The following is a 53,919-nucleotide window of genomic DNA, read 5'->3' as shown; positions in this document are numbered from 1 at the left end:
GTATTGACTATTTAAGTAGACTTAATGAGCGTTACGAAGCTTGGATTCATGGTTACAACAACGGAAAATTGGTAATCATTGATGTTGATGATTTAGATTTTGTATCTAAACCAGAAGATTTAGGAAAAGTTATAAATACAATTGATGCAGAAATTCATGGTTTATTTTAAAACCAACTGACTGATTTTTTGCACTACATAAACCCCAATCATTATGTTAAAAACAGTTATTACTTTATTTACCACTGTTGCATTATTTAGCAGTGCTTTAGCCCAGAATGGCATTGATTTTAAAACATCGTCTTTTGAGGATGTTTTAACCTTAGCTCAAAAAGAAAACAAACTTGTTTTTGTAGATTTTTATACTAACTGGTCTGGACCAAGCAAAAGAATGGCCGCTAATGTTTTCACTCAAAGCAAGGTAGGCGATTTGTTTAACAAAGAGTTTGTTTGCATTAGAGTTGAAGCAGAAAGAGGCAATGGTGGACCAGAATTAGCCCGTAAATATAGACTTAGAGCTTACCCGTCTTATTTATTTTTAGACGGCGGTGGCAATGAAATTTCAAGAAGCGTTGGTGTTTTAACAGCAGAAGAGCTTATTGCAAAAGGAAAAACGGCCTTAGAGAAAAAACCTAAATAATGGTATTTTAAATGTTAAGACCTTAGTTAGCGCTTACTTCGAAGTAATCTTTAAGGTCAACATAAGTACCTGTTTTTGTGTAACCTTTTAGGGAGACTTCATAAATACCTTCAACATCGGAAGTATAACACTCTATGGATTCCATATTTTTATTTGTATCAAGATTTGGCTTCCAAAGTAATTGACGTCTAAAATCAGGAATTCTTTTTAATGCATTTAGCCTTAAATCATAATCTGGCGTGTAATATGTTTTGTTCTCGTTAGGAAGGTTTAGTTTTAAATGATGTAAACCTTCAATATCATGAAAATTGAAGTAAGTGCCTTTTGTTGCTTTTTTGGTTCTTATATCTATAATACCAAAGTACATTTGAGGTCCATAAAAGTACCCCGCTCTAATTAAGCCAATTTGCTCTATATCGTATGGATTATAATCAATTAAATATTGGTTATCTTGAATTAGTACACCATCTAAAAGCACCAAAGGATCATAATTCTTTAATGCGCTATTAACTGTTTCTTTATATGAAAAAACTTCAAAGTGGTACCCATCACTACGCTTTCGTATTCCAACACCCTCAATAACCTCAATAAACGTTTCTCTTAAAGATGGAAATCTTTTGTAATCATCTAGTTTATATATGATTGAAGGGTTTCCGAAAAAATCATCTTTTAAATCCTTTTCATCAATACGATCTAGTTTTAAATCAACATAAGCATTTTCAACTTGATTAAGCACACTTTCTTCCGCAAGCCATTCCTCTATATTGGGATTAAGCGTTAATTGTCTAAATAAAAGTGCGGACTTGTTTTTAAAGGATTTATCATCCAAAACAATTTTAAAATTGGCTGGCTTTGAATCTATGATCTGTAACACACAGTCTTCGGTACTATAATTTTCGTGTATGTTAAAATAGAATTTCCCTTTTGCGTCTACTTCAACAGTTTTCTGAATGTAATTTTTCCCTGGAATTGATAGTGCTATTGTTTTATTAGGTGCAATTAAACCATTGTTTTTATGATACACTTTTCCTGAAATGATTTCTCCTCTTAATTCAGGCAAGTAAAATTCTTCAACTGTATTATCATTATCCGCTTCCGATAAGTGCTTTTCATCTAAGCTTAAACTTAAATTACTCATTCTATTAACGGAGAGTGTAAAACTGCCATGTAACGAACTTTCAGAAAAATTAAACTTCACCTTAGAACGTGGTTTATACGTTTTGTCAACAACATTTAAAGAGGCGTTTTTCTTAATTTCACTTATAGATAGCTCATCATTTTTTAAACTTACACTTGCGCCTAATAGGTCTTTATTTTCTAATTCTGCTACTTGAGAGATGTAAGGATTAATTATATAGAGATCTTTTTCAACATAGGTATTTACTTTACTATTTTGCATCCATTGTGTATAAGCAATAAGTTTATAATTACCTGTTTTTAATGTAGCTGGTATAAAGAAATCTCCGTAACCCTGTCCGTTTACGAGTTTTAATTTGTGGTTAAAAATGACACCATTTTGTTTGCCAACTAATTCCACATAAGCCATTTTACTTAAATCACTTAATGCATTATCTTTTTGAAGCAAACAATATAATTTATAATACAAGGTCTCACCCGCTAAGAGCATGTTTTTATTAAATACAACTTGTATGTCTTCGGCTGGTAAAGTTTCAATAAACTTTGTTTGTAAGCTATCTGTATTCTGGCTGTACAAAGTACCGCAACACAAACACAAAATGGTATATATGTAATATATTCTATGTTTCATTAATCCTCCCAATATGATGGTTTATTACTTGATGCAAACGAGCTACAATCTCCACATTGCAGTGGTACTACAAAAACAGTACATTCATCTTGACCATGGAACTTGTAATTTCCGCTGCTTAAACGTCTAAAAAGTATGTTTCTTTCATCATCTACAGATATTGGTGGTCCTGTTGCAGCATAGTTAAGCGCATCTACCTCACAATCATAAAGATATTTTGGTCTATTTATATCAAACTCTTGATAATCAAAAAATATCCTTTTAGAAGACATAGAAGACACATCAAAGAAGCCAATTACCTTTTCATTTTCGTTTTCTTCCGAAAAAATATTCCCTCTTACAAATCCGGGTTGATTCTCGATAAACAAACTTCCATCATCACCCAATTCCTTTAAAATTTTATAAAAATTATTTGCATTTGCAGATTGCACAAATTGTTTTACTAAAATGCTGTACCTATCTCTTAAAACATAATCTTGAGCAGAAATAAAACGAACTGGAAACTGAGAAATTTTTGATTCACTTAAACCATTTATGCTTGTAACTATGATATCTTTAGAGTTTCTTTCTACATAGCAGGTCTTTTGTTCTTCTGGTCTGGGCACAAATTCTAAATCCTCAAAACAAAACATGCTTGTGCCTTCTTCCTTCCAGTTTTCTAATACCACATCATTACTATTATAGTACAATGCAACAATTTTATAAGCCTCCTCATATTCATACCTAAAATAGTTTGCGTCTTCTGGAGTTTCTTCACTGTCTACAAATACCTGCACTCCCGTAGTTCCCTCTCTTGTTATTAATTCGGTGTATACATTATCTATGTCTACACTTGGGGGTAAGCTTTCCTCTGAGGTAATGTACTTTTTTCCACTTGAATCAGTAATACTGAGATTGTAAACCACATTTTGCACCGCTTGAAACGGATTTACAGAATGGTATATTCCAGATTCTGTATGTTCAAAATTATGAATACTACCATCGCTTCCATTTAACACGATGTTTGCTCCTGATTCAAAATTAAGCCCACCGCTTTCCTCTAATCTGTAAGTTCTAGACAGCCTTATTTCTTGTGTTTTTAATTCATCTGTTATTGTAGCTTCTACCACCAATACATCCTCAAAAGTTTCAGTTACCGCTGTAAAAGGCTCTGTGCACTCCAAACATGCCAATCCGATAAGACAAAACACTATTTTAATATAAATTCGTTTCAAATGCATTCTAAAATTTAAAATTGTAGGTTATTGTTGGAACAGGTATTGCAAAAATAGAAGACTGATATCCTTTAACTTGGCCATTTTCATTCACAAAAAACACAGAAAAAGGATTATTTCGCCCTAAAACATTGTAAACTGAAATATTCCAAAAACTATGGGCTAATTTCACATTCTTATGGTTCCCCTCTATATTAATTCCCAAATCGAGCCTGTAATAATCTGGGACTCTAAATTTGTTCCTATCGCTATAAAGTACATGTTCTGTACCATTTAAAACATACTTTCCAACAGGATAAGTAATAGGTCTACCCGATTGGTAATTAAAGTTCATTGAAAAGCTATAACGCTTCGTTAATTTAAAATTAGAAACCAGACTTACATCATGCGGTCTATCTTGGTTTGCGGCAAAGTAATTACCGTTATTTACTCTATTGGTTAAAAATTCACTATCCAATTTCACCAAAGTTCTGGAAAAGGAATATGCTAGCCAACCATTTAACCTTCCTTGTTTCTTCTTAATCAACAATTCTAAACCATAAGCTTTTCCTTTACCTTGTAATAATTCAGTTTCAATATTCTGATTAAGTAACAAATCTGCTCCAACTTTAAAATCTAAAAGATTGTTCATCTTTTTATAGTAGCCCTCTAAACTATATTCATAAACATCATTTTCGGAATTCTTATAAAATCCTAACGAAAATTGCTGAGCTCTTTGAGGTTTTATATTGGAATCTGATAGTTTCCAAGAATCTATTGGAGAAGCTGTGGTATTTGTAGATAGTAAGTGAGAATACTGAATAGTGCTATTAAATGAGGCCTTTAATGATGCTAAAGGAGATAAAAAGTATCTGGCCGAAAGTCTAAACTCTGGCCCTCCGTAGGTTTTAATAAACTCATTATTTGTATAGGTTTTCACCTCAACAACCGATTCACTACTAAGTGGTGTATTAGGAGCGTACACATTTTGCTCACTTGGCCCAAGGGCAGTAAAAGAGGAATACCTTAAACCTAAATCTAAAGACAATTTCTCATTGACCTGATATAAATCGGATAGATAAACCGCTGACTCCAATCCTTTTTCGGTGGCTATAGTTTCTGGAGATACAACAGATGATGCGTCTATTGGTTTTATATAACCAGGATCTATTTTATAGAGTTTTGAACTAAGACCATATGTAAACTTGTGTTTTTTACTGTGTAAATATCTAGCTTTTAGCTTTAGTTGTGTTTCGTTGATATTGTACCCAAAATCAAAATTACGGTTAAAGTCTCCATCAAAAATAATATTGAATTTATACTGACTAGTTGCTAATTTTAAAGAAGCAGAGTTCTTATCATTAAAAACATGATTCCATTTAATAGCTCCTAATTTATTTCCATAATCAAATATTGAGTCTGAGGTGATACTAAATCTGTCATTACTAAAATAGCCTGTAAGTTCTATATTATCCTTATCACTTATTTTATGTTCATACTTTACTAGGGCATCATAAAATGAAGCATCACTATTTTGTAAGGACTCATCGGAAAGGGACCGCAACACCCAATTAGAGTATGTGGCTCTTGCGCCAACCAAAACAGCCGCTTTCTTTTCTATTACTGGCACCTCTAACATTAAGTTGCCCGTTACTGGCCCTATGTTACCTTCTCCGGAAAATTTATCTTTATTAATTTCTTTGGTAGAGATATCTATAACCGAAGAGAGTCTACCACCAAACTCTGAAGGTATACTTCCTTTATAAATATCTACGGAACCTGTTGCAAAAGGATTTACAGCCGAAAATACGCCGAAAAAATGCGAAGGATTGTAAATGGCGGCTCCATCAAACAGAATTAAATTTTGATCTACCTTTCCGCCTCTAACGCTATATCCCAGTGCACCCTCTCCAGCGGTTTTAATTCCAGGCATTGTTGTTGCCACCTTTAACACATCTCTTTCCCCTAAAATTACTGGTATATTTTTTATGCCTTTTACGTCTATAGAAGTCACCCCAATTTCAACACTTCTTATGTTTTTATCTTTATTGGAATTAACAACGACTTCATCCAGCTCATTAATCTCTTCAACTAGATTAAAACTTAGCGTACCATTACCATACACAACAATTTGTTTTTGAGCTCTACCATATCCAATAGAAGACGTTTTTAAAATATGATACCCCTTAGGGAGCCTTAGACTGTAATATCCATTAACATCGGTTACGGTACTTTTATTAATACCATCAACAAAAACATTGAGGTTTTCAATCGGTTTACCTGTTTTTTGATCTAAGATGGTTCCTGAAATATTAAACTCGTTTTTAGTTGAATTGTTGGCTTCTTTTCCAATATAAAAGATAGCACCTTTGTTTTTTTGAACACCTTTTAAATACTGTTTCTGCAATACAGGAAGGGCTTTACTGGACACCTCTTCTTCTTCTACCTCCTCTATTTTTTTAAAATAGTCTTTGGGCAATCCCTGAATAATCATATTATTTTTTGTGAGAACCACTTTAGATTCTAAAACAATATAGTTGATAGGTGTATTGGTTAATATTTCTTTAAGTATGAAATCAACCGTTTTATTTGTAAACGTTTGGTTAACCCTAAGGTCTTTTAACCAGTTACCATCAAAATAAAATTCTAGCCCAGAGACGTCTTCTAAATCAATGAAAGCACTTTCTAAAGAAACATTGTTAAACTCAATTGTTATTTCTCCTTTAGACTGGCAGTGTGCAACTATCTGAAAAAAGAATAATGTAACACAAGTGGCTACTCTAAGTACTATTGACTTGCGTTTATTATTAAAGTTCATAATTAAGTTTCAGATTATCTAAATGTTTTACAAGGCCTGTAAAAAATTGTTCTTTATCCTTTCTTCTCATAGCAGGGTTTTCTTTGTAATAGGACTTAATTATTTTTTTAAATGTAGGAAGATCATCCCCTAAACTGTTTTTAGAAGAAATTAAATAAGACTTATTTTTATAAGAAACAACATAAGCTCTGCTTTCTGTAAACTCATACCTTACTTTATTTTCATCTAAAAGCTCCTTAGCTTTTTTTCGATGCTTTATGTATAAAGCAAAGTGTTTCCCTTTAAAAGACTCGTTAAAAAATCCGTTACCATATATTGATGCAATATTCTCAGAAAAAGGTAATCTTTTAAATGTTTCCCCTAGTATCTCGAACTCGCTAACTTGAGCCGGGTTTAGGGCTAATAAATGGACTCTAGTATTTACATATTTCACCACTAGAATGTCATTTAAAAGGTCGTACTTAAGCTCTAAGTTAAAATACGGTTGTTGGTTATAAACAATATTGGCGTTTGTGAAATTATATGTTTCAAAAAACTTATTATTGTCTTTAACCGATCTCATTGATTCTGGAAAGGCATCTAAATACTCCTGTCCAATATATGCTCCAAAACTCAATTCTGGCATATAATTATCATATAATGTATAAGACTGAAGCTTTGAATTATTTTCTTGAGCTACTCCAGTACTAAACACCAATAGAAGAGCTAAAAATTTAAGCGAATAGTATTTCATTGAAAGTCTAAAATTCTGATTAAAGATAGTCTTTTATTTATTTGAAATTCACCTCCGAAGCCTTTTTAACAACTTCGCAAAAATTCTGTTAAAAAAAAATTGGGGCACTAAAAAACCACGTTTTTCAACGTGGTTTTTTGTCTGATTTAGTTTAGTTGTTATTTGGTTATTGGTTTTAACCATTGTTTTTAAGAGCGTCAACACTAGCTCTTACTTCAGACTCGGTTCCTTTAAACGTTTCGTAAGTAGTAGATTCTTCACCATTCTCGTTTGTAACCACTGTTACAACGGCCTTAGCAGTGCCATCTTCATTGCTTGTCATATCTACTTTTATTTCTTTTGTAACTTCAACTACTTCAATTGCATCGTTATCAGTATTGTAAGCTTGTACTGCTTCATCAGATACTAAACTTGGTGCAATTACTAAAGCCACAACGCTCATTAATTTTAATAAGATATTTAATGATGGGCCTGAAGTATCTTTAAACGGATCTCCAACCGTATCACCTACTACAGCTGCTTTATGAGCATCAGTACCTTTCTTACCTTGTTCTTCAATGGTCTTTTTAGCGTTATCCCAAGCACCACCAGCATTAGATTGGAAAATTGCCATAAGAACACCACAGGTAGTAACACCAGCAAGTAAACCTCCTAACATTTCTGCTCCTCCAATAAATCCAACTGCTACAGGAACGGCAATTGCTAATAAACCAGGTAAAACCATTTCTTTAATAGAAGCTTTAGTGGAAATATCCACACACTTATCATATTCTGCAACACCGTTAGCAGCATCAAAAATCTTTCTATCCGCATCAGACGCTTTACTCATATCAGAGTCATACTTACGCATTACATCTAAAGCAGCCTTTAATTGAGGAATATCTCTAAATTGTCGTCTTACCTCTTCAATCATTGCCATTGCAGCTCTACCCACAGCATTCATGGATAATGCAGAGAATACAAATGGTAACATACCTCCTATTAATAAACCTGCCATAATATCTGGCTGAGAAACATCAATAGATTTAACACCAGCTGTTTTCATAAATGCAGCAAATAAAGCTAAAGCCGTTAAAGCAGCAGAAGCAATAGCAAAACCTTTACCAATTGCAGCGGTAGTATTACCTACAGCATCTAATTTATCTGTACGCTCTCTTACTTCACTTGGTAACTCAGCCATTTCAGCAATACCTCCAGCGTTATCAGAAATTGGCCCGTAGGCATCAACAGCCAATTGAATTCCTGTGTTGGCTAACATACCAACCGCAGCGATGGCTATACCGTATAATCCAGCAAAATGATGCGACACTAAAATAGCAGCTGCTATTAAGATAATAGGAAACATTGTAGACATCATTCCAGTACCTAAACCAGCAATAATGTTAGTTGCAGCTCCAGTTTCAGATTGTCTAACAATAGAATTTACAGGTTTTGTACCTGTACCTGTATAATATTCGGTTACTTTTCCAACCGCTAAACCTGCTACTAAACCAGCAATAGTTGCATAAAATACACCCATTGCTCCGAAAGGTAAACCTTCTACTTCGGCAGGAATGAAATTTGTGATTAAGAAATAAGATGCAATAAGCATTAAACCAGCAGAACCAAACTCACCAATATTTAGGGCTGCATGAGGCGAACCTCCTTCTTTAACTTTAACAAAGAATGTTCCTACGATTGACATTATGATACCTATAGCCGCTAAAGCCAAAGGTAAGTACACTGCTCCTAATCCGTCAAAACCAGGTGTTACAATTAATGCACCAAGTACCATTGTACCTATAATAGAGCCAACATAAGATTCGAATAAATCTGCACCCATACCAGCAACATCACCTACGTTATCACCAACGTTATCTGCAATAGTTGCAGGGTTTAATGGGTGATCTTCTGGAATACCAGCTTCAACCTTACCTACAAGGTCTGCACCAACATCGGCAGCCTTTGTATAGATACCTCCACCAACACGCGCAAATAAAGCAATTGAAGATGCACCTAAAGAGAATCCGGATAATACGTTAAGAACTTCTGTGATTTCCCAACCTTGTCCGCTATAAATCATAAATAAGCCACTTAATCCTAAAACACCTAATCCTACAACACCAAGTCCCATTACAGCTCCTCCTGCAAAGGCCACTTCTAAAGCTTTTCCTAAAGATGTTCTAGCGGCACTTGTTGTTCTAACATTAGCTTTTGTTGCAACTTTCATCCCAATAAATCCAGCTAAGGCAGAACAAATGGCACCAACAATAAACGAAACCGCAACCATACCATTGGAGCCCGCTTCGTTTGTGCCTTTAAAATATAATAATACAGCTACTGCTGCAACAAAGATTGATAAAATTTTGTACTCCGCTTTTAAGAAAGACATAGCCCCATCTGCTATGTTCTTAGCAATTTCTTTCATATTATCTGTTCCTTGGTCTTGTTTAGAAACCCAAGCACTTTTAATAAAAACAAACGCCAACGCCACCACGCCAAAAAGCGGTAAAAAGTCTACTATTAATTCCATATTTTTTTTGAGTTAGTTATTTAATCTGGATAAATGTAGAAAAATTAAAGTGATAAAAAAAGTTATTATAAATTAAAGATTAAGCAACCAAACCACACTTAAATTATAATATTTTTATTTCTATGATTTATGTTAGTTTATTTTTGTTTTTACAATTGAAATTACGTATTGCTTCAATAATCATTATAGATATACTCAATACTCTAGCCTATTTTTAGACATAAAAAAACCATCCTAAAATTTAGGATGGTCTGTTATTTTTAAAACATCTATTTACTAGATTGTAAACGTTCTTTTCTTTTTGTGTTCGCTGTTATTATAGCGCTCAACACACTCATGATAAATTTTAGTAGCTTCTTCGGCATTACCCCATCCTCCAACATCTACTTTTTTCTTTTCTAAATCCTTGTAAACTTGGAAGAAATGCTCAATTTCTTTTAATCTATGCGGATTTAAATCTGAAATATCTTCTTTATTACTCCAAATAGGGTCAGAAACAGGAACACAAATAATTTTTTCATCTGGTCCTTTTTCATCGGTCATATGGAAAACCCCAATTGGCCTTACCTCCATAACTACCATTGGATATGTTGGTTGATGTCCTAACACAAGAACATCTAAAGGATCTTTGTCTAATGCCAAAGTTTCAGGAACAAAACCATAATCACCAGGATACATCATAGAAGAGAATAACATTCTATCAAAACGTATCTTGTTTAAGGCAAAGTCATATTCATATTTGTTTCTACTTCCTTTAGGTATTTCAATTAATACATCAAAAGTTAAAGATTTGTTGTCGCTCATAAGTCATATTTATTTGGGCTACAAAGGTACAGAACAGCTCAATCTTTCACAACTGAATAACTCATACTACTAAAGTTTTCACAAAACCTTAAACTTAATTTCATTTCCGAAGCAAATTAGCAAAAAAGACTGTCAATATTTACTATATTGTAGCCATTTCTAAACAATGACTAACTCTAATAACTATGAAATCATTCCTAAGCGCAATAGCATTACTATTGCTTTACAATTTTTCCGTGGCCCAAACACAGCCCTGGAAAGGCAAATTTGAACCCATAGACAATTTAATTGCTGCTCCTAATAGCTTTAGAAGTGCTAGTGGTGCTCCTGGAAAAGCGTATTGGCAACAACGGGCTAATTATAAGATTAAAGCCGAATTAGATGAGACTAACAATATCTTATCGGGTGAAGAAACCATTACCTATTTTAATAACGCTCCAGACGACCTTAGCTATTTATGGATTCAACTAGAGCAAAACGTTAATAAAAAAGGTAATGAAGACTTTGGTACTATTAACAACACGCTTCAAGATGGTATTAATGCGCGTAAAATGCAATTTCTTACTAGAGCTATTAATTTCCCCGCTGGTTATACCATTAAACACGTAAAAGACGGTGCTGGGAATAATATTAAGACGCTTGTGAATAACACCATGATGAAGGTTAAACTAAACACACCTTTAAAATCTGGTGAATCTACTACCTTAAACATAGGCTGGTCTTACCACATTACGGATCGCAGTATGTTTTTACTCTCTAGAGAAGGTTATGAATATTTCCCTGCAGATGACAATACAGTGTATTTGCTAGCGCACTGGTTTCCAAGAATGGCGGTATATAGCGATACTGAAGGCTGGCAAAATCAGCAATTCCAGAAGTTAGGTGAATTTGCTTTAGAATTTGGAGATTACGATGTTGAAATTACGGTTCCTGCAGATCATGTTGTGGCTTCTACCGGAGCACTTCAAAACCCAGAATCTGTTTTAAGCAAAAAGCAACGCAAACGCTTAAAAGAAGCCGAAAAGTCTTTTGATAAACCTGTAATGATTATCACAAAGGAAGAAGCTATAGAGAATGAAAAAGAAAAATCTAAAAAAACAAAAACGTGGCGTTTTAAAGCAGAAAACGTACGTGACTTTGCGTTTGCCACATCGCGTAAATTTTTATGGGATGCACAGAACGTAAAACTTCCTACCAATACAGTTATGGCTATGTCCTTTTACCCAAAAGAAGGTTTACCTGTTTGGAAAGAAGAGTCTACTAAAGCTATAATGCATGCTTTAGAAGTGTATTCTGAAGCTACTTTCGATTATCCTTACCCAGTTTGTATTTCGGTAAACACATCTAATATAGGAATGGAATTCCCAATGATTAGTTTTAACGGTGGAAGACCTAAAAACGGAAAAATTAGTAAAGGGGCTAAAGCTGGAATGATTGGCACAATTATACATGAAGTAGGTCATAACTGGTTTCCTATGATAGTGAGTTCAGATGAGCGCAAATGGATGTGGATGGATGAAGGTCTAAATACCTTTTTACACCAACGCACAGTAAAAGAACGCTATCCTGATTTTAATAGCGTAACTCCGAAAACAGTAATTCCTTTTATGAGTGGCGATAAAAATATTTTACGTCCAACCATGACGACTTCGGATAATGAGTTATTCTCCCAATTTGGAATGAACTTCTACATTAAACCTACGGTAGGTCTTCAAATGTTGAGAAACTCAATTATGGGTGAAGAATTATTTGACGAGGCCTTTAAAGAATATGCTAACCGTTGGAAATACAAACATCCTAACCCAGGTGACCTTTTTAGAACGCTTGAAGATGCCAGTGCTGTAGATTTAGATTGGTTTTACCGCGGATGGTTTTTCACTGTAGATCATACAGATAGAGAGCTAAGTAATGTAAAATGGTTTAAGGTATACGAAGAAAACAGCAATATTGAAGATCAAAAAAAATCTTCTCAACTAAAAATTGATGCAGAAGGTAAAACGACTGCTGCCGATGCTAAAGATTTCTCTAACGGACCAGAAACCATTAACATGACATCTACACCCGATGCAGCTTATGGTCAGTTTTTGTCTCGTTTTGATGAAGGCGAAATTAGAAAACAACTGTCTGGTAAAAATCTTTATGAAGTTACTATTAAAAACGTTGGTGGTTTAATAATGCCCGTAACTATAGAATGGGAATATACCGATGGCACTAAAGAAACAGACATGTTACCTGCACAAGTTTGGCGAAGAAATGAATATGAAATAAAACATGTATTTGTAAAGGATAAAGAAGTCGTTAAAGTTAATTTAGATCCTAATTTTGAATTTGCTGACACGAATACGGACAATAACAGTTTTCCAAAAGTTAAAAAAGACTCTGAGTTTGATTCGTTTAAAAAATCGAAGGCAAACTAATTAATACAGTATTTAATGTTTCCTAAAAAAGGAAGTCTATTACTTATCACCATTTTAACGTTCCTCTTTAGTTGTAAAGATGCTAAAGAGGAACGTTTTATTCCTGTAACTCAAAAAAGAGTTAGTGCATTACCTAAACTGGTAAAAGCACCCATAGATAATATGCCAACCAAGGCTAAAATAGACTTAGGAAGGTTGCTGTTTTTTGATCCTATTTTATCTGGGAATAAAGATGTGGCTTGTGCTACCTGTCACCATCCAGATAACGGATACGCAGAGTTTAGAGATATTTCCATTGGTGTAAATGGTAAAGGTTTTGGCAATAAAAGAGTCTTTAACAAACCTAACAACATTCCTTTTGTAAAACGTAATGCCCATACAGTTTTAAACACTGCGTTTAACGGTATTAGTATGACTAACAGCTACACCCCAGAAGAGGCTCCAATGTTTTGGGATTCTAGAGTTGCAAGTCTAGAAACTCAAGCTTTAGAACCTATTAAGTCATTAGAAGAAATGCGTGGCACACATTTTTCGGACACAGAAATTCTAATTGAAATTGTAAAACGCTTAAAAGCCATACCCGAATATCAAGACTTGTTTAAAACCGTATTTGAAGATGAGGACCCAATTACTGCAAAAAATATTGGAAAAGCCATTGCCGCTTATGAACGCACATTAGTGACCAACAATTCAGATTTTGACAAGTACATGCGAGGTGATGATAGCGCTATTTCATTAGCCGAAAAAGAAGGTTTTGAACTTTTTAAAAAAGTAGGGTGTATTAACTGCCACAATGGCCCTATGTTTTCCGACTATAAAATGCATGTATTAAGTGTACCTGAAAACACAAAATTAGATAGTATTGATACTGGTTTTGAAGCACAATTTAGCTTTAGAACGCCAACGCTACGCAACTTAAGATTTACCGCTCCTTATATGCATAATGGTACATTAGTCTCCTTAGAAAAAGTATTAGAGTTTTATGAAGATTTAAGTTTCAAAAAATCGAGAAACCCAAATATTGAAGCCATACAAGTTGACACGCTTGCTCAAAATCTTAACTTAAGAATGAAAGACATGTCTCTTATAATTTCATTTTTAAACACACTAAATGATGAGTCTTTCGATAAAACCGTGCCTAAACAGGTTCCTAGTGGTTTACAAGTGGGTGGCAATATCGATTAGTTTTTCTTTCTAAATCTCACGATCCTTCTTATATTTACAATAAGAATTTTCCTTGTAAAAATATGCGGCATAAATTTTAGTAAAAGTTCCGCATATCCCTCCAATATGGTAGGATAGCAGGAAGGAAGTTCTGCATATAAACAAGTTAGTGGCAATTAAAAAAAATGGATTCTAAGATAATTTCAGAGGGAATGAAACCAGAAATACTTGAACTTCTACATCAGGGTAAGTTTGAGGCTGTATTTCCCAAAATTGAAAAAAAGAAAAAAAGAATTTTCGATTTTATGAAAGCGTCAAAGGAAGAAACTCATTTTACATACGAAATCCTTCCAAGTTTCTTGAACAAAACTGTTGAACCAATTGAATATTCAAAGGTTGCTAAATTGAATTTCAAGAGTGACTTTGTGATTGAACTCATAGAACTTCATAGAATTCTTTTAGTACTTCAGGACTACTCTAAAGCGCCAGAAATCGAAAAACTTGTTTCCTTTACTTTATTAGAATGTATTCGAGACGGAGCAATTTACATAGAAGAGAATTCCAATAATTATCCTCAAAATTCAATAAATGGAAAAATTTGGATAGATGGAGCTGGGCTTCGTATAAGAGCTGATGAATTATCTGAATACTTTAAGAGCAAGGAGGATGACCAAAATACTTTGGAAACCGTTTTTCTTAGGGCAAAACTGACCAATACAATAATGAGTCATTATCCTAACCTTGTAGGCCCTGATATGATTGCTGTTGCTCTGCAATTCGAGAAAATGGGGAATTTAGACAAGGCAAAGCAGTTTCTTACCCCAGTAGTTCAAGATTTTACCAGTCTCGTTCAAGATGTTGAAGAAGGAATTGATGAGAATGAAGTTATGGACGAAGACTTTCCAATAACTGAATCACTCATTCAGGCATTGGAAGGACTTAAAAGGTTAGGAGAAAATATAAATGAAGACACTCTGAACAAGTCGAAAGAAGTATTAGAAAAATTAAAAAAAGCCACTAACAAAGTATATAAAAAATAGCTAACCAAGTGCTAGAATGTAAGTTTTGCTTTTTTATTACTTTAGTTTTAATAATGAAAATTTAGCAACCTTACACGCTACTTTTCATATACAAACCGTTACTCACAATTATGAAAAGAATCCCACTAATATTAATAATTTGCCTTTTAAGTTTAAGTAATTATGCTCAAGAACAAATTACGACTGAATTGAAAAAAGCTTACGGAGAAGAAAAATATGATTTGATTATTTCCATGCATTCTGATAAAGTAAACGACTATCCAGCAAAAGCTGTTTACTATGTTGCTATGGCTTATTATATGAAAGCGAATGATAATAAAGTATTGGAATTAATGGATTTATCAATCCAAAAGGACAAAACCGACCCTGATGCATATTTTATTAAAGGAATGACTTTTAATTATATGGGACAATTCGAAAAAGCAATTGAATCTTTCAATAAAGCAATCGAATTGGATTCTACAAACTCAAATTACTTCAGCGGTTTAGGAGATTCATATGTTAGCCAAGAAAAATACAAAGATGCGCTAACAGCTTATACAACTGCTACTGAAAAAAACGAGCCGATTGACCGTCCATTTACAATGATTCCACAGATTTATGCAGAACTGAATCAACCTGAAAAGGCTTTAGAAGCTTTCTATATATCAAAACAAGCCATCTCAAAAGAATCTGATTCTTATATAAACGCATTGTATAATATCGGACTTTACGAGTTTCTAAATAAGGAATTTGAAAAATCCGAAATTGCTTTTAAAGAACTAATTATATTAGTTCCGAATGATTATCATTCAATTTCAAAGTTAATACAGGTTTATTACGGGCAAAAAGAATATGGAAAAGCGAATCCTCTAAAAGAAAAATTATATCAGGCTTATAATCAAGGTACACTCAAAGACAATTTGAAAGACCAATTTTGCTTTGACCAATTTGATTGGGAAGATAAATACATTTTTGCGTTTGAAAGGTTTGCCGAAAAAGAGGGAAAGCTTTATTACAAGCACATTTTTCACGTAACGAACAAAGAAAGTGGAAAAACTGAATTTACTATTCAAACAGAGAATTCGCCAATTTCGGTCGAGTTAGGCGGACCAAAATACATACTTGGAATGGACAAAAACGGAACTCATTCAACTTTTAGATATGGATTTGAAGAAGACTTTAATTATGAGGATTTGAAAAAAACTGTAATTCTTGTCCTTGAAGAGAAAATTAAAGCTGGAGCAAGTTCAAGACCAACTAAAAAGAATCACTAACTGTGGGTAACAATGACTATAATTCATTGTGGTTTTCATAACCGAAACCGTTGTGCCTAATTTGAAAAATGAAAATATTCCCAACCAAAGAACTGAATTTTAAATTAATAGACGACCAAGCTGAAACGCTAAATCGACTGAATAGAAGGACTGAAAAGTCTGAAAATCTGACTTCTCAATATACCGACAAATCATTTCGTGGCGTTATAAATGGAAACGAATTTAAAATTATATCGTCAGCAATTGGAAAAGGAGCATTTTGCGTAATGACCGGAGCAATAGAATCTAACAAAGGCAACGTGAAAGTGGAAATACATAAAGTTTTTAGAATTCTATTAAGTGTTTTTCTTTGCCTTCCAATAATTGGGCTGATTGCGTTGATTTTGACTAAGGCTGAAGAATTTTCACCAATTCTGATTTTAGTAATGATTGGACAAGTTTTAATAATTAGGTATGCTTTTATCGGACTTGCTTTTAAGTTTTTATCAAGAGAAAGTCTGAATAGATTACGTGACGTACTTGACTTGGAATGGATAAAAAACTAGGCACCATAATGGATAACCGCAATTACGACGGATTCGACTATGTCCGAATCCACTCGGAATTGCTAAAGCCTGTGTCAAACCGAAAATTAACGCATATTAACCCTTAACTGACGGTTATACTAACCGGTAGCTAATTTGATGAAAGAACATTTATTTAACATATTTACCCTTTTGTTCAGTGTTTATTGTTTTGGACAAACCTCAATGCACACTGAAATAAGCCGAATAGACCTGCCAAAAGATTATGTTCTTAAAAAAGGAAATGCAAAAGAAATAATCGTGATAAGGAAAGTAAATCCTGGACAAGATTTTTCATATTCCGAAAAAATAAATTTCTCATTTCCCAAGAAATCAATGATCCGACTTAAGCGATTTAAAGATTCGGAACTTGAATCAACAAAAGAATTTTCTATTGATTCCCTTAATCGTGTGTTAAAGAGTATCGTAAGATTTAAACATAAGTCTTTAGGTTGGACAACTTCAAAATATGAAACTGTTTACAAGGAAAAAACAAAGGATTTAAAAATATTGAATCTAGATGGTTCATTGAATTATACTATGAGGGTAGTGTTAAATGAATATAACAACCCAATAGAAATTAGGACTTTAAATAGGGATAATCAATTAATCGCATTATCAACAGCTGAGTATGATTATAATAAAAACACCTTTGTATATACAGTTATTAGACAAGACGGCTCAATAGCCCTAAAACAAAAGGAATCGTTTAAAAAAGACTATGAAATACAAAGGAACGAGTTTGGGGATTTGATAGAATATTATTGGCCAACTTCAAGTAATAATGTAAAATACATTGTTGAATACAAATATGACGATAGAGGGAATTGGACAAGAATAAAGAAGATTATGATAGATGGAGAAAAGAAAAAAACAACGGAAATTAAAACTCGTAAAATTAAATATATAAAAAACTAATTACGACAATGTGTATAATTCATTGTGGTTTTGTGCCACACCAAAATAAAAGTATCAATCAATGGCTGATTTCTAAGCGGAATAATCCTGCGGATGATTCCACAACGAAATCATAGCCAAGAACGTTGCCAATAATGTATGAACAACTCATAAAATCAATTTCAAAACACATTAAATTAAGTTCAGTAGAAGAGGACTTAATTGAGACGTTTTGGGTTGAGAAAACACTCAAAAAAGGAGACTACCTTTTGAGAAACGGAGAAACTTGTAGAACAGATAATTTTGTTGTCAAAGGAACATTGAAAGCATATTATATAAACCCAGAAACAGGGAAGGAAGAAATCCTATATTTTGCAATTGAAAATTGGTGGGCCACAGATATTGAAAGTTTTCAAAAACAAACACCATCAATTTATAACATTCAAGCCATTGAAAAAACCACATTACTTCAAATTGGCCATGATTCTTTTCAAGAAATGTTAAAGCAAATTCCAAAACTTGAGCGCTTTTTTAGAATCATCCTTGAAAATCACATTGGTAGTTTACAACGAAGAATAATTTTAAATAACATTCTTAATGCGGAACAACGCTATTTGAATTTTTTAAAAGATTACCCAAAAATTTCAGAAAAAGTGCCAAACTATCTCATCGCATCCTATTTGGGAATTACTGCCGAATTTTTAAGTAGAATGCGTAAAAAAATAAGCGCATCTTAAACTAAGTCAATTTTTTTCACTTTCTCAATTAAGAATTTTGTCTCATAATCAAAATATAAGAATATGAACAACATATTAATAATTAACGCGAGTGTAAGAAATGAAAAATCGCATAGTCGAAAACTAACTCAACTTTTTAAGGATAATTGGAAAAAGAAAAATCCTAATGACAATTTCACTGACAGAGAAGTTGGATTAGAAAAAATTCCACCGATAGATGAAGAATGGATTAAAGGTGCGTTTATTAAACCAAATCAAAGAACAAAAGAAAATCAAAAGGGAGTAGAATTGAGCGATAAATTAGTTAAGGAGTTCAAAGCCCATAATATTTATGTTTTAGGAACACCAATGTATAATTGGTCCATTCCGAGTGGGCTAAAATCTTATATCGATCAGCTCATGAGAATTAACCAAACTTGGAAATTTCGTTCAGGTGAACCAGATGGCGATTATGTTGGGCTTCTCGAAAATAAAAAAATGTTCATTTTATCAAGTCGCGGTGATACAGGTTATGGAAAAAATGAGAAAAATGCACATATGAATTTTCAAACCACCTATTTGAAATTCGTTTTCGGGATTATGGGAATAAAAGATATTTCTGTAATATCATTAGATAACGAAGAGTTTGGTGGAGATATATTTGAAAACTCAAAAAAGAAGATCTACCAGAGGATTGAACAGATTTAAAGACTATTGTAAACAACTTATAACAGCAATTACAGTGGATTCGGCAACAACCGAATCCACCTAAAATTGCTATACTTATTCGTTTAAAACCTAACCGATATCTTACCTCTTAAGAAAAACGGTGTTCCTGGTGTAAAATGAATTTCCTCTGTTGGATTTACCTCATTAAACAACCTACTTTCTGTAGCAAATTGCGTTTCATTCCACTCACTATCAAAAAGATTTTCAACTATTAAACCAAAAGTCCAATTCTTGCAGCTATAGTTTAAATTAAGATCTGTTATAAAATAACCTTCTGCCACAATAGAATTATCCTCGTTTGCCGGTCTGTCATTTACAAACCTATAGCTTAATCCACCAGAAAAACCACCAACATCTTTAAAGTTAATACCTCCTGCAGATGTAAAATCTGGAGCTAAAGGAATATAATCTTCACCTTCGGCCTCTTCTGTACTTCTTGCATAGGCATAATTAACATCAGTATTAAAATATACCTTATCCGATATTTGATATCTTAAACCAAAATCTACACCAAGTCGTGTTGTTTTTCCGCTAGGTTCAACAATCGCAGCATCTCCAACATAAACAAACTCTTGCTGTAAAAACAAACTCCAAAGCGCTGTGTTAATCACTAAATTATCCGTTGGCTTAAAAACGGTTCCTAAATCTGTACTGAACGCTGTTGGCAGTATCTCTTCTCCACTATTAGCAACCACAACTCTGGTATCATTAGAATGGTATCCTAAACCAGTTTTCAAGAAGAGCTGCGTTTTAGGAGAAGCTGCGTAAATAAAGTTCATTTTAGGACTTAAACGCACCTTGTTTTCGCTTTTACTATCATAAGTGGTTGTTAGTAAATCTTCATAATCAAAAGTAAAATAATCTAACCTCAGCCCAGGGTTAAGTGTCCACTTATTAATTTTATAGGATAGGTTTGCAAAAGAAAATGCATTTAACTCATCTACATTACCAAAAGCCAAGCGTTCTAAGAGTTCTTTTCTGTTTTTAGTTCTAGATAATTGTACATCATTTACATCGTCGTATCTAAATCCAACACCTACGCTGTATTTTAATTGTTGATCATGATCATCTAAATGAAATGAACGTTCATAAACACTTTTTGCTCCGATTATGGTTCTATCTTCATACTGACGAATTTGATCCGCGTTTACTGGGTCTTCTAAAAAGAAAGTGAAGTTAGAAAATAGCTCAAAGTCATACTGCGAAATATACGCCGAAGACTTTAGGCTTGAATGCTCATCAAAGTGTTTTACATGGTTCATCCAAATATTGGTTCTACTAGTGTTACCGCCTTCGGTGTCATCAATAGCTCCAAAACGACTAATTAAACCTTGATCTACGGCACGTTGCGGTATTTGTCCAGAGGCATCCCACTTACTTTGAAAATGAGAAAGCGATAAGTTAAACTCTTGGTCGTCATAATTGTTATAGTTGTATTTCCCCATAATGTTTAAGCGATTAAAATTTTGAGGAGAATCAAAAACACCATCAGTAAGATTCATTTCACTAGCCACATAGGCATTACTGTTTTCGCCATCCCATATTTTAATCATGCTTAACGCACGAACAGTATTAAACTGACCTGCTTCAACAGAAATTACATTTTTATCTATGGTATTCTTGGTACTAATATCTACATACCCCGCAGTATTAAAGTTTCCTTTTTCGGCGTAGTAAGATCCTTTACCAAAATCTAAGTTATCTATGGTTTCTGGTATAATAAAGTGCATATCCGCATACCCTTGTCCGTGGGCATGAGACACCATATTAACAGGCATACCGTCTACATCTATGGCAATATCGGTACCATGATCTATATCAAACCCTCTTAAGAAAATTTGTTCAGCTTTTCCTCCTCCGGCATGCTGTCCAATGATTAAACCTGGTATTTTTCTAAGAATTTCTTGTGACGATTTTACAGGGCTTGTTTTTATATCCACATCTACAAAATTACTCAACACATTTAATTTAGATACAATAAGTACCTGATCTAAAGATGCTGATGCAATTTTCATAGTAATGTTTACGGTACTATCTAAATGCGATTCATCTATTGTAAGTTCATAACTTTCATATCCCAATTGATAGAAGTAGATAATATCTCCTACTGAGATATCATCCAGTTCAAAATATCCTGAAACGTTAGTATAGGTATAGGCACCAGTAGTTTTATTATAAACGCCCACATCTTGAAGGGGTTTTTGGTTATCTTCGGAAATCACTTTTCCGTCTAGTTCATGAGCTGAAGCTATTCCGCAGAATGCTAAAACAATATATAGTATGATATGATTTTTCATATGTTATTTTTTTGGTTGATAGCTGTTTTTCACCCTACTTTAATTGGGCAAACACATCAAAAAGTCTTTAAGTAAGTTTTTTACTTAATCTGCACCAGCTTAAAATGATAATTCTAAGCGTATTGTAATAAAAAGAATAATGGAAAAATGCTTATACTAACTGCGGAGGAATTTTTTCTTTTTTGTAAAAATTAGTCGTCACAATTACCTTGTAACGAAAGTTAAGAGAGGTTGTTTCGTATAGTTCTTGCTTCCGTAAATTATACTCAGAAGTAAAAAAATGTTTATCAATCTTAAGATCTTCAATAGTCGAATTCTTAGAATCACTGTGTTCTGTTTCTTGCCCAATTATAGCATTAACTATATCTAAGAATTCATGTTCATGATCTATTAAATCACTCAAACTATGAGATACATTATCTTTAAAACCATTATCATGATTATGTCCTAAAACAAAATGAGTATCATTGAAATTATGAACAACCGAGTGTAAGGCTTTCACCACCTCATTTCGCAAAGGGCTAAGTAGGTACGCAATACTAATTAGTACTGCAACACACTTAATAATATGATTTCCAATTGGTTTCACGAATTAATTTTCTTCTCCTAATAACTTTATCATTGTTTGTTCTATATATTTAGCATAAGCTTCTATGGTAGAATAATTAAACACATCGGTGATTGACACCTCTAATTCTAATTGATTCTTAAGTCGAGATGTTATTGAAATTGCATTAAGAGAATTGCCTCCAATGCGAATAAAATTTTCATTAACCCCAATATCTTCAATTCCAAGTACCTCTGTCCAAACCTCATGAATGAGTTCTTCTATTTCGTTCCTAGGACTTACTTTAGATTCAAGAGTCTTAGACACCTCTATATTTAATAATTTTTTTCTATCAACTTTTCCACTTGATAATAATTCAAAACCATCAATCCATTTATAAAACGTGGGTACCATGTAATCTGGCAAGTACTGCTTTAGCAAATTTAGTATTGAGACAGTTTCAACTTCTGTTCCTGCATAATACCCAACCAAATTCTCATCCTTATCTATTACCACGACTGCTTGTGAAATAGCAGGATGTTTTTCCATGTTCTTTTCAATTTCACCCAGCTCTATTCTTAAACCTCTTAATTTTACTTGATTATCTGTTCTACCGTGATATTCTATAACACCATCTTCTCTATACCTTGCTAAATCTCCTGTTTTGTACATTTTAGAACTCTTAACTTTGGAGAATGGATTATCGATAAATCGCTCCGCCGTTAAAGCCTCATTATTCAAATATCCCTTAGCCACTTGCTTTCCTGCAATGTATAGCTCTCCGACTAAACCTATAGGGATCTGATTTAAATATTTATCTAAAATATAGAGTTCTGTATTAGCAACTGATTTTCCTATAGGAATGCCATTTTCTAAATCTTGTTTATCACAATACCAACTTGTAACATCTACAGAAGCTTCTGTAGGTCCATATAAATTATGAACCTCTACATTTTCTAGTTTATTATAAACCGACTTAACTATAGGGGCTGAAAGAGCTTCTCCGCTACAAAAAATTCTTTTTAAACTTTCACACGCTTCTACCTCTTCGTTTTCAATAAACACATTAAGCATTGAAGGAACAAAATGAATATTGGTAACCTTATGTTTACGAATTGAATGAATTAATTTTTCGGGGTTTTTATGCCCGTCTGGAACCTCAATCACCAACTTAGCTCCTTGTTGGAGGGGCCAAAATAGCTCCCATAAAGAAACATCAAAAGTAATGGGTGTTTTTTGAATAAACGTATCTTTACTTGTAATAGGATAATCGGCATTCATCCAATTTAATCTATTACATATACCTTCATGATGACACATAACACCTTTTGGATTTCCTGTACTACCCGAGGTATAAATCACATATGCCAAATCGTTTGGTAAGATAGTAACACTTTCGGCATCAAATTGAGGCGTGCCTTCTTGTATTACAATGTCCTGAACATGAAATCTATTTTGAAAATCTAACGATTCAAGATTAATTTTCTCATGATTATAAATTAAGGCTTTTACTTGGGCATCTTTCAATATATAATTAAGTCGATCAATTGGTGTTCCTGTGTCTATTGGCAAATATGCCGCCCCCATTTTAACAATACCGTAAATACAAATCATCATTTCTAATGACCTTTCCAGACTAATAGCTACGATATCATTTTTTGTAACACCTCTACCTTTCAAATAGCGCGCAACTTGATTAGATTTTTCATCCAAGGACTTATATGTTAGTGAGACTTCTTCAAACACTAATGCTATTGCATTTGGTGTTTTGCTTACTTGTTTCTGAAATCTTGTTAACAAATGCTCTTCTTCTGGAAACAACATTTCCGTATCATTCCATGATTTAAGTTTTAAAATCTCCGCCTGTGATATAAACTGGGTGTTTTCTATTTCATGATTAGGGTTCTCTAAGAATACATCCAAAATATTTAGAAAATGTTCTCCCACTCTCTCATATTTATCACAATCAAAAACACCTGAATTTAAATCAAAAGTCAATTGCACATCTCCGGTATTATCAAAATCATGAACTTGGAGCCTTAAATGATGTCCTGAATCGAGATGTGTTGGCGGCATCCATTCTGATACTGTTTTGTAACCGGCAAAATCAGAAAATCCAGAATTAATGTAATTATATAGAACGTTAAAACTACTATTTAAGCGTGTAGATGATGTACCTGGTAATCCTTTTTCTAAAGAAACAATAGTTTCAGACTGCACCTTTTTCCAAAGCGAAATGAATGTTTCGTTTTCACTAATCTCTATATTTAAAGGAAATATTTCCATAAACAACCCTGCTGTTTCTTTAAATTTTTGATTAGTTCTATTATGGATAGGAGACCCAATTATTACATCTTTTTGACCACTCAATTTGTATAAATATGCAATTAAAACAGTGGCAAAAACATTGTACAATACGATATCATTATTCCAATTAAAAATATCTGGATTAGATGCCAGTTTAAGAATAGTATCAATCCTATCTTTATTAATCTTTAGCCTATTTCTTTTAGATAGAGTTTGCGTCCTATCCATATTCTTACTACCATATAATGATAACGCTTCTCCAAAACCTTCAACCTTATCATCCCAATATTGGCATATTTTAGCATTAGTCTCTCTAGATTCCTGTTCAAAATTAAGATAGGTTTTAAAACTATTTTCATTAACTACTATAGCTTCTTCACTAGATATAAGCTGTTCATAAATTTGGGACATTCTTTTAAATAAAATACTTCTACTAGCTGCATCTGTTATAAGATGATGCATATTAAAAAACCAAATAAAATGATCTGGTTTAAGCTTAATCAAAACACTGTCGTATAATTTTTTTGTAATGTCAAATACCAAATTACTTCTTGTATTCAACCATAAATTAACATCCTCCTGTAACGTATCCGTAAAATCTAGAAAATCAAAATTGGTTTCTGCGTAAGGTAGTATCTTCTGGAACGGTGTGTTATCCTTTTCCTCAAAAACTATTCTCAGGGCGTCGGAAACCTCAACCAATTTATTGAAAGCAATCTCAAAAACATCTTTTTGAAGATTCCCTTTTATATGAAATATGTAAGCATCGTTATTTACAGGTAAACCTTCATTCAATTTATCAGTAAGCCATAAAGCGGTCTGACTTTTTGTTAAAGGCAGTAAGTCTGCTTTTATTGAATTCATTAATTAGTTAGTTTTTTAGTTTAAACAGGTTCAGTAAGATTCACAAGACAAAAAGTCCTATTCAAAATAATTTCTTTAACATAGACTTAAAAACAAAAAACTAATTTGAAAACAACATTTACTCACCTGTCATAAATATATAATAATACCAAAAACTACTAAAATGCAAACACCCCACTTTAACGGAGATTAATTTAAATTTATCGAAAAACTAACACATTAAACTTAATGATTTTTCAATATTTACGATATTAACATAAAAAATCGACAAAATACAATTGATTTCAACATTGTATTAAACCACTAAAAACTAACCATCTATGAAAAAGTTTTTGTTTAAGTTTTCATTACTATTTTTTCTATTTGTAATTCCCTTTAAAGCTACTGCTCACGAACCCGAAAACGCGCTTATCTACCTAAAAATATATGAACAAGAAAATATTGAAGGAAGTTTTCATGTAAACGTTCATGATTTAAACAATGCTCTAAATATTAACTTAAGTAAGCATGTATCTTTAGATGAGGTTAACAAACATCTGGATCAGATTAAGGAATATTTATTAAAAAACTCAAAATTCTCTTATCAGAACAAAGACTACAAAATAGTGTTTAATGATGACAATGAAATTCTATGGGTTGGTTTTGGAGACTTTATAGCTATAGGCTTTTATTTAGAAGATTCAATAGACGTTCCAGATACTATTGATATCATGTACAAAGCCTTTATTGATGAAAACCCAAGCCACGTAAATCTATTGGCCATGGAATATAATTGGAAGGCAGGACTTATTGATAATCAATACGAAATGGCTCTAGACTTCGATAAGAATAATTTAACCAAAACATTATCATTAACGGAAGGGTCTACATGGACGGGGTTCGTAGCAATGATTAAACAAGGTATACATCATATATGGATTGGGTTAGATCATATCCTTTTCATTATTGCTCTTATTTTACCTGCTGTTGTAAGAAGAAGAAAAACAAATAACGGTAATGAAATAAGTGCCTCTGCTGGTATTGGGAACTGGCAGCCAGTTGAAAAGTTTAAACCTGCTTTTTATTATATAGTTAAGATCATTACTTTTTTCACAATAGCCCATACAATAACCTTAAGTCTTGCTTCTCTACAAATTCTAACGCTACCTTCAAGACTTGTAGAATCTTTAATAGCTCTTTCCATAGGGCTAGCTGCTTACCATAATATTAGACCAATTTTTAAAGGAAAAGATTGGATAATTGCCTTTGTTTTCGGTTTATTTCATGGTTTTGGCTTTGCAACCGTATTAGGTGAGCTTGGTTTTAAAGGAGAAAACCTTTCTTTGTCTTTATTGGGCTTTAATATTGGTGTTGAAATTGGCCAGTTGGTTATAATAGCAGCTATTTTTCCCGTTTTATTTTTAATAAGAAAACTAAAACTTTACCCTAAGTTCTTAGTTTACCTCTCAATCTTACTAATTATCATCTCCTTATATTGGTTAACAGAAAGGGCTTTTGATATAGATATTCCTTTGGATGAAGAGATAAAACGAAAGCTATTTCCCATTGTTAAATGGTTAGGTTTACGATAAGAGACATCCTATGGAAAATAGACAAAAAAAAGACTCGCTTCTCGATAAATGGAAAAATCGAGAAGGTAATACCATATCCTCCAATAGGATATCTAAGGCGCCTATTGGAGAAAAAATCCCCCTATCCCATGGACAAAGGAGGTTATGGTTCTTACAGCAAATGTATCCTAAGAACCCATTTTACAATTACTCTGAAACATATACTTTGAATGGTACGTTATCAGAAGAATCACTGTTAAAAAGCTTAAAAAAAATATATGATAAAAATGATATTTTAAGAAGTACATATCACATAGATAATGGAGAAGTTTATCAAAAAATAAATGATAGTAATTTAGATATTTCTATATATGATTTAAGCAAAAAAGCAGACAAACTAATCGAAGAGGAAGCTAATTCAATAATCGAAAAAGGTGCTACCCATTATTTTGATTTAACCGAACATCCTCTAATTAGGTGTTCCCTGATTAAAAAAAGCGCCTTTGAAAGTGTTCTTCTTATATGTATGCACCATATTGTTGTTGATGAATGGTCTATGAAACTATTTAGAAAACAATTATGCGAAAATTATAATCAATTCAATAACAACGATCTAACTTTTAAGCATACTTCAAAAACCGATGATATTGAATACACAGATTATGCTTATTGGCAAAGTAAAAATAGCACTCATAAAAAAGAACATTTATTATACTGGAAAAACAAATTAAGTGGAGAAATTCCAAGATTAGACTTACCTACCGATTACCCAAGACCTCCTCGATCTAATTTTAAAGGTTTGTTCTCAAAAACTTCTCTCTATGACAAAACCACATCAAATAAAATAATAGCTGCAGCAGAGGCCTTTAACACTACGCCCTATGTAATAATGCTATCTGTGTATTTTACTTTTTTACACTGGTATAGTGGACAAAACGATATTTTGGTTGGTTCTCCAGTTACAAACAGAGATCAGAAATCATTAGAAAATATAATAGGTTTTTTTCTTGACACATTAGTAATTAGAACTGATATTAACCCACTTATGACTTTTAAGGAGTTAGTTGCTTTAGTCCGCGAAAATACTTTTGGCGCTTTTGCAAACAAAAATGTTCCTTTTGATGTACTTGTTAAAGAATTAGGTGCTGATAGATCTCTATCTGTTAATCCTTTCTTTCAAGTTATGTTTGTCTATAATGAAGAGGTTGAAACATTAAAGTTTAATGAAGATCTAACCCTAACACATGAATTTTTTGACACTAAGGTTTCTAAATTTGATCTCACCATATTTATTACAAAACACAAAGACTCATTTAGTTCTAAATTTGAATTCTCTACGCAATTATTTAAAGCATCTACCATAGATAACTTCCATGAACATTTCAATGTTTTGTTAGAAGAGCTTCTAAATAATCCCGACCAAAAATTATCGCATACATCCGTACTAACGCAATCGGAAAAACTGTTGTTTTCAAATAAAAGTCTTAACACCTACAGTTTTGAAGGTTTGAACGGAGTTCATAGTTTAATAGAGTCTAATGTAGAAAAAACGCCCAACGCGATTGCCGTTAGCTTTAACGAAAACACACTGACTTATAAAGAATTAAATGACAAATCTAACTATTTAGCTCAGAGTATTATAAATCTAGTTGAAAACACAAACACCATCATTGGACTATGTATTGACCGCTCTCCCAATATGATTGTTGGTATATTAGGAATACTAAAAGCTGGATGCTGCTATATGCCTGTAGATCCCGAATATCCTCAAGAACGTATAGATTTCATACTTAAAGATTCAAATTCAAAAATGATTGTTTGTGATTCGAAAAACACGTCATTGTTTGATTCAAGGAATTTTTCAATTTTAAATATTGATACATTAGATACTCATAATAAACTTAAATTAAACTTACCTAAAGTATCCATTAATGATTTAGCCTATCTTATCTATACCTCTGGAAGTACCGGCAAGCCCAAAGGCGTACCCATAACTCATAAAAACATTATTAATTCAACTTTAGGAAGATTTGAATTTTATAAGGAAGCCCCCAAGGTATTTTTATTAATGTCCTCAATATCTTTTGACAGTTCTAAAGCAGGAATTTTCTGGACACTTTGTAAAGGCGGAAACCTTATCATTACCGAAAAACGAATTGAACAGGATATTGAGAAAATAGGTTATTTGATCCAAAATCATAATGTAACACATACATTAATGCTCCCTTCCTTATACAATCTAATACTAGATTATGTAGACCCATTTAAGATAAAATCATTGCATACCGTAATTGTTGCGGGAGAAGCGTGCTCAAAGGAATTATGTAAAACGCATTTTAAACATTCTCCAAAAGTAAATTTATACAATGAATACGGACCAACAGAGGCCTCTGTTTGGTGCACCGCCCACAAAATTACTAGTGAGGATTGCTCTAATGAAATTATTCCAATAGGAAAACCAGTGGCCAATTCTATGATATATATTTTGAATAAAGATTTAAAACATTTACCTCTTGGGGCGGTAGGAGAGATTTATATTGGTGGAATAAATTTATCTTCGGGGTATATCAACAGAGAAAATCTCACCAAAAAAGTATTTATTCCAAACCCCTATGCCCCTGAAGAAAAACTATACAATACTGGTGACTTAGGTAGATATGATAACAATGGAAATTTAATTTTTCTAGGAAGAGGTGATCAACAGATAAAAATTAGAGGGTATCGTATAGAATTAAGGGAAATAGAAAACACTATAAATCAATACAGTAAAGATATTGACAACAGTATAGTTTTAATTGAAGAACCCTCAAACCATAGCGAATTAGAAAACGATATTTTTAAAGATGATGACAGCTTCTTTAAAATTCTAAAATCATTGAGCAATGAGGAATTAAATGAAGTATTCCCAAAATAAAAGAAAAACCTTCTTTTAATAAGTTATGACCCAAAAAGAACTGATTCAAAAATACCAGCAGTTATCCGACGAGGAAAAATATAGATTAAAGCTAAACATATTAGCCTTAAAACGAGCTAATGAGCTAACTTCTAATAGAAGTAAGGTAAAACTGCTAAATGCTTATATTAAGTCTAAAAACCAGATAAACTTTACTGATTTTAAACTTTACTTAAGGAATAAGCTGCCAAGCTATATGATTCCAAGCAATATTTTCGAACTTCAAGATATTCCACGTTTACCCAATGGAAAAATTGACTTAAACAACCTCAAATCCAACCTCAAAGTAAGTTATAAGGGTTACGAAGATAAAGTTCCTCAGGATATTGATCTTCCTCAAAATGATACTGAAAAGCTATTAGTTAAACTCTGGCAAGACGTTTTAGGAATCTCCCAAATTAGTGTAAGCGATAATTTTTTCGAGATTGGTGGGGATTCTATATTGAGTATTCAATTGGTTTCTAAAGCCAGAAAATCGGGATTAAACCTAAGACCCAATCAATTGTTTGAAAACCAAACAATCAGAGCGATGTCTAAAGCTATTTTAAATAGTTCTACCAATAATGAATCAGAAGGCTTCTTAACCACTATAAGAAAAGAAGGGCATAAAAACCCTTTGTTTTGTATTCATTCTGGTGGAGGACATGTTTTTTTTTACGGACCATTGAAAGATCATTTAAAGAAAGGCAGACCTATATATGCGCTTAACCCCGCTGGCCTAAATAGCGATGAGGAAATGCATGAGAATGTTGAAGATATGGCCGCAGATTACTTAAAAACTATAAAGAAAATGCAGTCTAAAGGACCGTATAATATTCTAGTATATTGTTTTAGTACCTCGGTTGGTAATGAGATTTCTTATTTATTAAAACGCTCTGGAGAACAGGTTAACATTATTGTTATAGACACTATGGCCTCTGCATGGAATGCCACTGATAACGAAACCTTAATGGTTCGAATAAAGTTTTTCTTTAAGCGTTTTTTCTTATCTCCATTCAAAACTTTAAAGCACTTTTTCCAAGAGAGATATTACCTCATTGAACCTATTCTCGTTAAACTCTTTGGTAAAACCCATGAAAAAGAACTTGAAAAGCTAAAAGCCAATTTGAGAAAGATGAGCGTTGATTATAAATTTAAGAGACATTCTGGAGATGTTTCGCTTATACTTACTCACAAAGAGGATAAAAGATTTGAAGACTTCACAATTCAATCTTGGAAAAACTTAACTTCGGGCAACGTAAACGTTACGTATACAAAAGGACACCATAACACCCTATTTGAGGCCTCAGACATTAAGTATGTTTCAGAAAAAATTGATCAAGTTTTTGTTGAATAATTAACCCTCTACTTTTTTAATATTTTTAGACTGGAAGAAAACGTTGTACATATCTGGAAAATAGAAAAGACCTCAGCACAAATTAAAAGTCTAAGCTTGTTTGAGAGTTTATTATGTGAAGATGAGAAAATTAAAGCAAATAAATTCAAATTTAACAAAGACAAATACACCTATATTATTGCTCGTGGGGCATTAAGATTACTTTTGGGCAAATACCTTAAAGTAACCCCAAAATCAATTTCCTTTTACTACGGCGCTTATGGAAAACCTAGTGTAGAAAACAATGACGGCCTTATGTTTAATGTATCTCATTCCAAAAACCTTATTGTTATAGGTTTTACGAAAAACAACGAGATAGGAGTCGATGTAGAGCATATAAAAACGGATTTCGATGTCATGGACATCGTAGCAAACTATTTTTCAAAAAGTGAAATAGCATTTATAAATGGTTTATCTAAAGCAGACCAAACCGAAATATTTTATCGTGGCTGGACAAGGAAAGAAGCGTTTATTAAGGCAAATGCCAAAGGGCTATCCTTTCCGTTAGACGCTTTCAGCATATCTCTTGATTCTGATAATTCTGCCGAGTTATATGAAACCCATTATGATACGAATGAAAAAAATAACTGGAGGATTATTCCTTTTGATACTTTACCGGAGTATAAGGGCGCATTAGCTGTTAGGGGAGAAGTAAAACGTGTTGATTACTTAAAGTTTGATATGCAACAATTAGGTAAATAATGGTCTTCCTTTTACAAATACGGACTCCACATGGCTTTGTCCAAAACTATAGGGTATAACCCCAAAAGAATTAATAGGTTTTGTAATGATCATATTTGCCAATTTTCCTTTTGTGATTGACCCTAATTTGTCATGTAAGCCCATAGCGTAAGCACCATTTATTGTAGCTGCATTAATTGCTTCTTCCGGCGTCATTTTCATTTTCACACATGCCGTAGACACTACAAAGTTCATATTGCCAGAAGGTGCCGACCCTGGATTATAATCCGTTGCTAAAGCTAATGGTAATCCGGCATCAATCATCTTTCTAGCTGGCGTATAGGGAATACTTAAGAAATAAGAACACCCAGGTAAAGCAACAGGCATGGTATTAGTATCCTTTAAAACCTTAATATCTTCTTCTCTCATTTCTTCTAAATGATCTACTGATAAAGCGTGTTGTTCAACACCAACTTGTACCCCACCAACAGCAGTAAATTGATTCACATGTATTTTGGGGATAAGACCATATTGTTTTCCTGCTTGTAAAATTCGGGTGGTATCTTCTACAGAGAAATAACCTGTTTCGCAAAATACATCAATATATTCAGCAAGATTTTCTTCAGCTACTTTTGGTATAAGTTCATTAATAACCAAATCTACATAGGCATTCTTGTCATCTTTAAATTCTTTAGGAACAGCGTGCGCTCCTAATAAAGTTGCTTTAATTTCAATAGGATAATTTTCTTTTAGTCTTTTAATGACGCTCAGCATTTTTAATTCGGCTGCTACCGATAAACCGTATCCTGATTTTATTTCAACCGCTCCAGTTCCTAATTTGATAATTTCTTCTAGCCGCACCTTACTCTGATTGTACAACTCTTCTTCTGATGTTTCCTGTAGCACCTTGGCTGAATTTAAAATTCCACCGCCATTATTAGCTATTTCTTCATACGTTAAGCCATTGATTCTATCTACAAACTCCCCTTCTCTGTTTCCGGCGTATACCAAATGCGTATGAGAATCGCACCAAGTAGGCATCACCATTTTTCCAGTGCAATCAATAATAGCATCAAAACTAGCACTAGGACAATCATCCATAGTTCCAAAGTCTAATATTAAACCATTTTCAGCTACTAAAAAGGCATGCTTAATAGTTGGTAAAATGCTCATGTCTTTTCCAGAAACAAACTTTATTGGTTCGTTTCTAACCTGAAGCAATTCTTTTATATTTTTGAATAATATCTTCATTAAAACAAATTTTCCAATAGGTTTTCATCTACTAAGTTAGGCAAAGTCACTTTTAGGCCAGGTGTACGTTTCATTTCCCGCTTTATAGCGAAAATAGCCTCATCGTTTCTTGCCCAACTCCTGCGAGCAATTCCGTTATTTACATCATAAAACAACATGTTTTTTAGTCGCTCTTTAGCTTCTTTAGAGCCATCTAACAGCATTCCAAAACCTCCATTGATAACTTCGCCCCAGCCAACACCACCTCCATTATGGATAGATACCCAGGTAGCCCCTCTAAAACTATCCCCAATCACATTATGCATTGCCATATCTGCAGTAAATTTGCTACCATCATAGATATTAGAGGTTTCTCTAAACGGCGAATCTGTTCCACTTACGTCATGATGATCTCTTCCTAAAACTACGGGGCCAATTTCTCCTTTTTCTATGGCATTATTAAAAGCCATCGCTATTTTCATGCGTCCTTCTGAATCGGCATATAATATTCGGGCTTGAGACCCAACAACCATATTATTTTGTTTTGCATTTTTTATCCAAGTTATATTGTCTTGCATCTGTAATTTTATTTCCTCTGGGGCATCCTTCATTATGCTTTGCAATACTTCGGCAGCTATAGCATCGGTTTTATCTAAGTCTTCAGGTTTTCCTGATGTGCACACCCAACGAAATGGACCAAAACCATAATCAAAACACATAGGACCCAAAATATCTTGCACATACGAAGGGTATTTAAAATCAACTTTATTTTCAGCCATAACCTCGGCTCCTGCTCTAGATGCTTCTAATAAAAAAGCATTGCCATAATCAAAGAAATACGTGCCTCTTTTGGTGTGTTTATTGATGGTATCAGCATGTCTTCGCAGTGACTCTTGAACCTTTTGTTTAAACACTTCTGGTGCTTCACTTATCAATCGGTTAGCTTCTTCGTAAGTTACACCTACTGGATAATAACCGCCTGTCCACGGTATATGTAAAGAGGTTTGGTCTGACCCTACATGAATAAAAATATTTTCTTCATAAAAACGCTCCCAAACATCAACAACATTACCAATGAAAGCTATAGACACCACCTCATTTTCTGCCTGCGCTTGCTTCACGCGAGTAGCCAAATCATCTAAACCTTCAATTAATTCATCTACCCAGCCTTGTTCATAGCGTTTTTTAGCGGCTTTAGGGTTTACCTCTGCCGCAACTGTAATACAACCCGCAATGTTTCCTGCTTTTGGTTGTGCACCACTCATACCTCCTAAACCTGCCGTTAAAAATATTTTCCCATGAGATGTTTCGCTTTTATTTAAAATTTTCCTGAAGGCATTCATCACCGTAATCGTAGTACCGTGTACAATACCTTGCGGACCAATATACATAAATGAGCCAGCAGTCATTTGTCCATATTGCGTAACCCCAAGTGCATTAAATTTTTCCCAATCATCGGGTTTAGAATAATTAGGAATCATCATTCCATTTGTTACCACCACCCTAGGTGCATTTTTGGACGAAGGAAATACGCCCATAGGATGACCAGAATACATATGTAATGTTTGTTCCTCCGTCATAGTTGCCAGATATTTCATGGTCAACAGATATTGCGCCCAATTTTGAAATACTGCACCATTGCCACCATATGTAATTAGTTCCTCTGGGTGTTGTGCTACTGCTGGATCTAAATTATTCTGGATCATCAGCATAATAGCAGCTGCTTGCGAACAATTAGAAGGATATTCTGAAATTGGTCTTGCATATATTTTATAATCCGGCTTAAATCTATGCATGTAGATTCTACCATACATATTTAATTCTTTGGCAAATTCTTCAGCTAATGCTTTATGCCACGATTTTGGAAAATAGCGTAGTGCATTTTTAATAGCCAGTTGTTTTTCCTCAACAGTTAGAATATCTTTTCGTTTTGGTGCTCTATTAACACCTTCCGGATATTCCCTTTTAGGCGGCAATTCATTTGGAATCCCTTGTAATATATATTCTTGAAATGTCATAATAAACCTTATTTAATTTTGTTGTCATTTCGACAGAGTAAAGTATGAGCCTTTTGACTCTGCTCAAGATAAACTTTGTGAAATCTCAAAAGAGATGCTTCGGTCCGTTCCTCCCTCTGAATGACGCTATAAATTGCAGCTATCTTAAATTAAATGCTTGAGTCTTCACTAAATCTATCATTGCATCAATATCAGCTTTTAGAGCTCTGTCATCTTCCAGTTTTGGCACTCTACTTCTAATAATTCTGAAGTTTTTCTCAATAATATCCGAGAATGTATTGGGTCTTCTAAATTCTAAAGCTTGCGCACCATACATCAATTCTATAGCCAAAATCTTTTCTAAATTTTCTAATACTTGATTGAACTTTCTACCAGAAATACTTCCCATAGACACATGATCTTCTTGTCCCAAAGAAGTAGGTACACTATCTGCAGATGGCGGAAAACACAAACTTTTATTTTCAGTTACCAAAGCAGCCGTTGTATACTGTGGAATCATGAATCCAGAGTTTAACCCGCCGCCACCTGTAGTTAACAATCTGGGCAGTCCATACTTTCCTTCTAGTAACAGATAACAACGACGGTCTGCAATATTTCCTAATTCAGCGGCGGCAACCGTACAATAATCCAGAGCCATAGCTAAGGGTTGTCCGTGGAAATTGCCACCAGAAATAGCCTCTACATCGCTTAATACGATAGGGTTATCTGTAACTGAATTCATTTCAATTTCAGCCAATTCACTTAAATGATAAAAAGCGTTCCTTGATGCGCCATGCACTTGGGGAATACAGCGCATGGAATAAGGGTCTTGTACTCTTCCACAGTTTTCATGAGAATCTACATTCTGTGATTTGTAAAGCAACATAAACATGCGTTCAGCCACTTCAATTGTTCCTTTATATGGACGGATCTTATGTAATTCATCTCTGAATGGGGAAAAACTACCTTGATACCCCTCAATACTCATGGCTCCTGCAACATCGGCCAAATCAAGGAGATATTCCATCTTTTTCAATCCAATAATGGTATGTGCTAAAATGAATTGGGTACCGTTAATTAAACCAAGACCTTCTTTAGCATGCAACTCCATTGGGCTTATACCTTTTACCTTTAGCACCTCTTTGGCAGGTTTAATTTCATTTTCAATCCATAAGTCACCTTCTCCAATAAGTGGTAAAAACAAATGTGATAGTGGCGCTAAATCTCCAGAGGCTCCTACCGAACCTTGTTTAGGTACTACAGGTAATACATCATTTTCAATAAAATAAATTATGCGCTCTATTAAAGCTAAACGCACACCAGAAAACCCTTGACATAAAGCATGTACCTTGCAAATCATCATGATTTTTGATAACTGTTTGTCAATGGGCTCCCCTACACCTACGGCGTGCGTTAGCAATAAATTTTTCTGTAGCGTTTTGGTTTGTTCTGGTGTAATTTGCACCTCGCACAAGGGTCCGAACCCCGTATTTATGCCGTAAACAGCCTTATTTCCATTAGCCATAGATTCCACCCTTTCTCTACAAGCGTTTACTTTCTCTTTGGCTTCAGAACATATTTCTGCTTTTAAGTTGCCATTGGCTATTTCTAAAACTTTATCAATTGTTAAAGTATCTATTCCGTATTTGAACGTCATAACAACACTAATTAGTTAGTCTCTTGAAGTATGGTCTGTTCGAGTTATTTTTGCTAAAAAATAGTATCGAGAACTAATTTTATGACGGAATTCTTGTTCTAGTTACAAATTTCACTCCTCAAAATCTTAAAATTCACTCGAATTGACAGAAACCATTGAATACGTCAAAAGTTTGATTTATTCAAAATTAACTTTAAAACTAATGCTTAAAAAGACTAAATTTGTCATTATTTGATAACTATGAGTAATCAATTAGAATTAAGGCATCTTAAATATTTTTTGGCAGTAGCCGAAGAATTGCATTTTAGACGTGCGGCTGAACGGCTATATATTTCCCAACCTGGATTAAGTAGACAAATAAAACAAATGGAAGATGATTTAGGTGTTACCCTTTTTGAAAGACACAACAGAAAAGTGCTACTTACCAAAGCTGGAGAATATCTAAAAAAAGAGCTCACCATAACTTTAAAAAACTTAGAACATACACTACAACACACTAAATTGCTTCATGATGGTAAAATGGGCGATTTAAAATTTGGCTACGTAGGTTCTGCAATGCAAGACATTATACCCAATTTACTGTTAGCTTTTGAAACTGATTTTCCGAATGTTGTTTTTAGCTTAAAGGAATTGGATAACGAAACCCAAATTCATGATTTATTATCTTTTGATTTAGACCTAGGTTTTGTTCGGTTGGAACGTGTGCCCAAAGGTTTGGAAATTCAACCTATTTTAAAGGAAAATTTTTGTTTGGTGTTACCTAAGTCTTTTGAGGTTAGTTCAAAATCTTTGAAAAACTTGGAATCCTTCAAGAATGAATCCTTTATACTTTTTGACCCTAAATACAGTGCTTCATATTATGAAAAAGTAATGCAAATTTTTGACGATAGCGGATTTTCTCCTATAGTATCACATAATACTATTCATGCTGGTTCTATCTACAAGTTGGTTGAAAATGGTTTTGGTATTTCCATTGTTCCCAAATCACTAGCGGCTAACAATAATGAAAATTTAAAGTTTATTGAATTGGATAAAATAAAACAGAAAACAACATTATCTGTGGTTTGGAATAAAAATAATAGAAATCCGATGTTACTAAATCTTCTAGAAGCTATAAAGAATTTGACATTGTAAAAAAATTCATCTAGATTCGCTCTGATAGAACTACTAACATCAGGCTTATGATAGACCAACACCTTTGGAACAAAATACGTTGTTTTAAATTAGATAATGAAGAAGCGTCTTTTAATTTCTCTCAAAGACTCGCTCGTGATAATAGTTGGAGTCATGACTTTGCCCTCAATGTTGTAGAAGAATACAAAAAATTCATTTACTTGTGCTGTGTAAGCAAATCTCCCATTACCCCATCTGATGCAGTTGATCAAGTGTGGCACTTACACCTAACATACACAAAATCATACTGGCATGACTTCTGTAAAGGAACTCTAAACAAAGAAATTCATCATAACCCAACAAAAGGAGGTAGAAGTGAGAGAAAGAAATTCTCTAACAATTACGACCTCAGCTTTAAAATGTACGAACAAGAGTTTGGATTTCAACCACCTTCTAATATCTGGAAAGATAATAAAACTAGATTTAGAGATATTAATTTTAGTCGGGTTAATCTTAATCATTACTGGTTAGTAAAGAAACCAAGTAAAGCTAGAATAAGAATTTCTACAATACTCAGTATTCTTATTATAGCTCCTTTCTTATTTATAGCTTCTAAAAACGATGGAGGCGCTCCTATATTTATAATTCTTGCTATACTTGCCTTGATTGTTATTTTAATTATACTGACAAAAAATGGTAATGGTAATTCAGGTTGTGACACTGGATGTACGTTTTGGGACAGTGACAGTGATAATGACTCTGGATGTGATTCTGGGTGTAGTGGATGCAGCGGGTGTGGGGGATGTGATTAGGTCTTAATAAAGTGAAAATATACTTCTTTCCCTTTTTCAGTTAAATAAGGATAGAATCCTTGAGCCATAATCTGAAAATGACTATCTATGGATTCCGAAGTTATTTCATTACCTTGAGTTTGAGCTGCTGCAATCCAAAAATCGGAAAGGATGTGTCCGCGTTTGTAAAGGTTCCTATATTCATTTTGCAGCTGTTCTTCTCTTATAATTTTTTCGGATTTTAATTGTTCTAATAATTCTGAAAATTGCTGTTCTCTTAATTTTAAAAGCATTGCATAGTGCGCCTTTATCTTTGAGTTTTCTCTCATTATTTGCACAAAGTCTAATAAAAAAAAGCGGTACTCATAAAAACAAAACAACATGCTTTTCGAAATGTTTAAAAAACCTTCTAGCGGGTTGTTAGTGGTCGTATTACGTTTTATAGTTTCATCAATTTTGGCAACTAACTGAAAATATAAACCTTCAATAATTTCATCTCGCTTTTTAAAATGGTAGTTAAGGTTTCCCTGACTAATTCCCATTGTACTAGCTATTGTTCTAAGAGTAACTCTAGGTAATCCCTCTTCATTAAATAGTTTAAGTGCTGTTTCTAGAATTATAACTTTAGTCCTTTTCATTTCACAAATATAATAATTTAGTACACTTGACCTAATTTATTAAAAATTAGTATATTTGACCTAATTTTAAAAACTATGAAAGTAAAAGAAGAAGACATCCCGAAAACCGAAGCCATTAAAAACGCCTTAAACCAAGTTGATTTTAAAGACACCTTTTCTACCAACAACCATAAAGATGATTTAAAAACGGTAGCACATTTAATTTTTGGAACATTCCCTAAATGGGTTAGCGCCCTAATGAAACTGCGTAACACTCTTGTAAAGCCCTTTGGTTTAAAAGTAGAAATGCCTAAAGATTATAATGTAGACTATAAAGTAGGCAGCTATTCTGGTTTTTTTAAAATTTTTGATATTCTTGATAATGAGCTTGTGCTTGGTGCAGATGACAAGCATCTTAACTTTAGAGTCAGTGTTTACGATTCCAAAGAACCAAGTTTTAATATTAAAGTAACCACTTTAGTAGAATATAAAAATACGTTTGGAAAGGTATATATGGCTATTGTAGCTCCGTTTCATAGAGTGGTGGTTAAGAGTATGGTGAAGCGGGCTTATAAATGTTAATCCTTTTGTAACAACTTAGCTTAGTTTTCGTCATATCAATCAATCAATCAATCAATCAATCAATCAATCAATTGTCATCTCATGAAACTAATTCGTATTGCTATTCTTGTTGTGATTGGAATAAATAGCCTTAAAGGACAAACTAAATCTATTAATGAATCTTCATACTTATTAATTGGTGGAATTGAACAATGGGTTACAATTCGTGGTAATGACATCTCCAAACCTGTAATTCTATTTCTTCATGGAGGCCCGGGAAGCACCATGAGTCAATTTGAAAATACAATGTATGGATCTTGGGAAGATGATTTTATTTTGGTGAATTGGGATCAAAGGGGTGCTGGAAGAACTTATGGGAGAAATGCGCCAAGTAAACTAGACGAAAAATATATACAAAATACGCCTTTAACGGTTGATCGAATGACTAGAGACGGTATTGAACTCTCTCAATACCTAATTTCCCATTTAAAAAAAGATAAAATTATTCTTGTAGGAACCTCATGGGGATCTATCTTAGGAATGGAAATGTTATTGAAAAAACCCGAACTCTTTAAGGCCTATTTGGGGCACTCGCAAGTCGTTAATCCTAGCGAAAGCTTTAAGTGTGCTTACGAAAAAACACGAGAACTATCTCAACTTGCAAAAGACAGTGTTTCTCTAAAAAAATTAAAATCTTTAGGGAAGCCACCATATAAAAATGCCCGAAGTACTGGTCAATTATTAAGAATTGTAAAAAAATATGAAAGAGCCAATTCAACACCTGCTCCAAATAATTGGTTTAAAATTGCCTCCGAATATGACAATGAAATAGATGCCAAAAGCAGATATGATGGAGATGACTATTCATTCTGTTACTTTGCTGGTTTTGAAAAAATAGGTATAAAATCAATGGTGTTAGGAATAGATTATAAGCGGTCTGGTTTAAACATTAAAATCCCTATCTATTTAATTCAGGGTGAGCAGGATATACTAACACCAAAAGAACTAACCAAACCTTATTTTGATAGTATTACTGCTCCATTAAAGAAATACATTCTCTTACCTAATGCTGCACATGGTCATAATCAAGCTGTAGTTGATGCTCAATTTAAAATTGCAGAACAAATTACCCATTCAAAATAAGCAATTAATTTTCCTTTACTTTAAATCAAGAACTGATAAACTTCCCTTAAATTGGACTTTATCGAACACTTAAAAATTAAACCCAAAACTTCCAGTAATACCAAACTTTCTTGCACCTGGGTTATCTAAATAACTCCCTCTAAAATTAAAGTCTAATCTAAAGACTTTAAAGATATTACCAATACCTAACCCGTACTCATAATACAATTTATCTGATGGAGCTACCAACTGCAAATTCGCCGGATTACTCGGTACATTACTTAAGGCAATGTTTTCATCAGATAACTCTCCCCAAACACCTCGAACACTTACAATTTCACGAAGGTTTAGCTTTCTTAACAATGGTATTCTTGAAAATATACGTCCGTTAAAATTATGCTCAAAATGGAATGAGGTATACGTATCAGACACAAACTCATAAAAATCTAACTGAGAAAAGGTATTGTATATTGAGAAGTACGATTGGTTTCCTGGAATAACACTTAATAAACCAAGTGGTACTTCACCAAAGGTTTTACCTGCCTCTATAGAGGTTGTTAACCTTCCAAAACCACCCAATTGCCATGGTTGCACATATGAAAACTGTACTTTGGTATAGTCAAAACCACTATTAAATAGGCTTTTATCTCCTCTACTAACCTGAGCAAAAACGCGCGCAAAATCATCATTAGCATCCATACGTTCTACTCCAAAACCAGTAGTTTTTCTACCAGGGAAATAAAATAAGGACGCCGAGGTTTCAAATTGCTTAATTTCAGATTCTATACCATTTGGCGTGTTAAAATCTAAACTGAATGTAGGTGATGCCGACTCTAATGTTCTATAATTAGCTCCTAGTCTAAAAATAAGGTTTCTAAGCGGTTCTGCTTCAACGGCAAAACTTGTTAAGTTTATGGAGGTTAGCTTATCATTAGACCCTGTGCCCACCACGGCAGATGAGGCTAAACTTCTACCTAAAACATCTGTACTTGTTGTTAAACTGGCACCTATCTGTTCAACATCCCGTCTGTTTCCTCCAGAAACTATTAGTCTGCTTTTTTTATCTATTAACCATTTACCAGAAATACCATATTTAAATTTATCATCCTTAAACCCATAAGCTAAAAAGCCTTCTAAACGCCAAAGATCGTTTCTACCAAAATAGGTACGACCACCAGCTCGTAATCTTAAGCCTTCTACTTCATTAAATCCGAATGAAGAAAAAATAGGGCCGTAGTCTAGCGGTAATGTATTAAACTCAATATATCCAGATGATAAGATACTTCCTAAATTGTACAATCTCTTAAACTTTTTAACTGTTTTAAGAGTATCTAACATTTTATAAACCCCTTTTTCATCTTTATTTAAAGCTTCTAACCTATTCTCTTCCCAGAACTTATCATCTCTATCATAAACATCTTTATCGTAATTATAAACTTCTTTATCATAGAATTTCTTATCCTTCGGAATATTGAATTTATAGTTGTCATAAAGGGTAGTTCGTTTACCATAAATTCCTCTGGACTTTTCTTTTTTACTAAACGAGAAGTCAGACATCATATAATCACGCTTTACTAGAAATAAAGAATCATTTAAAACATCAAACTCCTGTTCTATATAAATCTCTTTAACCCAGTTAATATTAGCACTTTTAGAGGCTTGTAAATTAATTTCTTTAACGGCATAGGTTGTATCTGCTACCCAAAAATCACCTTTAAAGGTTAACTCATTTTTTCGTCTGGGGTAATAGATAATATTGAAACACAATTTATTATCAATATAAGCACTATCGGCCAACACATAATTATATGTATTGATACCCGTTCTGGATAACGGGCTCACAAAACTTTTATCAAAAAATTTCAGATAGTTATCATAAACACTGAAATCTGAATACAGATCATCTACAAAATCAATAATTACTTGATTGTCGCTAAACCCAGAGTTTTTATTTCCCTTTAAGACTTCTTTTGTTTTGTTTAAGGTGTTATCCCCGTATACCTTAGATGCAGCCTCATTAATAAACATTGGTAAATACGTTTTACCAGTAACACTAGATGTGTCCACCTCTTCAAAAACAAACTCCATACCTCTAAATAAGCGACTTTTAATCAAGGCACTATCTATGGTATTAATATCGAATTCTACTTTTTCGTATTTATCAAACTCATATTGCTTAAATTGCTTAAGTCCGTTTTTACGTTTATGTTTCCAGATTTTTCTAAGAATGTCAATAGCAGGATTGTTCTTTTTAGATTGCTTTCCCGTGGTTAAAACCACAGCATCTAGTTGAGCGGCTTCTTCTTTAAGAACAAACTCTAGATTATAGTTTACCTTTTTAGCTAAAGGCACTATTAATGTTTCGTAACCTATAAAAGAAATAGAAAGTTCTGACCAAGTTTGGTCTGATTCTAGGTAAAATTTACCATTCTCATTCGTAATTGTTCCTTCTGTAGAACCTTGAAAAATAACATTTGCAAAAGAAATGGGTTGATTGTATTCATCGAACACATGACCACTTACTTTAGTTTGAGCCATGGCCACTCCCAAACCAAATAAAAACACGCATAGCAGTTTTAACTTCATCTAAATATTTTTAGTTCTATTTATTAGACACAAAAAAATTGTGTTTGGTTGCATGGGGTCGAAAAAAATATGTAATAATTACCCCAAAAACTAAAAAACTTCATCAACTATCGGGCTGATGAAGTTTATATAACGTAAAAAATTTTATTTTATTGGTATAGTACTTTCTTTACCGCTTTAATTACATCTTCGCTATTTGGCAACCACTCTTTTAACAATACTGGAGAGTAAGGTGCAGGTGTATCAGCTGTGTTTAATTTAACAACTGGCGCATCTAAATAATCAAAAGCTTCTGCTTGTACAGAATATGTTATTTCTGTAGCAACACTACCAAATGGCCATGCTTCTTCTAAAACAACTAATCGGTTTGTTTTCTTTACAGACTCAATAATTGTTTTTCTATCCATAGGACGAACAGTACGTAAATCGATAATTTCACAAGAAATACCTTCTTTTTCTAATTCGTCTGCGGCCTTGTAAGCTTCCTTTATAATTTTTCCAAAAGAAACGATAGTTACATCTTCTCCTTTTCTTTTTATTTCGGCAACACCAATTGGTAAAACGTATTCTCCTTCTGGCACTTCACCTTTATCACCATACATTTGCTCACTTTCCATGAAGATAACCGGATCATCATCTCTAATTGCCGCTTTTAACAAACCTTTTGCATCATAAGGGTTAGATGGCACAACTACTTTTAAACCTGGCGTATTTGCAAACCAATTTTCAAAAGCCTGTGAGTGCGTAGCTCCTAACTGACCAGCAGAAGCTGTAGGGCCACGAAATACGATAGGACATTTAAACTGTCCACCAGACATCTGTCTAATTTTAGCGGCGTTATTTATAATCTGATCAATTCCAACTAAAGAGAAGTTAAACGTCATATATTCCACTATTGGTCTATTTCCTGTCATTGTAGATCCTACTGCGATACCAGCAAAACCAAGTTCGGCAATAGGCGTATCTATAACACGCTTTGGACCAAACTCATCTAACATACCTTTAGAAGCTTTGTAAGCTCCATTATATTCTGCTACTTCCTCACCCATTAAATATACGCTTTCATCTCTGCGCATTTCTTCACTCATGGCCTCACAAATAGCCTCTCTAAATTGAATTGTCTTCATTTAAATTATTTTTTCGAGGAACAAAAATATGAATTATTGGCAATTAAATAGCATAAAAACTAGTAGTTAAACGTAGAGTATTTTAAAATTGAAGAATTTACAGAAATCCTAGTCTAAAAATGAAAAATTAATACCGTAAGCATGCTCTAATTATTTTATTTATTCCTCAGTTAAACGATTAAAGAATTGTAAATTTGTAAAGTATTTACGCCAATTTTATTCTTTTCTGTAATTTTTTATAAAATTTATTATGCATGCATAGTACTTTTTCGAAATAAAATAATTACTTTCGTACCTGTAAAAAGCTTTTTTTAAGGCGTAACACCTTTACAAACAACTGTTTTTCAAATAGTAACAAAAATAAATTACGCCCTTTACTTAATTAGAAACTAAACATTAAATTGTTGTAATATGAATATTTTAGTTTGTATTAGTCATGTTCCAGACACGACTTCGAAGATAAATTTTAGTGAAAACGACACCAAATTTGATACTAACGGTGTGCAATTTGTTATAAACCCTAATGATGAATTTGGCTTAACCCGAGCTATGTGGTTTAAAGAAAAACAAGGTGCTAAGGTAACTGTAGTTAATATTGGTGGTGCAGAAACAGAACCTACTTTAAGAAAAGCTCTTGCTATTGGAGCCGATGAAGCTATTAGAGTAAATACTGCTGCAACAGATAGCTTTTCTGTGGCCAAACAATTAGCAAAAGTTGCTCAAGATGGTGGTTACGATTTAATCATTGCAGGTAGAGAATCTATAGATTATAATGGCGGAATGGTACCTGGAATGTTAGCTGGTTTAATAGATGCTAATTTTGTAAACAACTGTATTGGCCTAGAGGTTGAAGGAGATACTGCCAAAGCATCAAGAGAAATAGATGGAGGTAAAGAAACTGTTGCAACCAAGTTACCCTTAGTCATTGGTGGACAAAAAGGTTTGGTTGAAGAAAGTGATTTGCGTATTCCAAATATGAGGGGTATTATGATGGCTCGTAAAAAGCCACTAAATGTTGTAGATGGGGTTGAAAATTCAGAAGAAACCTCTTCAGTTAAGTTTGAAAAGCCAGCTCCAAAAGGTGCTGTGAAATTAGTTTCTGAAGACAACTTAGATGAGTTAATTAGCTTACTTCATAACGAAGCTAAGGTAATTTAATTTTGGATCTTTTCAAATTAACCTAAAGTTTAATGAGACCCTGAAACATGCTTGGGGTTACAAAAACAAAAAATTATGTCAGTTTTAGTATATACAGAATCAGATCAAGGAAAATTTAAAAAAGGGGCTTTAGAAGTTGCCTCTTATGCAAAAGCTGTAGCAGATCAATTAGGAACAACGGTTACTGCTTTAGCAATAAACGCTAATGATGCCTCTGAATTGGGAAGCTACGGTGTAGATAAAGTTTTAAATGTATCGAACGGCGATTTAAATAATTTCAATGCTAAAGTTTACGCCGATATCGTAAAACAAGCTGCCGAAAAAGAAGGTGCACAAGTAGTAGTTGTTAGCTCAAGTGCCGATAGTAAATATTTAGCACCACTTTTAGCTGTTGGTCTAAACGCGGGTTACGCAAGTAATGTCATTGAAGCGCCAAGTAGTACGGCTCCTTTTACAGTAAAACGCAATGCTTTTACAAATAAGGCATTTGAGGTGTCTCAAATTAATACAGACGTTAAACTTATTGGTGTTTCAAGTAACGCTTTTGGTTTAGTTGAAAATAATGGAGCAGCCACATCTGAAGATTTCTCGCCTTCAATTGCAGAATCTAATATTACTGTAGAATCTGTTGATAAAGCAACAGATAAAGTTACCATTGCCGATGCAGATATTGTTGTGTCTGGTGGTCGTGGATTAAAAGGTCCTGAAAACTGGGGAATGATTGAAGAATTAGCCGACGTTTTAGGTGCTGCCACAGCTTGTTCTAAACCGGTTTCAGATTTAGGATGGCGACCTCATGGTGAGCATGTTGGACAAACAGGAAAACCTGTAGCTTCTAACCTATATATTGCTATTGGTATTTCGGGTGCAATTCAACATTTGGCAGGTGTAAATGCCTCTAAAGTAAAGGTGGTAATTAACACAGATGAAGAAGCGCCTTTCTTTAAAGCTGCAGATTACGGTGTAGTTGGAGATGCCTTTACTGTAGTACCTCAATTAATAGAGAAATTAAAGGCTTTTAAAGCACAACAATAAATTATTTTTTATAAATTTATTTCAGGGAACTGTTATAATTTGGTGTATTATAACAAATCTGTCTTTGGCAGTTTGGTAAATTCCGAATTTAAACAGTTCTTTGTGTTTTTATAAATTATGAGCTTAGTAAGATTAAACATAAAGGGTATATCTTATAGTCAAACCCAAAATGGTGCTTATGCACTGATACTGAATGAAGTTGATGGAGACAGAAAATTGCCAATAGTAATTGGTGCTTTTGAAGCTCAGTCTATAGCAATAGCTTTAGAAAAAGAAATTAGACCTCCCAGACCCTTAACTCACGATTTATTTAAAAACTTTGCCGATAGATTTGACATTGTTGTTAAACAAGTTATTATTCACAAATTAGTTGATGGTGTTTTCTATTCTAGCCTTATTTGTGAACGTGACAAAATTGAAGAAATAATAGATGCCAGAACGAGTGATGCTATTGCATTAGCCCTACGTTTTGAAGCGCCTATTTTCACATATAAAAATATCCTAGACAAAGCTGGTATTTACCTAAAAGTAAACCCAACTAAAGATGATGAAGATCAACCAAAGGAAGACAGCATCTTAGTTGACGATTTAGTTGCAAGTGAATTAGAACCAGACGCTCCAAAAGAGAATTTCGCAGGTAAGACATTAGAAGAACTAGAAAACTTACTTAATGATGCTGTTGCAAACGAGGACTACGAGCGAGCAGCAAGTATTAGAGACGAAATTTCCAAACGAAAATAATTACCCATTATGAAACATCTTTTTCTGTATTTTCTAGCCTTTTTTTTAGTCATTACAACTTCAATACAAGCACAAGAAACAGAAAAAGAAATTTTAAATGATGTCTCAACAGAAACTGTGACCAGTGATTCTGAAACAAGTACAACACTTGTAGATCATGAAATAAATGCAGACTCTTCGGAAAAAAGTATAGAGATAATCGCAAGCCAAGGTTTTTCTATGAATAGTCTTTGGCGCGGCGCTTTGGGTATGATTTCTCTTGTCTTCATCGCGTTTCTGTTTAGTAGCAATAGAAAAGCTATTAACTGGAAAATAGTGGGTATAGGTTTAGCGTTTCAACTACTTATAGCAGTGGGTGTTTTAAAGGTTGAATTTGTAAAAGTAATTTTTGAGTTTATTGGAAGTCTTTTTGTAAGTGTTTTAGATTTTACCAGAGCAGGAAGTAAATTCCTTTTTGAAGGTCTTGTAGTTGATATGGACACTTTCGGTTTCATATTTGCTTTTCAAGTATTACCAACTATTATATTCTTTTCAGCTTTAACATCTGTTTTATTTTATTTAGGTATAATTCAAAAAGTAGTAAAAGCTTTTGGATGGCTATTATCTAAACTTCTTAAAATATCCGGTGCAGAGAGTTTAAGTGTGGCTGGAAATATCTTTTTAGGACAAACAGAAGCGCCACTTTTAATCAAAGCGTACCTTGAGAAAATGAACAAATCGGAAATGCTATTGGTAATGATTGGTGGTATGGCAACTGTTGCAGGTGCTGTTCTAGCAGCTTATATAGGCTTTTTGGGTGGAGATGATCCTGCGCTTAGACTGTTCTATGCAAAACACTTGTTGGCGGCATCGGTAATGGCAGCTCCTGGAGCTATAGTGATTTCAAAAATTTTATATCCACAAACAGAAAATATTAATACAGACGTAAAAGTATCTCAAGAAAAAATAGGGTCTAACTTTTTAGATGCAATTGCTAACGGTACAACAGAAGGCTTAAAACTTGCTGTTAATGTTGGTGCCATGCTATTGGTATTCGTTGCCTTTATAGCAATGTTTAATGGCATTTTAGGTTGGGTTGGAGATGTTACAAGTTTAAATACATGGGTAGCCGAAAACACCTCATATAAGAGTTTATCCTTAGAACTTATATTAGGATATGCTTTTGCACCTTTAATGTGGCTAATAGGTGTTGCGAAAGAAGATATGGCACTTATGGGTCAGCTCCTTGGAATTAAACTTGCAGCTAGTGAATTTATAGGTTACATCCAGTTGTCCGATTTAAAAAACGCTTCTAACGCCATACATCTTAATTACGAAAAATCTATTATAATGGCTACGTATATGCTTTGCGGATTTGCAAATTTCGCATCCATTGGTATTCAAATTGGTGGCATTGGGTCTTTAGCTCCAGGACAGCGCAAAGTATTATCTCAATTCGGCATGAAAGCTTTAATTGGCGGCACATTAGCCTCTTTAGTATCTGCTACAATTGCAGGTATGATTATTGGTTAATCTGGTTAATAACTTTCTTATAACATCTTAATTTTTGAAGAGCACTCAAATACTCTTTTTTATATTTTAGCCAAACGTCATGCTGATTATTAATCGGCATCTCATCCCAACAATTTAGATTAATTTAATTAGTTTCTTGCTTTTGCAAGAAGGTGTAAACATATGAAACAATATCACGACCTAGTAAAACACGTTTTAGAGAATGGCAATGAAAAAGGAGACCGTACAGGTACTGGAACCAAAAGTGTTTTTGGTTATCAAATGCGTTTTGATTTAAGTGAAGGTTTCCCTATGGTAACTACTAAGAAGTTACATTTAAAATCGATTATATACGAACTCCTTTGGTTTTTAAAAGGTGATACTAATATTAATTATTTAACCGAAAACGGCGTTCGAATTTGGAATGAATGGGCCGATGAAAATGGTGACTTAGGACCTGTTTACGGACATCAATGGCGTAACTGGAATAGTGACGAAATAGATCAGATAAAAGAGGTTATTACAACTTTGAAAAACAACCCTAACAGCAGGAGAATGTTGGTTTCTGCATGGAATCCATCGGTATTACCAGATACTTCTGTATCATTTAGTGAAAATGTTGCTAATGGTAAAGCTGCATTACCTCCTTGCCATGCTTTCTTCCAATTTTACGTGGCTAATGGTAAATTATCTTGCCAGTTGTATCAAAGAAGTGCCGACATCTTTTTAGGCGTACCTTTTAATATTGCATCCTATGCATTATTTACCATGATGATGGCGCAAGTTTGCGGCTACCAACCAGGAGATTTCATTCATACATTTGGTGATGCGCATATTTACAGTAATCATTTTGAGCAATTGGAATTACAATTATCCAGAGAGCCTAGACCACTCCCTAAAATGATTTTGAACCCAGAAATTAAAGATATTTTTGAGTTTACATTTGAAGATTTTACATTGCAGGATTATGATCCACACCCACATATTAAGGGTGCTGTAGCTGTTTAAAGTATAGTTCTTTTAAGAAGTATTACTTACTTAAATTCTACAAACTAAGTACGACCTCACTTTCGCAACTCGTTGTGTGTTAATAAAAAATTTAGGCTTTAACCTACAAATTGTATATCTTGTTTGGATAAATTCTAAATAATCTTTTATTAACCAAAAACGACACTATTGTGAAAAAAAAAGTACTCCTAACTACGTTAGCCTCATGTACGCTTATTACTTTTTTAGTAGTAAATCTTCGAAATTCTAATAGTACTAACCCTATAAGTTTAGACAAAACTACTCTGAAGTTTCAAAAGCAGAACAATACTAAAAAAACACTTGAGGAAAAGGCTTTATATAACGAAAAACGTAATTTACAAGAATATTATAAGCAAGTCAATCCCAACACTCAAAGTATTTCTAAAGCAGAAAAAAAACAAGAGCTAAAACAGGCTCAAGGGGCAAATGTAAAGCTTTTAACCAATTTAACCGCTAAAGTCCCTCAAGCAGCTTATGTTAATAGAGGCCCAAGTAATTTTGGAGGAAGAACACGGGCTCTTGTTATAGACAGAAGTGATGCTAGTGGTAACACCATGATTGCCGGTGGTGTAAGTGGAGGTGTTTTTAGAACTACAAATGGAGGAGCTACATGGACCAAAGTTTCTGCTAATGACGAAATACATAATGTCACTTCAATTGTTCAAGACCCTAGAGCGGGCTTTGAAGACACATGGTACTATGCTACAGGTGAAGCTTTAGGTAATTCGGCTGTAAATGGCGCATGGTTTTATGGTGATGGCATTTGGCAATCCACAAATGGAGGAATAACTTGGAGTCAAATCCCATCAACAGATTCGGCTCATGAGGGAGGTTTTAATAGTCGTTTTGACTTAATAAGTAAACTAGCAGTTCACCCTACTACAGGTCATTTATATGCTGCTGTAATTGGAGAAATAAGAAGATTTGATGGAACTTCGTGGACCACTGAGCTTTCAGATGGGCTTAGTACAACTGCCCAAGTTACAGATATTGTAATCACTAATAACGGTAGAATTTATGCGGGATTTTCAGGGTACCATAGCGCTTCTCGGGAAGGGGTTTGGACCTCAGCCACAGGTATTGGCTCATGGTCTAGAATTAATGACAATGGTGTTGATCCTGCTGATTTCACACCTTTTGGACGCGTGGTATTAGCTTTAGCCCCATCTGACCAAGATTTACTGTATGTATTATTTGAAAACGGTAATACAGCAGATTGTAGCACTGATACTCAAGAAGCAGACTTATGGAGATGGGATCAAGGGACCACAACTTTTACTGACTATTCATCTGTATTACCTTCTGAAGGTTGTGATACTGATGGAAATCCTTCAGACGCTGGTAACAATCCTTTCTCAGTACAAAATGGTTATGATTTAGTTGTAAGTGTTAAACCAGATAATGCAAATTTTGTTATAATTGGAGGTACTAATGTTTATAAAAAAGAAAACATAACAGATTCAGGTAGTCGTTTTACAAGGATTGGAGGCTACATCTCGAATACTTCTTATGGAAAATATGCTAATCATCACCCCGATATTCATGCGCTAGTATTCAATCCTTCAAATGTAAATACTAATGTTTTATTAACTGGTACTGATGGAGGTATACACAGAACAGATGACATCACTGCTGCTACTGTAGCTTGGACAAGCTTAAATAACTCGTACCAAACATTTCAATTTTACCATGTAAATATTGACCCACTTGATACTTCGGATGGAGTCATTGGAGGTAGTCAAGACAACGGAACAACTTATGGAGGAACAAGTTTCTCCTTGGCTAATTTAACTTCGCATTTCGACTATTTTTCTGGAGATGGTGGTGCTTGTGCTATTTCAAGAGACAATGCCTGCGTGCCTTTCTTTTTCAGCTCTCAATCTGGATCTATCTATAAAGACTGTCCATCATTTTCTGAAATCACACCAGATTCTAGTCCAGGAAGTAAATTTGTTACCTACTTTCATTTGGATCCAGATAATAACAACGCTCTTTATTACGCGGCTAGAGGGAATCTGTTTAGAACAACAGATGCTACAAATGTTACCCCATCTACTTGGACAAACCTCGGATCTCCAACTGGATTCGGTTCAACAAATAGAAATTCTGATGGTTCACCTGTAAATAGTGAAGAATGGTTTGAAGTTTTTTCTACTACAAGAAGTACTTATAACGCTTCAACAAGCTATTTACTTATGGGAGGTGATTTTGGACATATTTTAAGGATAAATGACCCTCAAAATGTAACAGATTTATCTACTGCTGTTGATATAACTCCTAATGGTGCTACAACAACATGGCCATCTATTGTTACAGGCTTAGCTATTCATCCATCCAATCCCGATATTGTTTTAGCTACGTATTCAAACTATGGAATTACGAACATCTTTTTAACTACAAATGCTACCGACGTCTCCCCTACTTGGACTCCTGTTGAGAGTAACTTATCTTTACATTCTATAAGATCTGCTGCAATTACAGAAGTAGGAGGACAGACACTTTATTTTGTTGGAACAGCTAGAGGATTATATAGTTCAACTGATCCAACTGTAGTAACAGATGCTTGGGTAAGAGAAGCACCAACTGAGATAGGATATGCTGTTGTAAGTTCTTTAGCCTATAGACCCTCTGACAGTCATTTACTTATTGGTACGCATGGTAACGGTATGTTTGAAGCTACCGTGAGTGATGTCTTATCTATTGATGATGTAAATGATATTAGCGATGAAATAGCTTTATTCCCTAATCCAGCGACTACTACAATTAATGTAGGGGTACCAGCTGCTAAAAATGATTTGAAATATGCCATTATTAATGTTTCGGGCAAATTAATCACAAAGGGAACCACGGAAAACAACCAAATTAATGTTTCCTATCTAACAGCCGGTATTTATTTTATACAGCTGGATATAGATGGTAAGACAGGTGTTAAAAAGTTTGTTATCCAGAATAATTAATAAGCTTAAAAAAATACAAACAAAAAGCGCTTTCACAATGAAAGCGCTTTTTTAATTAAATAATATTTTGTTTACTATACGTTTACAACGCTATTTTCAGCATTTGCAAAATCATTCCAAGCATAAGCATCGGCAGCCGTATCATTAATATACTCTCCATCTACTAAATACTTAAACTCATAAGAACTATCTTTATCTAAATCTACAGTACCTTTAAACGTACCATTTTTTAATTTTTTTAGGGGCGCACTTTTTGCGTTCCACTCATTAAAACTTCCTACTACAGATACTTTTTTTGCTTCCTCTGCCTCAATAGAAAAAGTTACCTTACAAATTGGTTTACTCTTTAAATATTGTTTTTTAATTGCCATAATAATAATTTTTGCGTGTTGTTTTATTGCACAAATTTATAAAACAAAAGCCCTCATGTTATCAATTATATGCGTAAACGTGTAAGAATTATCAATTTAGTAATATAGCTTAACAATATTTTAATGTAGAAAAAAAAACCTTTAAAAAAATGTGGTATATGCAACAAAAAAACAACCGTTTTTAACTGATTTTCAGAAGATTTATAACTAAATCGTTTTCGAAAACCCTTACATACAGAAGCCTTTCTCTTATCCATCTCACTTAAAAATAGTAACTTTACGTTCCTTATTTAAGATATATGTTCGGAAAAAAGAAAAACACTCCTCAAATAGATAAAGAACAGTTAGAATTAATTCAGAATGCTCAGAGACGCATAAAGCAAAAAAAACGATTGTTTGCGCACTTTGCAATGTTTTTAATAGGTGCTCTTTTCCTAATTTTGGCAAATACCGTATTGGGTATAGGTAAAGACTTTAAAATTGCAGGTATTGAGTGGTTTGTCTTTGCTATTT

The 53,919-nt window shown here is 33.7% G+C and carries 41 protein-coding genes (1 of these 41 cut by a window edge); 25 read left to right on the top strand and 16 right to left on the bottom strand.

Translation table 11 applies throughout. The features are described from left to right. Together FUA24_RS15590 and FUA24_RS15585 are read left to right on the top strand one after the other, a co-directional pair. On the top strand, nucleotides 1-170 hold a 170-nt coding region (locus FUA24_RS15590; protein WP_187388299.1), incomplete at its 5' end, for a deoxynucleoside kinase. Nucleotides 171-213: 43 nt separating this feature from the next. Continuing rightward, a complete protein-coding gene (locus tag FUA24_RS15585) occupies nucleotides 214-639 on the top strand; it encodes a thioredoxin family protein (RefSeq protein ID WP_148543975.1) in 426 nt (141 codons plus the stop codon). Between the two features lie 22 nt (nucleotides 640-661). Here the strand turns inward: FUA24_RS15585 and FUA24_RS15580 are convergent, their stop codons facing one another. The 6 genes from FUA24_RS15580 to FUA24_RS15555 all read right to left on the bottom strand — a co-directional run bounded on the left by FUA24_RS15580 (nucleotide 662) and on the right by FUA24_RS15555 (nucleotide 10,467). Beyond that, nucleotides 662-2,407, bottom strand: coding sequence for a hypothetical protein (locus FUA24_RS15580; RefSeq protein WP_148543973.1), 1,746 nt, complete (start codon nucleotides 2,405-2,407; stop codon nucleotides 662-664). Then, nucleotides 2,407-3,621, bottom strand: coding sequence for a DUF4249 domain-containing protein (locus FUA24_RS15575; RefSeq protein WP_187388298.1), 1,215 nt, complete (start codon nucleotides 3,619-3,621; stop codon nucleotides 2,407-2,409). Before FUA24_RS15575 ends, FUA24_RS15580 begins: the two co-directional genes overlap by 1 nt. Before the next feature lie 7 nt (nucleotides 3,622-3,628). After that, nucleotides 3,629-6,418 carry a carboxypeptidase-like regulatory domain-containing protein gene (locus FUA24_RS15570; RefSeq protein ID WP_148543969.1) on the bottom strand — a complete coding sequence of 930 codons (2,790 nt, stop codon included), beginning with the start codon at nucleotides 6,416-6,418 and terminating at the stop codon, nucleotides 3,629-3,631. Beyond that, complete coding sequence (locus FUA24_RS15565; protein WP_148543967.1) at nucleotides 6,408-7,151, bottom strand: hypothetical protein; 744 nt, start codon at nucleotides 7,149-7,151, stop codon at nucleotides 6,408-6,410. Before FUA24_RS15565 ends, FUA24_RS15570 begins: the two co-directional genes overlap by 11 nt. A gap of 175 nt (nucleotides 7,152-7,326) precedes the next feature. Beyond that, a complete protein-coding gene (locus FUA24_RS15560) occupies nucleotides 7,327-9,663 on the bottom strand; it encodes a sodium-translocating pyrophosphatase (protein WP_148543965.1) in 2,337 nt (778 codons plus the stop codon). Between the two features lie 276 nt (nucleotides 9,664-9,939). Then, entirely contained in the window at nucleotides 9,940-10,467 is a 528-nt protein-coding gene (locus FUA24_RS15555) for an inorganic diphosphatase (RefSeq protein ID WP_148543963.1), read from the bottom strand. Between the two features lie 185 nt (nucleotides 10,468-10,652). Here FUA24_RS15555 and FUA24_RS15550 point away from each other — a divergent pair, with 185 nt between their 5' ends. The 8 genes from FUA24_RS15550 (at nucleotide 10,653) to FUA24_RS15515 (ending at nucleotide 19,228) form a co-directional block, all read left to right on the top strand. Next, nucleotides 10,653-12,884, top strand: coding sequence for a M1 family metallopeptidase (locus tag FUA24_RS15550; RefSeq protein WP_148543960.1), 2,232 nt, complete (start codon nucleotides 10,653-10,655; stop codon nucleotides 12,882-12,884). A gap of 15 nt (nucleotides 12,885-12,899) precedes the next feature. Beyond that, the gene (locus FUA24_RS15545; protein ID WP_148543958.1) at nucleotides 12,900-14,069 is read left to right on the top strand and encodes a cytochrome-c peroxidase; all 1,170 of its coding nucleotides are present in this window, start codon (nucleotides 12,900-12,902) and stop codon (nucleotides 14,067-14,069) included. Between the two features lie 164 nt (nucleotides 14,070-14,233). Beyond that, nucleotides 14,234-15,088: a hypothetical protein gene (locus FUA24_RS15540; protein ID WP_148543956.1), complete on the top strand. Its 855-nt coding sequence runs from the start codon at nucleotides 14,234-14,236 to the stop codon at nucleotides 15,086-15,088. Between the two features lie 110 nt (nucleotides 15,089-15,198). Then, the gene (locus FUA24_RS15535; protein ID WP_148543954.1) at nucleotides 15,199-16,344 is read left to right on the top strand and encodes a tetratricopeptide repeat protein; all 1,146 of its coding nucleotides are present in this window, start codon (nucleotides 15,199-15,201) and stop codon (nucleotides 16,342-16,344) included. A gap of 68 nt (nucleotides 16,345-16,412) precedes the next feature. After that, nucleotides 16,413-16,889, top strand: a complete 477-nt coding sequence (locus FUA24_RS15530) for a hypothetical protein (protein ID WP_148543952.1) — start codon at nucleotides 16,413-16,415, stop codon at nucleotides 16,887-16,889. Nucleotides 16,890-17,027: 138 nt separating this feature from the next. Further along, on the top strand, nucleotides 17,028-17,825 hold the full coding sequence (locus tag FUA24_RS15525) for a hypothetical protein (protein ID WP_148543950.1): 798 nt from the start codon (nucleotides 17,028-17,030) through the stop codon (nucleotides 17,823-17,825). Nucleotides 17,826-17,959: 134 nt separating this feature from the next. Beyond that, nucleotides 17,960-18,541 (top strand): Crp/Fnr family transcriptional regulator, encoded by a 582-nt coding sequence (locus FUA24_RS15520; RefSeq protein WP_148543948.1) that lies wholly within the window; start codon nucleotides 17,960-17,962, stop codon nucleotides 18,539-18,541. Between the two features lie 63 nt (nucleotides 18,542-18,604). Next, nucleotides 18,605-19,228, top strand: coding sequence for an FMN-dependent NADH-azoreductase (locus FUA24_RS15515; RefSeq protein WP_148543947.1), 624 nt, complete (start codon nucleotides 18,605-18,607; stop codon nucleotides 19,226-19,228). 83 nt (nucleotides 19,229-19,311) lie between these two features. Here FUA24_RS15515 and FUA24_RS15510 read toward each other — a convergent pair whose 3' ends face one another. From FUA24_RS15510 to FUA24_RS15500, 3 genes are all read right to left on the bottom strand, one after another. Next, nucleotides 19,312-21,546, bottom strand: coding sequence for a TonB-dependent receptor (locus FUA24_RS15510; RefSeq protein ID WP_148543945.1), 2,235 nt, complete (start codon nucleotides 21,544-21,546; stop codon nucleotides 19,312-19,314). A gap of 151 nt (nucleotides 21,547-21,697) precedes the next feature. Continuing rightward, nucleotides 21,698-22,135, bottom strand: a complete 438-nt coding sequence (locus FUA24_RS15505) for a hypothetical protein (RefSeq protein ID WP_148543943.1) — start codon at nucleotides 22,133-22,135, stop codon at nucleotides 21,698-21,700. Nucleotides 22,136-22,138: 3 nt separating this feature from the next. Next, the gene (locus FUA24_RS15500) at nucleotides 22,139-25,264 is read right to left on the bottom strand and encodes a non-ribosomal peptide synthetase (RefSeq protein ID WP_148543941.1); all 3,126 of its coding nucleotides are present in this window, start codon (nucleotides 25,262-25,264) and stop codon (nucleotides 22,139-22,141) included. 320 nt (nucleotides 25,265-25,584) lie between these two features. On the opposite strand from FUA24_RS15500, the gene FUA24_RS15495 reads away from it, so the two are divergent. From FUA24_RS15495 to FUA24_RS15480, 4 genes are all read left to right on the top strand, one after another. After that, nucleotides 25,585-26,835 (top strand): HupE/UreJ family protein, encoded by a 1,251-nt coding sequence (locus FUA24_RS15495; protein WP_148543939.1) that lies wholly within the window; start codon nucleotides 25,585-25,587, stop codon nucleotides 26,833-26,835. A gap of 10 nt (nucleotides 26,836-26,845) precedes the next feature. Next, on the top strand, nucleotides 26,846-29,728 hold the full coding sequence (locus tag FUA24_RS15490) for a non-ribosomal peptide synthetase (protein ID WP_148543937.1): 2,883 nt from the start codon (nucleotides 26,846-26,848) through the stop codon (nucleotides 29,726-29,728). Nucleotides 29,729-29,753: 25 nt separating this feature from the next. Further along, on the top strand, nucleotides 29,754-31,103 hold the full coding sequence (locus FUA24_RS15485) for a thioesterase domain-containing protein (protein ID WP_148543935.1): 1,350 nt from the start codon (nucleotides 29,754-29,756) through the stop codon (nucleotides 31,101-31,103). 96 nt (nucleotides 31,104-31,199) lie between these two features. Further along, nucleotides 31,200-31,844: a 4'-phosphopantetheinyl transferase family protein gene (locus FUA24_RS15480; RefSeq protein WP_148543933.1), complete on the top strand. Its 645-nt coding sequence runs from the start codon at nucleotides 31,200-31,202 to the stop codon at nucleotides 31,842-31,844. On the opposite strand, the gene hutI is transcribed toward FUA24_RS15480, so the two are convergent. The 3 genes from hutI to hutH all read right to left on the bottom strand — a co-directional run bounded on the left by hutI (nucleotide 31,833) and on the right by hutH (nucleotide 36,707). After that, entirely contained in the window at nucleotides 31,833-33,074 is a 1,242-nt protein-coding gene (hutI, locus tag FUA24_RS15475) for an imidazolonepropionase (RefSeq protein WP_148543931.1), read from the bottom strand. The two genes, FUA24_RS15480 and hutI, sit on opposite strands and share 12 nt — an antisense overlap. Then, a complete protein-coding gene (locus tag FUA24_RS15470; protein WP_148543929.1) occupies nucleotides 33,074-35,071 on the bottom strand; it encodes a urocanate hydratase in 1,998 nt (665 codons plus the stop codon). The genes hutI and FUA24_RS15470 overlap by 1 nt, the downstream gene beginning before the upstream one ends. A gap of 139 nt (nucleotides 35,072-35,210) precedes the next feature. After that, nucleotides 35,211-36,707, bottom strand: a complete 1,497-nt coding sequence (gene hutH, locus FUA24_RS15465) for a histidine ammonia-lyase (protein ID WP_148543927.1) — start codon at nucleotides 36,705-36,707, stop codon at nucleotides 35,211-35,213. Nucleotides 36,708-36,947: 240 nt separating this feature from the next. On the opposite strand from hutH, the gene FUA24_RS15460 reads away from it, so the two are divergent. Continuing rightward, complete coding sequence (locus tag FUA24_RS15460) at nucleotides 36,948-37,841, top strand: LysR family transcriptional regulator (protein ID WP_148543925.1); 894 nt, start codon at nucleotides 36,948-36,950, stop codon at nucleotides 37,839-37,841. Nucleotides 37,842-37,888: 47 nt separating this feature from the next. After that, a complete protein-coding gene (locus tag FUA24_RS25235; protein WP_187388297.1) occupies nucleotides 37,889-38,632 on the top strand; it encodes a glycine-rich domain-containing protein in 744 nt (247 codons plus the stop codon). Here the strand turns inward: FUA24_RS25235 and FUA24_RS15450 are convergent. Next, nucleotides 38,629-39,249, bottom strand: a complete 621-nt coding sequence (locus FUA24_RS15450; RefSeq protein WP_148543923.1) for a TetR/AcrR family transcriptional regulator — start codon at nucleotides 39,247-39,249, stop codon at nucleotides 38,629-38,631. The genes FUA24_RS25235 and FUA24_RS15450 overlap by 4 nt on opposite strands. A 75-nt stretch (nucleotides 39,250-39,324) precedes the next feature. Here FUA24_RS15450 and FUA24_RS15445 point away from each other — a divergent pair, with 75 nt between their 5' ends. Together FUA24_RS15445 and FUA24_RS15440 are read left to right on the top strand one after the other, a co-directional pair. After that, complete coding sequence (locus FUA24_RS15445; protein ID WP_148543921.1) at nucleotides 39,325-39,810, top strand: DUF2867 domain-containing protein; 486 nt, start codon at nucleotides 39,325-39,327, stop codon at nucleotides 39,808-39,810. A gap of 81 nt (nucleotides 39,811-39,891) precedes the next feature. Continuing rightward, the gene (locus tag FUA24_RS15440; protein WP_148543919.1) at nucleotides 39,892-40,932 is read left to right on the top strand and encodes an alpha/beta fold hydrolase; all 1,041 of its coding nucleotides are present in this window, start codon (nucleotides 39,892-39,894) and stop codon (nucleotides 40,930-40,932) included. A gap of 69 nt (nucleotides 40,933-41,001) precedes the next feature. Here the strand turns inward: FUA24_RS15440 and FUA24_RS15435 are convergent, their stop codons facing one another. Both FUA24_RS15435 and FUA24_RS15430 read right to left on the bottom strand, forming a co-directional pair. Then, the gene (locus tag FUA24_RS15435; RefSeq protein WP_148543917.1) at nucleotides 41,002-43,497 is read right to left on the bottom strand and encodes a DUF5686 family protein; all 2,496 of its coding nucleotides are present in this window, start codon (nucleotides 43,495-43,497) and stop codon (nucleotides 41,002-41,004) included. 149 nt (nucleotides 43,498-43,646) lie between these two features. Next, nucleotides 43,647-44,624 carry a pyruvate dehydrogenase complex E1 component subunit beta gene (locus FUA24_RS15430; protein ID WP_148543915.1) on the bottom strand — a complete coding sequence of 326 codons (978 nt, stop codon included), beginning with the start codon at nucleotides 44,622-44,624 and terminating at the stop codon, nucleotides 43,647-43,649. Nucleotides 44,625-45,035: 411 nt separating this feature from the next. Between FUA24_RS15430 and FUA24_RS15425 the strand changes: the two genes are divergently transcribed. The 6 genes from FUA24_RS15425 to FUA24_RS15400 all read left to right on the top strand — a co-directional run bounded on the left by FUA24_RS15425 (nucleotide 45,036) and on the right by FUA24_RS15400 (nucleotide 53,035). Further along, a complete protein-coding gene (locus tag FUA24_RS15425) occupies nucleotides 45,036-45,782 on the top strand; it encodes an electron transfer flavoprotein subunit beta/FixA family protein (protein ID WP_148543913.1) in 747 nt (248 codons plus the stop codon). Nucleotides 45,783-45,857: 75 nt separating this feature from the next. Then, on the top strand, nucleotides 45,858-46,817 hold the full coding sequence (locus tag FUA24_RS15420) for an electron transfer flavoprotein subunit alpha/FixB family protein (protein WP_148543911.1): 960 nt from the start codon (nucleotides 45,858-45,860) through the stop codon (nucleotides 46,815-46,817). Between the two features lie 117 nt (nucleotides 46,818-46,934). After that, the gene (locus tag FUA24_RS15415) at nucleotides 46,935-47,558 is read left to right on the top strand and encodes a bifunctional nuclease family protein (protein WP_148543909.1); all 624 of its coding nucleotides are present in this window, start codon (nucleotides 46,935-46,937) and stop codon (nucleotides 47,556-47,558) included. A gap of 9 nt (nucleotides 47,559-47,567) precedes the next feature. After that, nucleotides 47,568-49,070: a NupC/NupG family nucleoside CNT transporter gene (locus tag FUA24_RS15410; protein WP_246147060.1), complete on the top strand. Its 1,503-nt coding sequence runs from the start codon at nucleotides 47,568-47,570 to the stop codon at nucleotides 49,068-49,070. 162 nt (nucleotides 49,071-49,232) lie between these two features. After that, nucleotides 49,233-50,057, top strand: a complete 825-nt coding sequence (locus tag FUA24_RS15405; protein WP_148543907.1) for a thymidylate synthase — start codon at nucleotides 49,233-49,235, stop codon at nucleotides 50,055-50,057. Nucleotides 50,058-50,227: 170 nt separating this feature from the next. Further along, complete coding sequence (locus tag FUA24_RS15400) at nucleotides 50,228-53,035, top strand: T9SS type A sorting domain-containing protein (RefSeq protein ID WP_148543905.1); 2,808 nt, start codon at nucleotides 50,228-50,230, stop codon at nucleotides 53,033-53,035. Between the two features lie 74 nt (nucleotides 53,036-53,109). Here FUA24_RS15400 and FUA24_RS15395 read toward each other — a convergent pair whose 3' ends face one another. Then, nucleotides 53,110-53,406 (bottom strand): isoamylase early set domain-containing protein, encoded by a 297-nt coding sequence (locus tag FUA24_RS15395; protein WP_148543903.1) that lies wholly within the window; start codon nucleotides 53,404-53,406, stop codon nucleotides 53,110-53,112. Nucleotides 53,407-53,705: 299 nt separating this feature from the next. On the opposite strand from FUA24_RS15395, the gene FUA24_RS15390 reads away from it, so the two are divergent. After that, nucleotides 53,706-53,919: the beginning of a dihydrofolate reductase gene (locus FUA24_RS15390; protein ID WP_148543901.1), read on the top strand. It continues 701 nt past the right edge of the window; 214 of the gene's 915 nt are visible here — the first part of the coding sequence; it begins with the start codon at nucleotides 53,706-53,708; the stop codon falls past the right edge of the window.

The organism is Seonamhaeicola marinus (assembly GCF_008085455.1).
The sequence above is the reverse complement of the archived record's forward strand: the minus strand, read 5'-3'. Positions and strand labels throughout refer to the sequence as shown.

Excerpts from the sequence above, each read along its gene's own strand:
- FUA24_RS15585 (WP_148543975.1), top strand. The coding sequence starts at position 214 with ATGTTAAAAACAGTTATTACTTTATTTACCACTGTTGCATTATTTAGC.
- FUA24_RS15580 (WP_148543973.1), bottom strand. The coding sequence starts at position 2,407 with ATGAAACATAGAATATATTACATATATACCATTTTGTGTTTGTGTTGC.
- FUA24_RS15570 (WP_148543969.1), bottom strand. The coding sequence starts at position 6,418 with ATGAACTTTAATAATAAACGCAAGTCAATAGTACTTAGAGTAGCCACT.
- FUA24_RS15565 (WP_148543967.1), bottom strand. The coding sequence starts at position 7,151 with ATGAAATACTATTCGCTTAAATTTTTAGCTCTTCTATTGGTGTTTAGT.
- FUA24_RS15560 (WP_148543965.1), bottom strand. The coding sequence starts at position 9,663 with ATGGAATTAATAGTAGACTTTTTACCGCTTTTTGGCGTGGTGGCGTTG.
- FUA24_RS15555 (WP_148543963.1), bottom strand. The coding sequence starts at position 10,467 with ATGAGCGACAACAAATCTTTAACTTTTGATGTATTAATTGAAATACCT.
- FUA24_RS15550 (WP_148543960.1), top strand. The coding sequence starts at position 10,653 with ATGAAATCATTCCTAAGCGCAATAGCATTACTATTGCTTTACAATTTT.
- FUA24_RS15545 (WP_148543958.1), top strand. The coding sequence starts at position 12,900 with ATGTTTCCTAAAAAAGGAAGTCTATTACTTATCACCATTTTAACGTTC.
- FUA24_RS15540 (WP_148543956.1), top strand. The coding sequence starts at position 14,234 with ATGGATTCTAAGATAATTTCAGAGGGAATGAAACCAGAAATACTTGAA.
- FUA24_RS15535 (WP_148543954.1), top strand. The coding sequence starts at position 15,199 with ATGAAAAGAATCCCACTAATATTAATAATTTGCCTTTTAAGTTTAAGT.
- FUA24_RS15530 (WP_148543952.1), top strand. The coding sequence starts at position 16,413 with ATGAAAATATTCCCAACCAAAGAACTGAATTTTAAATTAATAGACGAC.
- FUA24_RS15525 (WP_148543950.1), top strand. The coding sequence starts at position 17,028 with ATGAAAGAACATTTATTTAACATATTTACCCTTTTGTTCAGTGTTTAT.
- FUA24_RS15520 (WP_148543948.1), top strand. The coding sequence starts at position 17,960 with ATGTATGAACAACTCATAAAATCAATTTCAAAACACATTAAATTAAGT.
- FUA24_RS15515 (WP_148543947.1), top strand. The coding sequence starts at position 18,605 with ATGAACAACATATTAATAATTAACGCGAGTGTAAGAAATGAAAAATCG.
- FUA24_RS15510 (WP_148543945.1), bottom strand. The coding sequence starts at position 21,546 with ATGAAAAATCATATCATACTATATATTGTTTTAGCATTCTGCGGAATA.
- FUA24_RS15500 (WP_148543941.1), bottom strand. The coding sequence starts at position 25,264 with ATGAATTCAATAAAAGCAGACTTACTGCCTTTAACAAAAAGTCAGACC.
- FUA24_RS15495 (WP_148543939.1), top strand. The coding sequence starts at position 25,585 with ATGAAAAAGTTTTTGTTTAAGTTTTCATTACTATTTTTTCTATTTGTA.
- FUA24_RS15490 (WP_148543937.1), top strand. The coding sequence starts at position 26,846 with ATGGAAAATAGACAAAAAAAAGACTCGCTTCTCGATAAATGGAAAAAT.
- FUA24_RS15485 (WP_148543935.1), top strand. The coding sequence starts at position 29,754 with ATGACCCAAAAAGAACTGATTCAAAAATACCAGCAGTTATCCGACGAG.
- hutI (WP_148543931.1), bottom strand. The coding sequence starts at position 33,074 with ATGAAGATATTATTCAAAAATATAAAAGAATTGCTTCAGGTTAGAAAC.
- FUA24_RS15470 (WP_148543929.1), bottom strand. The coding sequence starts at position 35,071 with ATGACATTTCAAGAATATATATTACAAGGGATTCCAAATGAATTGCCG.
- hutH (WP_148543927.1), bottom strand. The coding sequence starts at position 36,707 with ATGACGTTCAAATACGGAATAGATACTTTAACAATTGATAAAGTTTTA.
- FUA24_RS15460 (WP_148543925.1), top strand. The coding sequence starts at position 36,948 with ATGAGTAATCAATTAGAATTAAGGCATCTTAAATATTTTTTGGCAGTA.
- FUA24_RS25235 (WP_187388297.1), top strand. The coding sequence starts at position 37,889 with ATGATAGACCAACACCTTTGGAACAAAATACGTTGTTTTAAATTAGAT.
- FUA24_RS15450 (WP_148543923.1), bottom strand. The coding sequence starts at position 39,249 with ATGAAAAGGACTAAAGTTATAATTCTAGAAACAGCACTTAAACTATTT.
- FUA24_RS15445 (WP_148543921.1), top strand. The coding sequence starts at position 39,325 with ATGAAAGTAAAAGAAGAAGACATCCCGAAAACCGAAGCCATTAAAAAC.
- FUA24_RS15440 (WP_148543919.1), top strand. The coding sequence starts at position 39,892 with ATGAAACTAATTCGTATTGCTATTCTTGTTGTGATTGGAATAAATAGC.
- FUA24_RS15435 (WP_148543917.1), bottom strand. The coding sequence starts at position 43,497 with ATGAAGTTAAAACTGCTATGCGTGTTTTTATTTGGTTTGGGAGTGGCC.
- FUA24_RS15430 (WP_148543915.1), bottom strand. The coding sequence starts at position 44,624 with ATGAAGACAATTCAATTTAGAGAGGCTATTTGTGAGGCCATGAGTGAA.
- FUA24_RS15425 (WP_148543913.1), top strand. The coding sequence starts at position 45,036 with ATGAATATTTTAGTTTGTATTAGTCATGTTCCAGACACGACTTCGAAG.
- FUA24_RS15420 (WP_148543911.1), top strand. The coding sequence starts at position 45,858 with ATGTCAGTTTTAGTATATACAGAATCAGATCAAGGAAAATTTAAAAAA.
- FUA24_RS15415 (WP_148543909.1), top strand. The coding sequence starts at position 46,935 with ATGAGCTTAGTAAGATTAAACATAAAGGGTATATCTTATAGTCAAACC.
- FUA24_RS15410 (WP_246147060.1), top strand. The coding sequence starts at position 47,568 with ATGAAACATCTTTTTCTGTATTTTCTAGCCTTTTTTTTAGTCATTACA.
- FUA24_RS15405 (WP_148543907.1), top strand. The coding sequence starts at position 49,233 with ATGAAACAATATCACGACCTAGTAAAACACGTTTTAGAGAATGGCAAT.
- FUA24_RS15395 (WP_148543903.1), bottom strand. The coding sequence starts at position 53,406 with ATGGCAATTAAAAAACAATATTTAAAGAGTAAACCAATTTGTAAGGTA.